This window comes from Arthrobacter nitrophenolicus, from assembly GCF_000332815.1.
Classification (GTDB): Bacteria; Actinomycetota; Actinomycetes; order Actinomycetales; family Micrococcaceae; genus Arthrobacter; species Arthrobacter nitrophenolicus.
Genome location: NZ_AOFD01000019.1, coordinates 1 through 57,671, shown reverse-complemented (window position 1 = coordinate 57,671; position 57,671 = coordinate 1). Strand labels below are relative to the sequence as shown.

The window sequence follows — 57,671 nt, the reverse complement described above, 5'->3', positions numbered from 1 at the left end:
TGGTCGTCGACGGCCAGCCCGCTGTGTCCCTGCGGCTCACCGACGGCTCCCATTACGCCACCGTCACCGAGCAGCACGCCACCGGCGCCCAGGGCCAGGCCGTCTCCGGCCAGCACGGCAGCCCGCTGCAACTGGGCGGGACCTCGCCATGGACGGCCACCTACCGGACACCTGCCCGCACTTTCACCTACGAGTCCAACCTCCCCGCAGACCAGGCGGATGACGCCGTGCCGATCCTGCAGCAGCTGGGCAACCAGTCCACTGCCGGGGTGGCGGCCGCCGCCGGCCAGGAACCGGACGGGTCCGGACACGGGGAGTCCCTCGGCGCACGGATGCAGCGCGGGATCAACAACATCGTTGCCCTTCTTACCCGGTGATACAGGTATGGTCCGTACCCGCGGGACGGAAATCGTCACCGGCAGCCCGGAGAGGGTAATCTTCCTAAAGTGTTTGGAATCAACGGCCCGGAGTTCTTTCTTCTGCTGCTCATCGGCATCCTGGTGATCGGCCCCCAAAGGCTGCCCGAATACACCCAGAAACTGGCGAACCTGGTCAAGGAAGTCCGCCGCATGGCGTCCGGCGCCCGCGAGCAGATCAAGGAAGAAGTGGGCATCGACATCGATGATGTCGACTGGAAGAAGTACGATCCCCGCCAGTACGATCCCCGGCGCATCATCAAGGAAGCGCTTCTCGACGACGATTCCAAACCCGTCAGTGCGGGAGCACCCGCCGCAGTGGCCGCCGTCTCCGGAGCGGCAGCCGTTGCCGCCGTGGATGCGGCTCCGGCACGGCCGCAGCGCGTGGTGCAGTCCCTCCCGCCAGGCGAAGCCGCGCCGTACGATACCGAAGCCACCTAGGAATCCCGCGCTTCACCATCCGCGGCCTCGGACCGGCCCGATTATCAGCGCGGCTGGAGCCCCAGTTTCATGCCCGCCAGGCCCCGCGGCACCGCAGCCAGCCGGCCGGCGATCCCTGACAAGGCAGCAGCCGCAGGCGTTCCCGGCTGGCCAATCACGATCGGAACTCCCGTGTCGCCCCCTTCACGGAGCTGGATGTCCAGGGGAATCTGTCCCAGCAGCGGCACCTCCGCGCCCACGGTGGCCGTCAGCCTTTCGGCGAGGACCGCGCCGCCGCCGCTTCCGAACAATTCCATCCGGCCGCCGTCGGGCATCTCCAGGTAGGACATGTTCTCGATGACGCCTGCCACCTTCTGCCCCGTCTGGGTGGCGATGGCGCCGGCGCGTTCGGCGACGTCCGCTGCCGCGGCCTGGGGAGTGGTCACCACCAGGATCTCGGCCTTGGGCAGCAGCTGGGCCACCGAAATGGCGATGTCCCCGGTGCCGGGCGGAAGGTCGAGGAACAAGGCATCCAGGTCGCCGAAGTAGACGTCCGTAAGGAACTGCTCCAGGGCGCGGTGCAGCATGGGCCCGCGCCAGGCCACGGGCTGGTTGCCCGTGACGAACATGCCGATGGAGATCACCTTCACGCCGTAGGCGACGGGCGGCAGGATCATGTCGTCCACGCGGGTGGGTGACTGGGTGATTCCCATCAGGGCAGGAACGGAAAAGCCATAGACATCCGCGTCCACGATGCCCACCCGCAGGCCCTGGGCGGCCATGGCGCACGCAAGGTTCACGGTGACGGAAGACTTCCCCACGCCGCCCTTTCCGCTGGCCACGGCGAAGACCTTGGTGAGGGATTCGGGCTGGTTGAACGGGATGCCACGCTGGCCGCCGGCGCCGCGGAGCTTTTCCTTGAGGGCGTCCCGCTGCGCCTGGTCCATGACTTTCAGGTCCACGTCGACGGCGGTGACGCCCGGTACAGCCCCCAGCGCCTTTTCGGAGTCGGCGGTGATGGTGTCCCTCAGCGGGCAGCCGGCAATGGTGAGCAGAACGGTCAGGCTGACCCTGCCGTCGTCGGAGACCGTTACCGAGTCCACCATTCCCAGTTCCGTGATGGGACGCCTCAGCTCGGGGTCGATGACGGTGGAAAGCGCAGCCGTGACTGCATCGGCCAACCCGGAGTTGGCGGTACGTTCATTCATTAACGGTCCTGGTTGGAGTGGCCGGGCTTAATCCGGGGGATCTGCTGCGTTCGAGGATTGCGCTGCCGGTCGCGCTGCTCGCGCAGCTTGTCCTTGACCTTGTCCTTGGGGGACTCGTGGCTGCCCGGGCCCGTCTGGTCATGGCTGCGCAGTTCCTCCTGCGCCTCCAGGATGTCTTCGAGCAGTGACCGCAGCTCGGCCCGGACGTAGTCGCGGGTGGCCACCTCACGCAGTGCGATCCGCAGCGACGCCAGTTCCCGGGTGAGGTACTCAGTGTCGGACAGGTTGCGTTCGGCACGCTGACGGTCCTGCTGCAGCGACACCCGGTCCCGGTCGTCCTGCCGGTTCTGGGCCAGCAGCAGCAGGGGCGCAGCGTACGAGGCCTGCAGCGACAGCATCAGGGTCAGCAGGGTGAACCCGAGGTCCTTGGAATCGAACTGCCACTCCAGCGGAGCCCACGTGTTCCAGGCGAGCCAGACGACGACGAACACCGTCATGTAGACCAGGAACTGCGGCGTTCCCATGAAGCGGGCGAAACCTTCGGTGGCATGGCCGAAAGCGTCCGGATCCGGGGAGAACTTGGGCAGGATCCGCTGGCGTCCGCTCAGCGGCGTGTCCAGGCTGCCGCCCTTCGCCGTACCCCGGCCGGGGACCCTCTGGTTCGGGTTCTTTGGAGCGCTGCTGTCAGCCAATGCGTCCACCGAGCTTTCTTATCGGGGCTTCGCCATCATGGGCGCGCCAATCATCCGGCAACAGATGATCAAGGACGTCATCAACAGTCACCGCCCCCACAAGGCGGCCGGTGTGGTTGACCACCGGGAGGGAGTTCAGGTTGTACGTTGCGAGGGTCCGGGCCACCTCGCTGATGTGTGCCTGGTCGGACAAAGGCTCCAGGTTCTTGTCCACCAGGTTTCCCAGGGGCTCGTACGGGGGAAAGCGGAGCAGCTGCTGGATGTGCACCACGCCCAGGAAACGTCCCGTGGGGGTTTCCAGCGGCGGCCGGGCAATGAAGATGGAGGAGGCCAGGGCCGGGGACAGTTCCTCCCGGCGGACATGCGCCAGCGCCTCTGCCACGGTGGCCTCCGGCGGCAGGATGACCGGCACCGGCGTCATCAGGCCGCCCGCGGTGTCCTCGTCATATTCCAGCAGGCGCCGGACGTCCTCGGCGCCCTCCGGCTCCATCAGCTGCAGGAGCTCCTCCGCCTGCGCGGAGGGAAGCTCGCCGAGGAGGTCTGCGGCGTCATCCGGATCCATCTCTTCCAGCACGTCGGCGGCGCGCTGGACGTCCAGGGCGGAGAGGATCTCCACCTGGTCGTCCTCCGGGAGTTCCTGCAGGACGTCGGCCAGTCGCTCGTCCTGGAGCTCGCTGGCCACCTCGAAGCGGCGTTTGTCGCTCATTTCCTGGAGGGCCTCGGCGAAGTCTGCGGGCTTGAGGTCCTCGTGGTTTGCCACGAACTGGGTGGCGGCCTGCGGCTCCGTGCGCGGGCCCTGCGAGGCGTCTGCCCAGTCAATGATCAGGGTCTCGTTGCGGCGCAGCCGGCTGAGGGGGGACAGCGAATGTCCGCGCCGGACGAACAGCTTGCTGACGAACCAGTCGCCGGAACGGCCCTGGTCCATGGCGATGTCTTCGATGGTGGCGTCGCCGCTGCCGTCACGGAGGGTAACGCGGCGGTCGAACATCTCGGCCACCACCAGCGTTTCCGCACCGCGCTGCTCAAAGCGCCGCAGGTTCACCAGGCCGGTACAGATAATCTGGCCTTGGTCGATAGAGGTGATGCGCGTCATCGGAACGAACACACGCTTCTTTCCCGGCACCTCCACCACGATGCCCACCACATGCGGGGCGCCCTGGGTTCCGCGGGACAGCACAACAACATCGCGCAGCCGGCCCAGCCGGTCACCCAGCGGGTCGAAGACGTCGAGTCCCAGCAGGCGCGCAACGAAGACGCGGGTAGGTGTTGTGCTCACTCCTACAGGCTACCGAGTCTGCTCTCTTTTAGCTGAATTCCCAGGCAGCATGCATGCTGATGGGCAAGAATGGGGGTATGGCAAACATTTTTGGTGCTCCCAAGGCAGGTGGCCCCAACGGCATGGACGAAGCCAGGGCCGTTCCCACCGGCGACACCGTCGGCTCCTACAACTCTTACCTGGATGCCCAGAAGGCGGTGGACTACCTCGCGGACCAGCAGTTCCCGGTTCAGATGGTATCCATCGTGGGCAACGAACTGAAGATGGTGGAGCGGGTGACGGGGCGCCTGAGCTACCCCCGGGTGGCTCTTTCGGGAGCGTTGAGCGGCATGTGGTTCGGCCTGTTCGTCGGTGTGCTGCTGTCCTTCTTCGCACCGTCGCCGGGGTACTTCTCCATCCTTACCTCCGTGCTCATGGGCGCTGCGTTCTTCATGCTGTTTGGCATCGTCACCTACGCCATGCAGCGCGGCAAGCGGGACTTCACCTCCACCAGCCAGGTGGTTGCCACCAGCTACGACGTCATCGTGTCGCCGGAAGCCGCCCATGAGGCCCGCCGGCTGCTGCAGCAGCTCCCGATGACCCGTTCCGATGCGGCCGCCGGCAGCGGACCCTACACGCAGCGTGACTACTACAACCAGCCGTACCAGCCGGACCAGCACCACCAGCAGCCGGGGCAGGGACCTGCACGCCCGTCCGGCTGGCAGGACCCGTACGGCCAGTCCACGGGGTCTTCCGCACAGGACGGCGGCCACCCAGGCGGCCAGCAGCAGGGCGGCCAGGATTACGACGGCGGCCCGCGCCAGGAGCAGGCACCCGCGCCGGCGCGTTCGGTCCGTTACCCGGACCTGCCGGATGGCCGGCCGCAGTACGGCGTCCGGCTGCCCCAGGCTCCCGCCGCCGGGCCTGCCCAGCCCGGCGCTGCTCCCGTTTCGGGACACCCCGAGGAAACGGCCCAGGGCGAGAACCTGCCGGGTACCGAGGGCGGCCATGGCCCTGAAGGACCGCAGCGGCCGGCGGATCCGCGCCAGTAGGCGCGTCCCGTTCGCAACAAAGCGGGGCCACCCGGGGACTGATCCAGTCCCCGGGTGGCCCCGCTTTTGTATATCGGTACTACTGTGCGCTGTCAGCTTCGCGGTAGATCCCGGCCATCCAGTCCTCCACGTCCGCCGGCTTGCGGGGCAGGGCGGCGCTGAGGTTGACCGGTCCGTCGGCCGTCATCAGGATGTCGTCCTCGATCCGGATACCGATGCCGCGGTATTCCTCCGGGATCGCCAGGTCCTCGGCCTTGAAGTACAGGCCGGGTTCGATAGTGAACAGCATGCCTTCGGTGAGGATGCCGTCCAGGTAGAGTTCCCGCTTGGCCTGGGCACAGTCATGGACGTCCAGACCGAGGTGGTGGCTGGTGCCGTGGGGCATCCACCGCCGGTGCTGCTGGCCGTCGGTGCTGATGGCCTCTTCCACGCTGACAGGCAGAAGGCCCCACTCGGCGAGCCGTTCGGCCAGCACGGTAGTGGCGGCAGTGTGGATGTCGCGGAACTTGGCGCCGGGCCGGGCCGCGGCGAACCCTGCATCCGCGGCGTCCAGCACTGCCTGGTAGACCTTCCGCTGCACGTCGCTGAAGACCCCGCTGGCCGGCAGGGTGCGCGTGATGTCAGCGGTGTACAGGGAGTCCACCTCCACGCCGGCGTCCAGCAGCAGCAGTTCGCCCGCGTGGATCTTCCCGGTATTGCGGGTCCAGTGCAGCACGGTGGCATTGTTGCCGGAGGCCGCGATGGTGTCGTAGCCCAGTTCGTTGCCCACCTCTCGTGCCCGTGCGAAGAAGGCCCCCTCCACTACCCGTTCACCCCGGGCATGGGTCAGGGCGCGGGGCAGTGACTTCACCACTTCCTCGAAGCCTTCAATGGTGGCAGCCACGGCAGTCTTCATCTGTTCAATCTCCACTCGTCCTTGAGCAGGCGCAGCTCGGAGAGGGCCTCACTGAGCTTTTCGTCCAGGGCGTCGAACACGCCCAGGTCAAGGTTTTCCGGGTCCCTGGCGGTGTTGTACCGGGCGGTGTCCACAAGTGCGTCGATGTTTTCATCCACTTTGCGCACCAGCCGGATGGAGATGCCGCCGATTTCCGGGGCACCAACATCCTTGGTGACGGCTGTTTCCAGCTGGTCGATGTGGGCCGTCGCCAGGCCCAGACGTGCCTCAAACTCGGCCAGCGTGGGCCGGGCGCCGATCCAGAATTCCCCGGACCGCGCGTCGGCGTAGAACTGCTCCGTATCCCGGCCGGCCAGCGGACGGAAGTAGAGCGTGGCACGGTGGTGCCCGCCGTCGTCGCCCTTACCCTCCCCGACGGGATCAAGTATCAGGACCGCGTCCGGCTCGTGGTCCAGGCCCAGGCCGGTCAGGTGGGCGAAACCGGAGAACGGCCGGAACCGGTAGTCGCAGTCGTTGGAGCGGACCTTCAATGGCCCCGCGGGGATCACCAGGCGTTCGCCCTTGAACTTGGCGGAGATGGCTTTGCGCCGGGTTGCGGCGTAGGCAGCAACGGCGTCACGGTCCGGCAGCTCCTCGCTGGACGGTGCCCAGTTGCTGGCCATGAAGGCCTTGAAGGCGTCGGAACTGGGCCGCTGCGAGCGGTTGTTGACACGCTCTTCCAGCGGCTGGGAAGCAGAGTTCAGGGTGTTTTCGGCATCGTTCACGGCACCATCGTCTCACCAGCTCCGCGGCGATGCGAACGGGCTTCCGCCGGGGGCGGGGCCGGTCAACTAGTCTGGACAGGTGAGGATTGACCTGCATGCCCACTCCAATGTCTCCGACGGCACGGAGAAACCCGCCGACGTGATGGCCTCCGCCGCCCGCGCCGGGCTGGACGTGGTGGCACTGACCGACCATGACTCCACGGACGGCTGGGCGGAAGCATCCGCTGCAGCCGTTGAGCACGGAGTGGCCCTGGTGCCCGGGATGGAGGTGTCCTGCCGGACCTCGGAAGGCATCAGCGTGCACCTCCTGAGCTACCTGCACGACCCCGCGCACGAGGGCCTGCTGGAGGAGATCACCAAGGCCAAGGACGCCCGCCTCACGCGTGCAGAGCGGATGGTCACGCTCCTCGCCGAGGACTATCCGCTCACCTGGGACGACGTCATCCACCATGTGGCGCCCGGCGCGACCCTCGGCCGTCCCCACATCGCCGACGCGCTGGTGGCCGCCGGTGTGGTGGAGGACCGCTCCGAAGCCTTCGCCACCATCCTCACCTCACGCTCGCGCTACTTTATCCAGCACTACGCACCCGACCCCGCCACCGCCGTCGAGCTCGTCCGCGCCGCCGGCGGCGTGCCTGTCTTTGCCCATCCGGTGGCGACCGCGCGGGGCAGGACGGTGGGGGAGCGCACCTACCGGGAAATGATCGACGCCGGCCTGGCTGGCCTGGAGATCGACCACCGGGACAACCCGGAGGAAGGGCGGGCCTTCCTCCGGCGGCTCGCCGCGAAGCACGACCTGCTGGTAACGGGTTCCTCCGACTACCACGGCACCGGCAAACCCAACCTGCTGGGCGAGAACCTCACGTCCCGGGAAGCCCTGGCCAGGATCGAGGAACTGGGCACGGGGACCGCCGTTGTGCGGGGAAGCTCCGCGCACCTTGACTAATGGTCCCGCCTGAGTAGTCTTTCGCTTGCCGGGGTGGCTTTCGGTGCCAAAAAAGGTCTCGTCACCATGCAATATTTCGTACGGTAGACGGAGAAGAATCATGTTCAGGAAATCACTTGCCGCGGCTGGTCTGGCCGTCGTTTTCATGTTTGTCCCCACCGCAGCCAATGCGCTGGACTGTGCCAACGTCAGCCGGTCGGCCTACACGGGCAGCGACTACGTGTTCATACCCGGCCCCGACATCCACGTCCATGTGCAGGGCAACTGGGCTTACGTGCTGGAAGCTGGTGCCTGGGTGTTCCTGCCCCCGGGAACCGTCCCGGAAGGCGCAGGCGACGACGGCAATTTCCAGAACGGCGAGGGCTATGCCCTGTTGGTCAACGCCATCTGCGAATCCAGCGGAGCCGTCCTGGACAACCGCCAGGGGGACCACGGAATCCAGCTGCTGGAAACCTGCTAGCGGAACCGCAGGCGCAATAAGCCGCAGCAGGTGTCCTTAACGGCCCCCTACAAGGACACCTGCGCGGCAGGGTGGGGTGGGAACGACGCGAGGGTGGCGTGTGCGCCCAGCCGCCTTGCCATGATGTCCACCGCGGGCTGGTTCTGGTCCACGCAGACGAATTTGCGGCCCAGCTTGGCCGCCACCGCGCCGAGGGTGCCGGAGCCGGCGAAGAAGTCCAGGCACCAGTCGCCGGGCCTGCTTGACGCGGCGACGACGCGCCGGACCAGTCCCTCCGGCTTCTGCGTGGGGTAGCCGGTTTTTTCCTTGCCGGTGGGGGAGACGATGGTGTGCCACCAGACGTCCGTGGGCAGCTTGCCGAGTTCCCGCTTGGCAGGAGTGACCAGGCCGGGGGCCATGTAGGGTTCCCTGTCCACTTCGGCGCTGTCGAAGTGGTATTTGGCGGGGTTCTTGACGTAGACGAGGATATTGTCGTGCTTGGTGGGCCAGCGGTTCTTGGCGCGGGCGCCGTAGTCGTAGGCCCAGATGATCTCGTTCAGGAAGCATTCCCGGCCGAAGATGGCATCGAGCATCACCTTGGCGTAGTGGACCTCTCGGTAGTCCAGGTGCAGGTACAGCGTCCCGTCCTCCGCCAGCAGGCGCCACGCCTCGACGAGCCGCGGTTCCAGGAAGGACCAGTAGTCGCTGAACGCGTCATCGTAGCGGTGCAGGGCACCTTTGATGGTGTCGTAGGAGCGGCCCTTGAAGCCGACGCGGTCGCCGCTGCCCTCGGCATTGGCCACCATCCTGGTTTCCTGGCGCCGCTGTGGCCTGCCTGTATTGAAGGGCGGATCCACATAAATCAGTGTGAAGGCGCCGTCCGGCAGCGTGGGGAGGTACTCCGCGTTGTCCGCGTGCACCACCAGGCTGCCGCCGTCCGGCGCCCAAACAGTGTCAGTCATCGGGGCAGTTAGCCCTCGGCGCCCGGCTGTGTGCCCTTGTCAGCGCCGGCAACCACTTCGCCGTTGCGGCGCCGGGTGCGGGTACGGGTGCGGCGCGCACGCGTGGGCTGCTCGCCGTCGTTCTGTCCGGCCTCGCCGGCAGGCGCAGATGCGGCCGCCGGGCCTGACGTACGACGGCGGCGCTCACCGGAGCGGCCTGCGGACTCGCCGCCGCGGCCATCTTCGCGGCTGCCGGAATCCCGGCGTCCACGGCCGGCCCGTTCACGGCCGTCCCCGCGGCCGCCGCGGCTGCTGTTCTTCTTCCCGGTTTCGCCCAGGTCTTCGAGGACCTCGGCGTCCACACCGGCAAGGGTGCGCTTGTCCCGCGGGAGGCGGCCCTTGGTGCCCTCAGGAATGTCCAGGTCCGTGAAGAGGTGCGGCGAGGAGGAGTAGGTTTCCACCGGCTCGGGAACGTTGAGGCCCAGGGCCTTGTTGATCAGGGCCCAGCGGGGAACGTCGTCCCAGTCCACGAAGGTGACGGCCGTCCCCTTGTTGCCGGCGCGGCCGGTGCGGCCCACCCGGTGCAGGTAGATCTTTTCGTCTTCGACGCACTGGTAGTTGATGACGTGCGTGACATCCTCCACGTCGATGCCGCGGGCAGCGACGTCGGTGGCCACCAGGACGTCCACCTTGTTGTTGCGGAAGGCGCGCAGGGCCTGCTCGCGGGCACCCTGGCCCAGGTCGCCGTGGATGGCGGCGGCGGCGAACCCGCGGTCCACCAGTTCCTCTGCCACCTTCGCGGCGGTGCGCTTGGTTTTGGTGAAGATGATGGTGCGGCCGCGGCCCCTGGCCTGCAGGATGCGCGCCACCACCTCGGTCTTGTCCATGCTGTGCGCACGGTAGATGAGCTGCCGGATGTCGCGCTTGGTCAGGCCCTCGTCGTCCGGGTCTGCGGCGCGGATATGGGTGGGCTGGGTCATGTAGCGCCGGGCCATGGCGATGACCGGGCCGGGCATTGTGGCGGAGAACAGCAGCGTCTGCCGGACAGCGGGGGTGGCCGCGATCAGGGTCTCGACGTCGGGCAGGAACCCGAGGTCCAGCATTTCGTCGGCCTCGTCCAGGACCACGATCTTGACGTTCTTGAGGCTCAGGTGCTTCTGCTTGTACAGGTCGATGAGGCGCCCAGGGGTGCCCACCACAACTTCGACGCCCTGCTTCAGCGCTTCCACCTGCGGCTCGTAGGCGCGGCCGCCGTAGATGGTGGCGATGCGGGCGTTGCGTTTGCGGGATGCAGTCTGCAGGTCATTGGCCACCTGCACTGCCAGTTCGCGGGTGGGGACGATCACCAGGGCCTGCGGTGCGCCCGGTACGGCGAGCTTCGCGTAGCCGGGGTCGTCCTGGCCGATGACGCGCTGCAGGGCGGGAATGCCGAAGCCGAGGGTCTTGCCGGTGCCGGTCTTGGCCTGTCCGATGATGTCGTGGCCGGACAATGCCACCGGCAGGGTCATGGCCTGGATGGGGAAGGGGTGCGTGATGCCGGCGTCGGCCAGCGATTCCACGATGTCCTCGCGGACGTTGTAGTCGGCGAAGGACTTTTCCGCGATTTCGTGCGGCTTCTCGTCCGAGATGATGGTCTCTTCCGGCTCAATGGTCTCGGTGCCGGTCTCGTCCGTCAGAAGCTGGTGGGTATGCAATTCACTCACAGGGAGTTTCCTTATTCATTTGGGCATTGGCGCTGCCTGCTCAACGGGCCGGCCGGCAGGCCGGTCCGGAGCACGCTCGGGCGCACAAGCAATTCCAGTGGAAGCCGATCGCGGGCTATCTAAATGCTGGCACTGGTGACCAGCGGGCAAATCTCAAGATCGCGTAGGGGCGGGCTTGTTGGTTTCAAATCAAGGAAATCAACGACCGGGCATCCATTTCTACTTCTCCAGTCTAGCCGTACAAGGCCGCAATACCGGCTTTTGCACCCCCGGGGGCGGGTATGAGGGGCCGCAGCGGACCTCAGCCGACCAGTTCGAAGTGGACCTCACGGGTTGCGATGTTGGACGAAAGCAGGCGGACGCGGACCTTGGTGCCGGACTCCAGGTCGCCTGCGCAGCGGGCCGTGACGGCAGGTTCAGCCACCTGGATGATGCCGGAACCGCCATTGCCGTTGCCGTTCTTGCCGTTTCCGTTCCTGCCGTTGTTGCCATTGCCGTTGTCTTTTTGCGGCTTCGACCCGGAGATCACGATGGCATCAAACTCCTGGCCAATGTGGTTGACCAGGAGCGCGGCCTCCACGGTGTCCAGCGCCATCCGCTCCATCCGGGACGCCAGCTGGTCCGATCCCGCCATGATCTCGGGAAGCGACGGAAGGGCCTCACGCGCCCAGCCGGGAACGTTGCCGCCATTGCTGAGGGCCTCGCAGATCACCAGCACGAAGCGGTCCACCAGCCGCCGCAGGGGAGCAGTGGTGTGCGCGTAGGCCGCACCGATGGCGGCCTGGATGGCGGCCTCCGGGACGCTGCCGTCAAAAGCTGTATAGGAGGCGCCGCGGAACAGCATCCCCGCCGAGTGCATGATGGCGAGCTGCCGCGGTTCGGTCGGGTCCAGGCTGCGCAGGTACTCGCCATAGCTGACCTCGCCGTCCCACGGCTTTCCCAGCGCCTCGGTCTGGAGTTTGAAGTGGTTCAGGGAGCGTTCGTCCGGCGCGGGCATGGTCCGGAGGATGCCCACCTGGCCGTCCAGCATGATCTGCGCAGCGGCCATGCCCGTCATCAGCGAGATCTGCGCGTTCCAGTCCTCCACGGGCAGCTGCGGCGCGGCAGCGATGCGGTAGCCACCGTCGGGGAGCTGGACGATCTCCTGCTCCGGCATGTTCAGGCTGGCGCCGTCACGGGCACGTTCCAGCTCCACGCGCTTGAGCCCAACCTCTTTCAGCAGCTGCAGGACTGGGGATGCGCCGCCTGCGTCCAGTTGGGCCTGCGCGCCTCTGTAGCTCAGCTTGGCGCGGCTGCGCATCCGTGCCCGCCTGACGGAAGCCGAGGTGACATCGGCGTTGCCGTCCAGGCGGAAGTCCCAGACGAAGGCCGGGCACTCCTGGCCGGGCAGCAGGCTCCCTGCCCCTTCGCTGATGACCTCCGGATGCAGCGGAATCCGGCCGTCGGGGGCATAGAAGGTCTGCCCGCGGCGGCGCGTTTCCTGGTCCAGCGGTCCGCCCGGCTTCACGAACGCCGGAACATCGGCGATGGCGTACAGCACGTGGTAGCCGCCGCCGTCGGCCTCTATGAACAACGCCTGGTCCAAATCCGTAGACGATGCCGGATCGATGGTGACGAAATCGACGCCGGTCAGGTCATGGGACGGAAGCTCCAGCGCAGCCACGGCCGCCTCAGCGTCACGGACCGCATGCTCGGGGTACGGCCCGGGAAGCTCGAGCTCGCTCCGCAGCGCGCCCAGGGCCTCTTCCAGCGCATTGTTGTGCTCGTGGACGTTGGGAGCCAGCCGATGGTGTGACACGAAAATCAGCCTAGCCCGAAGACCGCCGATTATGCAGGCCATCGGCGGGATGGACGGCAGGGCCGTGTTGCCCCGCCGGCAGTCCAGGACCCGCCAGTTCAGGAGCCGGCAGCATCCAGAGCGGCCAGGAGTGAGGCCGCCGCTGCGGCGGGGTCCGCCGCTTCGGTGATGGCCCGCACCACCACAATCCTCCGGGCTCCCGCTGCCACCACCTCGCTGACGTTGGAGTGGTCGATGCCGCCGATGGCGAACCACGGCACCTCGTTAGCGGCTTTGGCGGTGGCTGCCGCAGCGTATTTCACCAGGTCGGGTCCCACGGCGGCCCGACCCGGTTTGGTGGGGGTGGCCCAGACCGGCCCCACGCAGAAGTAGTCCAGCCCGGCAGGTCCGGCCGTGGCAACGAGGGCCGCATCCACCTGGTCCGGAGTGTGGCTGGAGAGTCCAATGGCGGCGTTGCCGTTCAGCAAGGTGCGGGCCGCGGGCAGGGGGAGGTCCTTTTGGCCGATGTGGAACACCTGAGCGCCCGACAACACGGCGATGTCGGCGCGGTCGTTCACTGCCCACAGCCTGCCATGGCGCTGCGCGGCTTCCTTCAGGACGGCCAGCAGTTCCAGTTCCTCGGCAGCCTCGATGGCCTTGTCGCGGAGCTGGATGATATCCACTCCGCCGGCGAACGCGGCATCCACGAACTCCGCGAAGTCGCCGCGGTCACGGCGGGCGTCAGTACAGAGGTAGAGGCGGGCAGTCTTGAGCCCGGCGGTTCCCCCGGCGGTGGTGAAGGCATCGGTTGCGGAGGCGCCGGCAGCGGCAGGGGAGTGGGACACATTCATGGCTGCAAGCCTAGTTCCTCTACACTTGCCTCGTACTGCGGGAGCCTGCGGCAGCTGTCATGAAGCGCCGGGCTGAGAGGGCGTCAGAGCCGACCGCTTGACCTGATCCGGGTAATGCCGGCGTAGGGAAGGAGACACATGGGCACCCCCAACACGGCACCCCCGCAACCCACCAACGGCACCGCCAGGGCCGACGTCGCGGTCATTGGCGGCGGAGTTGTGGGCCACGTGATCGCCTGGGAGGCACTGCGCTCGGGCCGCAGCGTCGCGCTGATCGATGACGCACCCGGCAGCGGCGCCAGCTGGGCCGCCGCAGGGATGCTGGCGCCGGTGAGCGAGCTGCACTACCAGGAAGAGGACCTCCTCGACCTGATGCTCGCATCCTCGGCCCGGTGGCGCGGTTTTATCGCCGACCTGGCCGCTGCGTCCGGCGAAAGGACCGGATACCTGACGACGCCGACCCTCGCCGTGGGTGCCGACGCCGCCGACCGCCGAACCTTGATGGATTTGCGCGCGGTCCAGCAGGCCAACGGCCTGGCTGTTGAGCCTTTGACCGTCCGCGAGGCGCGGCGGCGGGAACCGTTGCTGAGCCCCGCCATCGCCTGCGCACTTGACACCCCCGCCGACCACCAGGTGGATCCCAGGCGCCTGGTGTCCTGCCTTCGCAACGCCCTGGCGGGGGAAACTGCCCGCAGCGGCCGCGCAGCTGCGGGTGCAGTGGATGGGTATGCCGTGCCGGACAGGGCCGTTGGACTGCTGTGGGCTGATGGCACTGTTGCGGGAGTCCGGCTTGCCGGCGGCGGTACAGTCCTGGCCGGAGAAACCGTGGTGGCCAACGGACTGGATGCCGCTGCGCTGGCGGACCTGCCTGAGGGCCTGCACCTGCCGCTGCGGCCGGTGCACGGGGACATCCTCCGGCTCGCCGTACCGCAGCACCTCCAGCCGCTGGTCACGGCCACCGTACGCGGACTGGTCCGCGGTGTACCCGTGTACATCGTCCCCCGGGAGGACGGGACGGTGGTGATCGGAGCCACCCAGCGTGAGGATGCCCCCGCCAGGGGCGTTGCAGCCCCACAAGCTGCCCGGTCCGCTGCCGGAACGGTATCCGCCGGCGGTGTCTACCAGCTCCTCCGGGACGCGCAGGTCCTGGTCCCCGCCGTCGCCGAGCTGGAATTGCTGGAGTGTACGGCGCGGGCCCGGCCGGCGACCCCGGACAACGCCCCGCTCCTGGGCAGGGTGCCCGCCGCTCCAGGCTCCACCCCGGGCGGGCACATCGCGGGCCTGGTCATCGCCACCGGATTCTTCCGGCACGGCGTCCTCCTGTCACCCGCAGCCGGTGCCATCTGCCGGGACCTGATGGACGGCACAACGGACCCCCGCTGGGAGCCGTTCAACCCTGGCCGCTTCTCCGGCCGCGAATCCTCCGCTGCAAGCGTCAACATCAAGGAGACAGCATGAACATCACCCTGAACGGAAACCACCATACGGTGGCTGAGGGGGCGTCCATCACCACGCTCGTCAGCCAGGTCACCGGCCGCACCGTGGGGGCTGACGGCCAGGCCAACGACGGGAACAGGCTGGGCGTCGCCGTGGCGCACAACGCACAGGTGGTTCCCCGGAGCCAATGGTTCTCAACGGCGCTCGCCGACGGTGACGACGTCGAGCTTGTCACGGCAGTGCAGGGAGGCTGACACCATGACGGAATCCACCACCCTGACCTCCACGGCTGCACCCGGCCTGGATGATGTCCTGGTCATCGACGGCGTGCCCCTGGCGTCCCGGCTCATCATGGGAACCGGCGGCGCCCCGAGCCTGGACGGGCTTGGCGCGGCTCTCCTGGCCTCCGGCACGTCCCTGACCACCGTGGCGATGCGGCGCTACTCCACCGCGGAAACGGGCTCGCTGTTCCAGCTCCTGGTGGACCACGGCATCCGGTCCTGCCGAACACCGCCGGATGCTTCACCGCCCGGGACGCCGTCCTCACCGCCGAACTCGCCCGCGAAGCGCTGGAAACGGACTGGGTGAAGCTCGAAGTCATTGCCGACGAACACACGCTCCTTCCCGACGCCGTCGAGCTGGTGGAGGCCACCGAACAGCTGGTCAACCGCGGCTTCAAGGTGTTTGCGTACACCAACGATGACCCCGTCCTGGCGCTGCGGCTGGAGAACCTCGGCGCCACCGCCGTGATGCCACTGGGAGCTCCCATCGGCACGGGGCTGGGAATCCTGAACCCGCACAACATTGAGCTCATCGTCTCCCGCGCCTCGGTCCCGGTGGTCCTGGATGCCGGGATCGGTACGGCCTCCGACGCTGCCCTTGCCATGGAGCTCGGCTGCGACGCCGTGCTGCTGGCCACGGCGGTGACCCGCGCACAGAACCCGGCCCTGATGGGGGAGGCATTCAAACACGCCGTCATCGCCGGTAGGCTGGCGAAAGCGGCGGGGCGCATTCCCCGCCGCGAACACGCGCTGGCATCGTCGGCAATGGAAGGCCGGGCCGAGTTCCTCTAGCCCGGCACACGCCGGTTGATGCCCCTGGACCAAGGAGCAGCAGTGGCCGGCAAAGATGCCCTTCCCCGGGAACAGATCGACCAGGCCCTGGCAGGGCTGCCCGGCTGGCGGTACCACGACGGCGGCCTGGTCACCGTCTTCAAGACGCCGACGGCGGCTGCCGCACTCGAGCTGATTGCCGCCGTCGGACGCCTTGCTGAGGAACAGAACCACCACCCGGACCTGGACTGGCGCTACAACCGCGTCTTCATCCGCTACTCGTCGCACGACGCAGGCGGGCAGGTGACAGAACGGGACCTCGCCGCCGCGGCAGGAGCGAGCGAGGCTGCGGCCGCCGTCGGGGCGAATGCGGAACCCTCGCGCTACCCGTCCGGAAACTAGTCATCCGTTAAGCGAAGGTGGCCGCCGCCCCGGAGGGCGGCGGCCACGCGCGTTTGCGGGTTGTTCCTCTGCTAGCGGCGAAGGATGGCAGTGAGGCGCTGCGTGTCCTGGCGGGCCCGGCTGCGGCCCAGGTAAAGGACGGCGGCCACGGCGGCCGCAGCTCCCAGCACGATGGGCAGTACCCACGGAAGCCACGTCAGGCCCGGGCGGTACCCAAAGCCTGCCGCCATCAGGATGATCCAGGTCAGGGCCCCGGCAACGACGGCAACGCCGGCGGGCAGGGCGGCGCCGTACTTGGCATGCCGCCTGTCATTCGCCCAGACGATGAAGCCTGCGGCAACCGCTGCGAGCACAACGATGGTCAGGGAAAGCATGGATCTCCTAGGAACGTTCGCGGTGCCGGGGCTAGAACTGGCCGAACCCTACGCGGCGGACCTCTTCGGCGCCGATTTCCACATAGCCGAGGGCATTTCCGGGAACAATGATCAGGCGTCCCTTGTCGTCGGTCAGCCGCAGCTCGCTGCCGGCATTGATGGCTTCGCCCACAACCTTGGCCACCGTCTCGGCGTCCTGGGTCGATTCCAGCACAATTTCACGGCCAACGTTCTGAACGCCGATCTTAATTTCCACAGGGGCCTCCCAGCCAGTCAAAGTACTCGTGTTTCTCCACGAGGTGTTGTCTTATTTGTAGTCTAGGACTCTTTGGGGAAGCGAGAGATTCCGCGCCAAGCTAAACGGTAGATGAGGTCGCTGGCCACATCGAGGTCCAGGTTGCCGTCCGTTTCGAGCCAGTACCGCGCGCTGACCTGGGCCATTCCGGCCAGTCCCCGGCCCAGGAGCTCGGCTTCGAGATGGGGGAGCTTGGTGTCCTCGGCAATGACGCGTGCGATGGCGTCCGCGAAGGTCCGGTTGAATGTTTCCAGCCTGGAGCTGACATCCGGATCGTTGATGAGGTCCGATTCGAAGACCAGCCGGTGGGCCTGGTCGTCATTGGCGATGAAGCGGAAGTAGGCCCGCATCACGGCCTGCACGCGTTCCTTGTTGTCCGTGGTGGAGTTCAGCGCACCCAGCATCAGGTCGGTGAGGGACGCCAGGTGGCTTTCCAGCAGCGCCAGGTACAGTTCCCGCTTGGACGGGAAGTGCTGGTACAGGACGGGTTTGCTGACGTGGGCCGTCTCGGCGATCTCGTCCATGGCGGCACCGTGATAGCCGTTGGCCACGAAGACTTCCTGCGCTGCGGAAAGGAGTTGGGCGCGGCGCTCGTCGCGCGGCAGCCGGGCGGAGCGCTGGCCTGCCGGACGCGGGGCCGCCTGCTGTTCGGCGGCGGGCGGGCGGTCAGCCCGTGCTTCAGGGACCACGGTTGTCCTTCTTTCCATTGCGGTTAGCTCCACTTTACTGCGGGGTAATATGACCCGGCGGTATCCCGGGGCATACATTGAAGTATGGCTTCGACTTTCACCGCAAATGTTTCATCTGTTTCCCTGGATCCCCTGGTGGAACCGGCGGGTGAGCTGACCCCTGCCGAGGTGGAGCGCTACTCCCGGCACCTCATCATTCCCGAGATCGGGACCATCGGGCAGCGGCGGCTCAAGAACGCGAAGGTCCTGGTGATCGGCGCGGGGGGCCTGGGATCGCCGGCGCTGCTGTACCTGGCGGCTGCCGGTGTGGGAACCATCGGGATCATCGACGACGACGCCGTTGACCTCAGCAACCTGCAGCGCCAGGTCATCCATGGGGTGGCGGACGTCGGCAGGCCCAAGATCGAGTCCGCCAGGGACGCCATCGCCGCGCTCAACCCGCTGGTGGACGTCCGCCTCCATGATGTCCGCCTGGACGCCTCCAACGCCCTGGACCTGTTTGCCGGCTACGACCTGATCCTGGACGGGGCGGACAACTTTGCCACCCGCTACCTGGTCAACGATGCCGCGGCCATCCTGGGCAAACCGTATGTGTGGGGCTCCATCTTCCGGTTCGACGGCCAGGTCAGCGTGTTCTGGGAAAAACACGGACCCACCTACCGCGATCTCTACCCCGAAGCGCCGCCCGCCGGCTCTGTTCCCTCCTGCGGCGAGGGCGGGGTCTTCGGCATGCTGTGCGCGGCCGTGGGGTCGATGATGGTGACTGAGGCAGTGAAGCTGATCACCGGCGTCGGACGTTCCCTCCTGGGCCGGGTGGCGCTGTTCGACGCCCTGGGCGGCAGCTGGCGGGAGATCCGGGTATCCAAGGATCCCGCGGCGGCACCCATTACGGAGCTGACGGACTACGAGGCCTTCTGCGGCATCACCCCGGCAGCGCCGTCGGACACCGAACACACCGTCACCGCAACGCAGCTGGCCACCATGCTGGCGTCACGGAAGGCCGGGCTGAAGGATTTCGAGCTCGTGGATGTCCGGGAGCCGGGTGAATTCGAGATCGTCCGGATCGACGGCGCGGTGTTGATCCCGCAGGGCCGGATCCTGGCCGGCGACGCATGGGCGGAGATTCCGCAGGACCGGGACATCGTGTTCCTCTGCAAGGCAGGGACACGGTCAGCCAACGTCCTGGCAGCGGCGCAGAAGGCGGGCTACCAGCGGGTCAGCCATCTCGACGGCGGCATCCTCTCGTGGGTGCGCGAGGTGGAACCCCACAAGCCGGTCTACTGACCCGATGCTCTATCAGATATGGCTCCCAAAACTGTGTTTTGGGAGCCATATCTGATAGAGCAAGTTGGGTTCAGGCGCTTTCGAGGCCCCGGTGGTCCACCGGGCATTCAGCCTGGGCGGACGGGCGGGCGGCGGGCTGCTCTACGGTGATGCCGTAGAGGGCCTCCAGGGCCGCCACGTACTCGTCCTGCTGGCCGTTGGCCGCCAGTTCCCTGGCGCGGACCGTAGGGACGTGCAGCAGCTGCTTGACCATGCGGCGGAGTGCGAATTCCACTTCCTCGGCAGCGGCGGTGCAGCCGTGCCGGGCCCGGACTTTTTCCATTTCGGCGTCCAGGACGTTCATGGTGTGGCGGCGCAGGGCAACAATGGCGGAATCCACGGACCTGGCCTCGCGTTCCTGTTCAAAAGCGGTGGCGGCACCGTTGACGATGCTGCTTGCCTGCGCCAGCGATTCGGCCTGTTCCTGCGGCGCGGCGAGGCGGACGGATTCAAGGGTGAGGAGTTCGACGCCGTCCAGCTCGCCGACGGCGGGGTCGAAGTCGTGGGTGAGCGCCAGGTCGATGGCGATCAGCGGCTGCGGGGAGTTGGCGCGGACCTGGGCGAGCTCGTCCGCCTCCACCCGGGTGTCCGAACCGCTGCAGCCGATCATGACGTCCGCGGCGGCCACGGCGGGGTTGAGGGAATCGTCGTCGAGGGCGGTGCCGCCCCGCGTGGCGACGAACCCTTCGGCCCGGCCGGAGGAGGAGAAGACGGAGATGTCCGTGCAGCCGCGTTCGCGGAGTAGTGCCATGGTTGCGCCGGCGTAGGCTCCGGTCCCAAAGACCACAACCTTCTTGCTGGACCAGTCCGGGTTTTCGGAAAGATCCGTTGCAAGGTCCAGGGCGACGGACACGATGGACAGGCCGCGCGAACCGAGCGCAGTCTGGGCGCCTACGTCCTTTGCCGTTTTGGAGGCGGCCTGGAACAGCCGGACCAACCCCGCGCTGGCGGTGCCTTCATGCTGGGCGGTGATCAGTGCGCGGCGTACCTGGCCTGCGATTTCCCGTTCCCCGACGACGGCGGAGTCCAGTCCGGCGCTGACGGCGAAGAGGTGCTGGGTTACTTCGGGGCCGGTTCGCGTGCTGAAGGAGCGGGACACGAGCGGCTCACTCAGGCCGCTGGCTTCGCTGATCTGGGCGACAAGGGCTGCGCGGGCTGCCTCTACATCATCCGGATGGGGCGCCTCCCCGTAGATCTCATAGCGGTTGCAGGTGGCAAGGACAACCGCGCCCGTCACCGCCGGTGAACCGGTGAGGGCGTTCGTGGCAATCCCGGAGGAACCGTTGCTCAACTGAGCAACGGTCTCAAGATCGATGTCGGCGTGTGTAGCCACCAATGAAAAAAGAACCACAGCAGACCAATCATAGCTTTTTCGTTCCTCGGTAGAACAACTCCCTCCCCGGTCAGGGAGGTACCCGTGCCTGTGATTCCTGCCACGACGGGAAATCCTGCCCCGGGGATGACAGGCTGTCGTTATCTTTTGGCGCTGATCTTCGGCACAATCAAAGGCATGACTTCTAGCCCTGCCGTCTCCGCTGCCGGCGCCCTTGCCGCTGACCATCCGCTGCTGGACGGCCGCACCGCGGACTCTCCGCTGATCACTGCCTACCGCGGCGGCAAACCCTCCCGCCGTCCTGTCTGGTTCATGCGGCAGGCGGGGCGTTCCCTGCCCGAGTACCTCAAGGTCCGTGAGGGCATTGCCATGCTGGACTCCTGCCTGCGGCCGGAACTGGCGTCCGAGATCACCCTCCAGCCGGTCCGCCGGCACGACGTTGACGCAGGCATTTTCTTCTCCGATATCGTCATTCCGCTGAAGCTTGCTGGCGTGGGCGTGGACATCGTTCCCGGAGTGGGCCCCGTCCTCGACAAGCCCGTCCGGACGGCAGCCGATGTCGCGGCGCTGCCGCAGCTGACCTGGGAGGCGCTGGAACCGATCCGGGAAGCGGTCCGGCTGACGGTGGCCGAGCTCGGCAAGACCCCGCTGATCGGTTTCGCCGGCGCCCCGTTCACGCTGCTGCCTACATGGTGGAGGGCAAGCCTTCCCGCGACCACCTCGGGCCGCGCACCATGATGCACGCCGACCCGGAAACCTGGTCTGCCCTGGCCAACTGGGCTGCCGACGCGTCCGGGATGTTCCTCCAGGCACAGCTCGAGGCAGGTGCCTCCGCCGGCCAGCTGTTCGATTCCTGGGCCGGATCCCTGGGCCTGGCCGATTACACCCGGTACGTCGCGCCTGCCTCGACCCGCGCGCTGGACCACGTCCGGCACCTCGGTGCCCCGTTGGTCCACTTCGGCACCGGCACCTCGGAGCTCCTGGTGGCCATGAAGGATGTAGGCGTCGATGTGGTGGGTGTCGACTACCGGCTGCCCCTTGACGAAGCCAACCGCCGCCTGGGCGGCACAGTACCCCTGCAGGGCAACATTGACCCCGCCCTGCTTCCGGCCCCCTGGGAAATCCTTGAAGCCCACGTCCGTGAGGTCATCGCGGCAGGCTCGTCGGCCCCCGGACACGTCCTCAACCTGGGCCACGGCGTGCCGCCCGAGACGGACCCCGATGTCCTGACCCGGGTGGTGGAACTCATCCACTCCATCTCCCCGGAGTAGTCCGTGGAGAGCGCGCCGGCTTCGGCACAGACCGCGCTGGTGGTGGGCGGCGGGATTTCCGGGCTGCTCTCCGCGCGCGGGCTGGCAGCCGCCGGCTACAGGGTCACCGTCCTTGAAGCCGGCGATGCCTGGGGCGGCTGTGTTGGGAGCCACGTGGTGGCCGGCCTGGTGCTCGACAGCGGCGCAGAGTCCTTCGCCACCCGGTCCGACGCGGTTTCGAAGCTGGCCTCCGAGCTGGGGCTGGCGGCAAAGATTGTGTCGCCCCGGCCGGGAGGCGCCTGGGTCCAGTTGCCGGAGGGTCCGCGGGAACTGCCCCGGACCGGCGTGCTGGGCATTCCCGCCAATCCCTGGGACCCGGAAGTACGCCGTTCCCTCGGGCTGCTCGGCTCGCTCCGGGCGTCCCTGGACCGGATCCTGCCGGCCTCGGTGGGTACCGGGCAGGAAGTCACCAGCGTGTCAGCCCTGGTCAAAGCCCGGATGGGCGCCCGCGTCCTGGACCGGCTGGTGGCCCCCGTAGTGGGAGGCGTCCACTCGGCCGATCCCGGGCTGCTGGACGTCGACATGGTGGCCCCCGGCCTCCGCACCCGGCTCCGGCAACACGGGTCCCTCGCCGGAGCCGTCGCCGCCCAGCGGAAGGGATCCGGTGCACCTCCCGCGCAGGGCACGGCAACCGTCAATGGCAGACCCGCCAAGGCAGGATCCGCCGTCGCTGGCCTGGAAGGCGGCATGCACACCCTGGTGGGCGCGCTCCTGGAGGACCTCCGTCAACGGGATGTCACGCTCCTGGCCGCGACAACCGCCGTCGCCGTCCGCCGCACACCGGAAGGCTGGCGCGTTGCGGCCGGCGGTGCTGACTTCGACGCCGCCCTGCTCGTGGTCGCGGTGGACGGTCCGGCCGCCGTCGACCTCCTGGCCGGGCCGGTGCCCGCCGTCGCCGGCAGGAAGCCGGCAGCCGGGCCCGACGTCAAGCTGGTCACACTGGTCCTGGACAATCCCGCCTTGGACCGCCGCCCCCGCGGCACGGGCATCCTGGTGGCGCCGCAGACCGCGGGAATTGAAGCGAAGGCGCTGACGCACGCCACCGGCAAATGGGACTGGCTGGCCGCAGCCGCCGGCCCGGGCCGGCACGTCCTGCGGCTGTCCTACGGCCGGGTGGACGGCGTTGGGGGACTGCCAGCCGGCCCCGGGACGGACGATGAACTCCTGGCTGCCTCACTACGGGACGCCTCAGCCCTGCTGGGCGTGGACATCAGCCGGGAAAACATCGTGGATTGGGACGTGGTCCGCTGGCGCGGGGCCCTGCCGTTCGCCGCCGTCGGCCATCGTGCGAGGGTGGCTGCCATCCGCGAGGCCTGCAACAGTGCGGGCGGCCTTGCCGTGGTGGGTGGCTGGGTTGCCGGCAACGGCCTCGCCGCCGTGGTGTCCGACACGCAACAACAGATCCGGAATCTGGCAGGCTGAACGTCTTCGCTGGTCAGGACGGGGTTGGGTGCCGGCAGCGTTTCCGGCGGGTGGTCCAGCGCCGTTTCACCGGCTTTCAATTCCCTCTGCTCCATGGCTAGGGTCGATGACTATGGTTCAACACAGGTCCGAGCTTTCAATGTCCCGGACTGGTATCCATGGGGGAATCCGACGCGGCGGTTATGCAGCGGCAATCGGAGCGGTACTGGTTCTAGCCACAGGCGCCACGGCGTCCCAAGCAGACGAAGGGCTGGCTGATCCCGGCAGCCCCACAATCCCGCTGGCGCAGGCAACAGCCTCCCTGCCGCACGAGCCATCCCGGGACAACGCCGGGCATGGCCTGCAGGCGGCGCCCGGGCAGGACCGTGAAGAGCCGGGCAGCAAGGGAACGGGCGCATCCATTCGGGAAACGGCTGGCCCGGTTGCGTCCGCTTCAGCCCCTGCCCTGCTGCTGTCTTTGCCGCCGGCCCTCTTTCCGGCGGTAACGGCCACCCTTTCCCCGACGGCGACGGCGGTCCCCACCCCGACGCCGTCAGCTTCCCCTTTTCCGACAGGCAGTACCCCCACTTCGGCGGCATCCACCGGCACCGCACCGGCTCCGGCGCAGACGCCGACGACATATAGTGCCGCATCGCAGACCGGCGCGGCGCCGTCGCCCGCCGCTGCCGCAACCACGGCAGTCCCCACTGCTCCGGCGGTTACGGCTCCGGCAACCGCAGAGGCCCCCGCCGCTGCGGATGCCAGCCAGACGCCCGCAGATTCCGGCGCCGCCGCGTCCGGTGAATCCAGCGAAGTTCCGGCCGCGGAACGGCCCCTTTCCACTACGCCGGCCGCAAGCCCGGCGGCAGCTGCACCAGCCGAAAGCCAGGCCGGCGGCGCGCCGCTGTACAGCGCATCCCAGGCCCACCCGGCGTGGACGCCGTACAGCACCGGCACCGGCCCGCGGAGCAGCGCCACGCTCAACTCGCAGCCGGAGCCGCGCAGTGCCATGGTGTGGCTCGGGTCCGGACTGGTGGGCGTCGCAGGTGCGGCCGGCCTGGTGCTCTTCCGGCTGCGCAACCTCTAGCGCCGGAGCACCCGGACCACCGGGAAACGCCGGGCGGTGTGATCTTGGCCACTTCTACGCGTTGTAGAAGTTGTTGGTTTCGACTTGACGGGTACTAAAGGGCAAACTTGTAACCATGAGCCACACTTCTGCCGAATCTGTCACTAAAACCGAAGAATCAGCCGAGCAGTTTTTCACCCTCTGGACTGTCTTCAAACGGTCGGAGGCAGTGGTCCGCAGCGCCGATGCTGCCGCCGATTTCGAGGCCCTGCTGCAGCGCCTCGCTGAGGGGCACGTGACCCACCGCGGCAGCTACGACGTCTCCGCCATGCGCGCCGATGCCGACGTCATGGTGTGGCTCCACGGACCCAAGCCGGAGGCCCTCCAGCAGGCCATCCGCGACATCCGCCGCAGCTCGCTCTTCGCCGGAACCGAGATCGTCTGGTCCGCCATGGGCGTGCACCGCGAGGCGGAGTTCGCCAAGAACCACACGCCTGCGTTCTCGCGCGGCGTCACGCCGGCAGAGTGGCTGTGCGTCTACCCGTTCGTCCGCTCCTACGAGTGGTATATCCTGCCCGAGGAGGAGCGCGGCGCGATGCTCCGCGAGCATGGCCTGCTCGGCCGCGAATTCCCGCAGGTCATCTCCAACACCGTGTCCTCCTTCGCGCTCGGCGACTGGGAATGGATCCTCGGCCTGGAGGCTCCCGAACTCGTTGACCTGGTGGACCTCATGCGCCACCTGCGCGCCACTGAGGCACGCAACCATGTCCGCGAGGAAGTCCCGTTCTACACCGGCCGCCGGATTTCCGCCGGCGAGGTAGCCGAGGTGCTGGCATGAGCCCCCGCGATCCCCAAGGCAGCACCGCCGTCAATCCGGTGACGGAGGCGGGCCGGATGGCCCCCAAGAACTACGACGCCGTCCTCCTCGCCTCCTTCGGCGGTCCCGAGGGCCAGGATGATGTGATTCCCTTCCTCCGCAACGTCACCCGCGGCCGTGGAATCCCGGACGAGCGCCTGGAGGAGGTCTCCCACCACTACCGCGCAAACGGCGGCATCAGCCCCATCAACCAGCAGAACCGCGAACTCAAGGCGGCACTGGAAGCTGAACTGGCTGCCCGCGGCATCAGCCTCCCCGTGCTGTGGGGCAACCGCAACTGGGCTCCCTACATCCCGGAGACACTGCAGGACGCATACGACGCCGGCCACCGCCGCCTGCTGATGATCACCACGAGTGCCTACTCCTGCTACTCCAGCTGCCGCCAGTACCGCGAGGACATCGGCATGGCACTGACAGAGACCGGATTGGACGGACGCCTGGAAGTGGACAAGGTCCGCCAGTACTTCGACCACCCCGGCTTCGTGGAGCCGTTCGTTGAAGGCACCGCCGCCGGCCTCGCCGAGGTCCGTGCGAAGCTGGCCGAAGCCGGCACCCCGGACGCTCCCGTCCAGATCCTCTTTGCTACCCACTCCATCCCCACCCGGGACGCCGAAGCTGCCGGCAAGTCCGACGGCGAGCCCCGCGAATTCGAGGAGGGGTCGGCCTACGTGGCGCAGCACCTCGCCACCGCCGCGGCCGTCATGCAGCGGGTGGAGGAGGAATCCGGCCTCACGGCGCCGTGGTCGCTGGTCTACCAGTCACGCTCCGGCGCCCCGCACGTGCCGTGGCTTGAACCCGACATCAATGACGCCATCGAGGAACTCGCCGGCAAGGGGACCAAGGGCATCGTCATCGTGCCGCTGGGTTTCGTCAGCGACCACATGGAGGTTGTCTGGGACCTCGACACCGAAGCGCTGGAGACGTGCGCCAACCTGGGCCTGGCCGCCACCCGCGTTCCCACGCCCGGCACCCACCGCAAGTTCGTCAACGGCATGGTGGACCTCATCTGCGAACGCACTGAGGCCAACAACATCAGCGAGCGTCCGGCAGTGACGGATCTCGGCCCCTGGTACGACGTCTGCCGGCCGGGCTGTTGCGCGAACTTCCGCGGCGAAAAACCCACCATCGCCGGCGCCGACACCACTGTGGGGACGGGCCATGACCCCTATCCCGCGTCGCCGGGGCAGCCGGAAGCACCGCAAGGAGCAGCACAGCAGTGACTGTCCGGATCGGAACCCGCGCCAGCAAACTGGCTTTGACGCAAACGCAGCAGACCGCCGACCAGCTGGCCGCCGTCGGGGGCTTCCCCGTCGAACTCGTCCACATCAGGACCGACGGCGACGTCCTCACCGGCTCGCTGTCCCAGATGGGCGGCACCGGTGTCTTCGTGGCAGCGCTGCGGGACGCGCTGCTGCGGAACGAATGCGATGTGGCCGTCCATTCCCTGAAGGACCTTCCCACCGGGGCAGCCGTGGGGCTGAGCCTGGCGGCCACCCCGCGCCGCGTTGACGTCCGCGACGTCCTTTGCGCCCGGGACGGCTGAAACTTGCCGATCTCCCGGCCGGCGCCACGGTGGGCACCGGTTCGCCGCGCCGTGCAGCACAGCTCCGCGCGGCCCGGCCCGACCTGGAGATCCTTGACATCCGCGGCAACGTGGACACCCGCCTGGGCCGGGTTCCCGGGCTTCCGGGCAACACCACGGACCAGGTAGTGCCCGGCAAGTCCTGCGACCTCGACGCCGTGGTGCTTGCTGCCGCAGGCCTGGAGCGCATCAACAGGCTGGATGCCGTCAGCGAATTCCTGGAAACCGACGTCATGCTCCCGGCCGCCGGGCAGGGATCCCTGGCCATCGAGTGCCGCACCGCCGACGCCCCGCGGAAGCCCGGCTCAACCGAAGGATCCCAGGCGGTGCTGGCCCAGGCCCTCGCGGCGCTGGACGACCCGGACACCCGGCTCGCAGTCACGGCGGAGCGGGCCATGCTGGCCCGGCTGGAAGCCGGCTGCGCGGCCCCGGTGGGCGCATACGCCTACCGGAAGGGCAGCATGCTGCACCTCGAAGGCGTTGTCTGCGCGGTGGACGGCACCGCATCCGTCCGTGACAAGCGGGCAACTGACGGGCTGACCGAAGTGGGCGCCACCCTTCTGGGCATCGAACTGGCCGAGGTCCTCCTGGCCGCCGGTGCTGCCGACATCGCAGACCTCCAGGCATCCTGACCTTGCCCATGGGAATGCCAACGGGCGCATCGGGGCAGGGCAAGCCGCTGGCAGGGGCCCGGGTCCTGATCACGCGCAGCCCGGAGCGGTCACTGGAACTGGTGGCTGCGCTGGAAAAGGCCGGCGCCACCGCCATGCTCCTGCCGCTCATCGACTTCGAACGGGCACCGGACCAGCATTCCCTGGATGTGGCCTGTGACGCACTGGGAGCCGGGGCGTTCGACTGGCTGGTCCTCACCAGCGCAACCACCGGCCATGTGCTCCTCGGCAAGGCGCGGGACCGCGGGCTTTCCCTGCGCCAGTGGATCCCGGCCGGCATCCGGATCGCCGCCGTGGGACCGGCCACCCGCAGGCTGCTCGAGTCCAACGGCCTCGGCGTGGATCTGACGCCCCGCGGCGAGCAGTCCGCCGCCGGGCTGCTCGAGGTATGGCCCGGCGGCGGACGGGTCCTGCTGCCGCAGGCTGACATTGCGGCGCCCGCGCTTGCAGAGGGGCTCGGGGCCGCAGGCAGCAAAGTCACCGTGGTGGCCGCCTACCGGACGGTCGACTACCCGGCGGCAGCCGAACGCAGGCTCGCCGTTCCGGTGGAGGACGGGGGCCCGGGCCAGGTGCCGCCGTCGTACTCCCTGCTCTCGCCGGCCGCGGCCCGGGCAGGCATCGCTGACGGAAGCATCGACGCCGTCCTGGCAGCCTCACCCAGCGCCGTGCGCCGGATCGCCGACCTGGCGCCGCTGCACGGCTGCCGGCTTGTGGCCATCGGGCGTTCGACGGCGGAACAGGCCGCAGCGCTCGGCCTGCAGGTGGCTGCGGTGGCAGCTGAGCCGACGCCCGAGGGCCTCGCGGATGCCGTCGGGGCTGCCCTGGGGACCGCAGGTCCCGCCGGGGCGCCGAACCCGAACCTACCCGGAACAACGTGAAGGACAGGACCATGACTTTCCCCAGCCAACGCCCCCGCCGCCTTCGGACCACGCCCGCCATGCGCCGGCTGACCGCCGAAACCCGCCTGGCGCCGGCCGGGCTCATCCTTCCCGCCTTCATCCGGGAAGGGCTCACCGAACCGAACCCCATCACGTCCATGCCGGGCGTGGTGCAGCACACCACGGACACCCTGAAGCGTGCCGCAGCAGAGGCTGCCGAACTGGGGTTGGGCGGCATCATGCTGTTCGGCATCCCGGAAATCCGTGACGCCGAAGGCTCGGCCTCTCTCGACCCCGACGGTGTCCTGAACAAGGCCATCCGCGACGTTCGCGCCGAGGTGGGGGACAGTCTGGTGATCATGAGCGACGTGTGCCTGGACGAGTTCACCGACCACGGCCACTGCGGGGTGCTCGACGACGACGGGTACGTCGACAACGACCGCACCGTGGGAATCTACGCCCGGATGGCCGTGGCACAGGCCGATGCCGGCGCCCACATGCTGGGCCCCTCGGGCATGATGGACGGACAGATCGCCGCCATCAGGACCGCCCTGGATGAAGCCGGCCACACCGGCACGTCAGTCATCGCCTACTCGGCCAAATACGCGTCCGCTTTCTACGGCCCGTTCCGCGAGGCGGTGGATTCCCAGCTGAAGGGCGACCGGCGGACCTACCAGATGGATGCAGGAAACCGCACCGAGGCGCTGCGCGAAGTGGAACTGGACCTGGCCGAGGGCGCCGACATCGTCATGGTCAAACCGGCCATGAGCTACCTGGACATCGTGGCGGACGTCGCCGCCATGAGCCCGGTGCCGGTGGCGGCTTACCAGATCTCCGGCGAGTACGCGATGATCGAGGCCGCTGCAGCCAACGGATGGATCGACCGGAGGGCCGCCATCACCGAGTCCGTGCTGGGCATCCGCCGGGCCGGTGCGGGCATGGTGCTAACCTACTGGGCCGCGGAGCTGGCCGGCTGGCTGAAGGAATCCTGATGACCGAGCTGCCGTTGGGACCCACCGAACCCGTGGGGGAGGACCGCATCCTGCTTGGTCTCAACACCTTCGGTGATGTGGGCGTGAAACCGGACGGCACCCCGCAGGCGCATGCCGAAGTCCTGCGGCAGCTGCTGGAACAGGCCCAACTTGCCGACGCCGTCGGACTTCACGCGTTCGGCGTGGGGGAGCACCACCGGAAGGACTATGCGGTGTCCGCCCCTGAAGTCTTCCTGGCTGCAGCGGCGGCCCGCACCACCAGGATCCGCTTGGGCTCGGCCGTCACCGTCCTCAGCTCGGACGATCCGATCAGGGTCTTCCAGCGCTTCTCCACGGTGGACGCCATCTCCAACGGCCGCGCCGAGGTCATGCTGGGCCGCGGCTCGTTCGTGGAATCGTTCCCCCTCTTCGGATTCGACCTGGCCGACTACGAAGTCCTCTTCGAGGAGAAGCTGGAGCTGTTCAGCAAGGTGCGGCTGCAGCAGCCGGTCCACTGGGAAGGGCGGACCCGGCCGGCCCTGGCCGGACTGAGCGTCTACCCACCCATGGAGCACCACCTGTTGCCCACCTGGATCGGCGTCGGCGGCACTCCCGAATCGGTGCTCCGCTGCGCCCACTACGGCTACCCGATCATCTTCGCCATCATCGGCGGCCAGCCGCGTGCTTTCCGTCCGCTGGCTGACCTGTACCGCGAGGCCATGGCCAAGTACGGGCATCCAATGCAGCAGATGGCGACGCATTCGCCGGGGCACGTCGCTCCCACGGACGAGGAGGCCCGCGAGGAGTTCTATCCGCACTGGCTCACGCTCCGGAACAGACTGGGCGCCGAACGCGGCTGGGGCCCTGCCGGCAGGCCCGAGTTCGATGCGATGTGCGCGCCTGAGGGCGCCCTGTACGTCGGATCGCCGGAGACGGTGGCCCGGAAGATTGCCCTGCTCAAGCAGAACCTGGGGGTGGACCGCTTCGACCTGAAGTACAGCAGCGGGCCCCTGCCGCATTCGGCAATGATGCGCTCGATTGAACTGATGGGAACGGCAGTGGCGCCCAAGGTGGCGGAACTGCTCGGCAGCTGACATGCCGGCCAACTGAGAGAATAGGAACCATGACTTCCAGCAATCCTCGCAACGAGGCATTATTCGACCGCGCCCGCCAGTTGATGCCGGGCGGCGTCAACTCGCCCGTCCGCGCCTTCGGCTCCGTGGGCGGAACGCCCCGCTTCATGGTGGCCGCCAAGGGCGCCTACCTGACGGACGCGGACGGCAAGGAATACGTGGACCTGGTCTGCTCCTGGGGCCCTGCCCTGCTGGGCCATGCACACCCGGCCGTGCTGGATGCGGTCCACGCCGCCGTCGACCGGGGGCTGTCCTTCGGCGCCTCCACCCCTGACGAGGCCAACCTGGCCGAAATCGTCAAGGAACGCGTGCCCGCTGTCGAACGCCTCCGGATGGTGTCTACCGGCACCGAAGCCACCATGACCGCCGTCCGGCTGGCCCGCGGCTTCACGGGGCGCAACCTGATCATCAAGTTCGCGGGCTGCTACCACGGCCACCTGGACGGGCTGCTGGCATCCGCAGGGTCCGGCGTTGCCACCCTCGCCCTGCCCGGTTCCGCCGGCGTCACGGAGGCGACCGCCGCTGAAACCCTGGTCCTGCCCTACAACGACCTCACCGCGGTCAAGGAAGCATTCGCCGCGCACGGCCCCAACATTGCAGCCGTCATTACCGAGGCCGCGCCCGCCAACATGGGCGTGGTGACCCCGGAAGAGGGCTTCAACCTCGGCCTTTCCAGGATCACCCGGGAACACGGTGCCCTGCTCATCGTGGACGAGGTGCTGACGGGCTTCCGCACCGGCTACTCGGGCTACTGGGGCCTGACCGGCGGAGCGCCCGACGCCGCCGACCCCTGGACCCCGGACCTGCTTACCTTCGGCAAGGTCATTGGCGGCGGCATGCCGACGGCGGCACTTGGCGGACGTGCCGATGTCATGGACCACCTGGCTCCCACCGGGCCCGTGTACCAGGCCGGAACGCTGTCCGGAAACCCCGTGGCCATGGCCGCCGGAGTTGCCACGCTGACCAACGCCACCCGCGATGTCTACTCCTACATCGACGCCCGCTCCCTGGAGCTGTCCTCGGCCCTGTCCAGCGCCCTGGATGCCGCCGGGGTGGACCACTCCATCCAGTTCGCCGGCAACCTGTTCTCGGTGGCCTTCGGAACCTCCGCGCACGGCGTCCACAACTACGCCGACGCCCAGGCCCAGGAGGCCTTCCGGTACGCGCCGTTCTTCCACTCCATGCTGGAGTCCGGCGTCTACCTGCCGCCGTCGGTGTTCGAGGCCTGGTTCCTCTCCGCCGCGCACGACGACGCCGCCATGAACCGGATCTTCGATGCCCTGCCCGCCGCGGCGCAGGCGGCTGCTGCGGCCCGCCCGTAGTTCCGGCGCCGGCTTAACGACAAATCCCCGCGTCCCGGACCAACCCACCCACCATGTGTGGGAGAAGGCCCGGGACGCGGGGATTTTTTGTCTTTCGGCTAGAGGACGTCCGAGAGGAAGCCCTTGAGCCGGTCAGTGCGCGGTGCCGTGAAGATCTGCTCCGGCGGACCGGACTCCACCACCACGCCCGCGTCCATGAACGTGACGGTGTCCGAGACGTTGCGGGAGAAACCCATCTCGTGGGTCACCACCACCATGGTCATGCCGCCCTTCGCAAGGTCCGTCATGAGGGCCAGGACACCCTTGACCAGTTCGGGGTCAAGGGCGGACGTGGCCTCGTCGAAGAACATGACCTCGGGCTTCATGGCCAGCGCCCGGGCAATCGCCACGCGCTGCTGCTGGCCGCCGGACAGGTTGGCCGGACGGGAATCTGCCTTGTGCTTCAGGCCCACCAGGTCCAGCTGCTCCAGGGCTTCGGCGCGGGCCTGGTCCTTGGGCAGCTTCCGGAGCTTGCGGAGGGCCAGCGACACGTTGTCCACCACGGTCTTGTGCGGGAACAGGTTGAACTGCTGGAACACCATGCCGATCCGCTGCCGGAGCTCGTCCGGGTTGTCCTTCAGGACCGAACGTCCATCCAGCAGGATGTCGCCCTGGTCAGGCTCGATCAGGCGGTTCATGACACGCAGGAGCGTGGACTTGCCGGACCCGGACGGGCCGATCACCGAGGCCGTGGTGCCCTTCTCCACGTGCAGGTCGATGCCGCGGAGGACGTGGTTATGCCCGAAGGACAGGTGCAGGTTCTTGCCGGTCAGGGTTCCGGAAGCGAATTCCGTCATGCCTGTGCCCCCTTGCCGATAGGTGCTGCCAGTTCGTCCGGCTCCTTCTTCTCCGGCTTGCCAGTGCGCAGCCGGTGGTCGATGAAGTTCACGAAGTGGGTGAGCGGAACGGTCAGGATCAGGTACAGGACACCCGCCGCGACCAGCGGTGACAGGTTGCCGGTGTTGGCCATGGCGTCATTTCCGATCCGGAAGATCTCCCGGTCCGAGGCGGCCAGGCCCAGCATGAACACCAGCGAGGAGTCCTTCAGCAGCGAGATGAACTGGTTCACCAGGGCCGGAAGGACCCGGCGGATGCCCTGGGGCACCACCACCAGCCGCATGGAACTGCCGTAGCTGAACCCGAGGGCCCGCGAGGCCTCCAGCTGTCCCTTCTCAACGCTCTGGATGCCCGACCGGAAGATCTCGCCGATGTAGCGGCGGCGATCAGCGTCAGGGCCAGGATGCCCAGGGGATAGGGGTTCCGCGAACCGGTGATTTCCCTGGCGATCGGGCTCAGGCCGATGCCGATCACCAGGATCACCAGGATGGCCGGCAGGCCGCGGAAGATGTCGGTGTAAATGCGCGCCGCCCACCGTGCCCCCGCGTTGCGGGAGATACCCATCATGGCGAGCAGCAGCCCCAGCAGGGATCCGAAGATGCCTGAGGCGACGGCCAGCATCAGGGTGTTGGGCAGGCCCACCATGAACAGGGCGGGAATGACTTTGGCCATTTCCTCCCAGTTGAAAAAGGTGTCGGCAAGCTGGTCCAGGAGATCCATAAACGTCCCGGCTCAATCAGCTCTGGGGAACCGTGGCGGCCTTGCTGCCCGGCTTCCAGTCAGTCGGCATTTCGCGGTCCGGGTACCACTCCTTGGTCAGCTTGGACCAGGTCCCGTCCTCGATCACGGCGTCCAGGCCCGAGTTCAGCGCGTCGATCAGCGGCTGGTTGTCCTTGGCCACGGCGTAGGCGGTGAAGTTCTCGGTGTTGATTTTGGACTCGACGATGGCGGTGCCGTCGCCTTCCTTGACCTGGCCTTCAGCCTGCTGGGACGGAGCCACCCAGGCGTCCACCTGGCCGTTGCGCACGTTCGCGTAGACGGTGGCGTAATCCGGGAAGCGGATCGGTTCCATCTTCAGCGTGTTGGTGACGTAGTCGTCCTGGACGGTGCCCTGGACCACGCCGATGCGCAGGTCGGAGGTGAGGTCGTCGAAGCTCTTGACGTCGCCGTCGGTCTTGGCGACAACGGCCATGTAGCCGAAGTCGTAACCGTTGGTGAAGCCGACGTTCTCGCGGCGGGCTTCGGTGGTGGAGATCGAGGAGGATCCGACGTCGAACTGCTTGGTCTGCACCTGGGACAGGAGCGCCGAGAAGTCCGTGGCAACAAATTCAACCTCGAGGCCGAGCTTGGCGGCGATGGCACGCAGGAGCTCGTTGTCGTAGCCGGTGAACTTGCCGGAGGGGTCAATGAAGATGTTCGGCGGCGCGTCCGAGAGCGTGCCCACTTCGAGCTTGCCTTCGGTGTTGAGGCCGAGCTTGGTCTTGTCGATCTGGTCGATCGGGGTGACATCGGCAGTGGTGTACTTGTCCAGCGTCTGCTGGTCGCTGCCGGCGAGGGCATCGGTGGGGATGCCCGCGGGCTCCGAGGCCCCTGAACCGCAGGCGGCCAGGGAAACCGCCAGGGCCAGAGCAACGGGAGCGGTAGTCAGCCACTTCATCGCTTTGATTTTCATCAGGTTGTCACTTTCATTGAGTCATAAGTCAACCGGGCCGCAAGGCTGCGCTGATGGCGCCTGGCACCTGCCCCGTGCTGGTCGAGCATGGCCAGGGCAGGGGTGACCGCAAAACTTTATTGTCTCACTTCATCGAAAATGCGCTGTTAAGGAAATCCAAGGACGGGCAGGCGATGCCATTGCCGCATTTAATTCGGCCAGTTAGCCGTTCTGTGCGCGCGACAGGGAGGGCGCCGGGTAATCCAACGAATTCACGATGCCCCGGCAAGGCCGAAATGCGCGGTGAACGAACTGTGACTTGCCTCGCATTGCGGCGGGGGAGGGCCTGCGGAAGCCTAAAATCCCCCGGCCGTGGCATCCTGCGGAGGCAGGACCGGCCAATCGCCCTCGATCACGGCGGTGGGCTTGGTCTTGCGGAGGTAGCCCTGGAAGTCCGCGGCCTGGCTGACGGCCCAATCTACCTGGAGCTGGTGGAGCTGGCTCGCCGGCATCATGAGCTTGGGAAATTTGCCGGCCATCGCATCCAGTACCTTCAGCGTGGCCAGGGCGTCAGCGGCAGACGTGTGGGCGTTGTCCAGGACCACGCCGTACTCCTCGCACAGGGCCGTAAGGGTCCGCTTGCCCTTCCGGTAGCGGTCCACCTGCTTGTTCATGATGTAGGGATCAAGCACCGGGAACCTCGTCAGCTGCGGGACCCCGTACCGGGCCGACTCCGCCGCCAGCACTGTGAAGTCGTAGCTGGCATTGAAGGCAATGACGGGGACGCCGTCGTCGAACAACTCCTGCAGGACCCCCGCAAGTTCCCTGGTGACTTCATGGGCGGGGCGCCCGTCACGCCGGGCCTGTTCCGTGGTGATTCCGTGCACATCGCTGGCTTCAATGGGAATTTCCACCCCCGGATCCGCAAGCCACTCATGCTCCTTGATGACCTCGCCCTGGTGGTCCACGACCGTCACCGACGCTGTGACAATCCGGGCCGCGCGGGAGTTCCGTCCGGTGGTTTCGAGGTCGAAGGCTGCTCGGGGAAGGGTATTCCAGGTGCTCATGCTTCAACGCTAAGGGGGACCCCGGACAATTCCGGGGAGCGCCACTGCGGATACATTGGATCAATGCGGATGGAGTATGTGGAGGCGGTGCTGGCCGTTGTTGAGCTGGTACCGGCCGGGTCCGCTGTGTCTTACGGTGACGTTTCCGAACTGCTCGGCTCCGGGGGCCCGCGGCAGGTGGGGGCCGTACTCAGCCATTATGGCAGCGGCGTCCCCTGGTGGCGTGTGCTGAAGGCGAGCGGACATGCTCCCGAGGGGCACGAAGCGGGGGCCCTCCGCCGCTACCTTGATGAGGCAACCCCGCTCCGCGGCGACTACGGGTCCTTCCTCCGCACCGGAGAGGGCCGCTGGCGCGTCGATCTGTCCGCGGCACGCTGGCAGCCGACCGACGGGGAACTGGACAGGGTGGACACCATCGCCGCGGCGCTGGAGCGTCGGCTCCATGGATTGTCGGTGGCTGATGATGGAATGTCGGTGTGACAGTAACTCTTCCCTTCACGGAACCACGCGACGAATACCGGCCTGACCCCCAAGCGGGTCAGGAGCCCACTTTCGGGCAAGGCGCCGCCACCGCAGGAAGCAGCTCGAACGCCAGTGCAGGAAGGTCCCCGGCTGCCGCTTTGCGGCTGCTCGCGCCGCGCCAGGTACATGCGGCTGCGCCGTCCCTGACCGCCGACCAGCAGTCCGCCGTCAGTGTTCCCCAGGGAACCGGGCCGGTTCTGGTTCCAGGCGCCCCAGGGACCGGCAAAACCACCGTTCTCATTGAGGCTGCCGTGGAACGTGTCCAGCGCGATGGTATCGATCCCGAGCGCATGCTGATCCTTGCCCCGAGCCGCCTCGCCGCTGATTTCCTGCGGGACCGCTTCACAGCCCGGCTGGACCGAAGCCTCAGCACCACCCCAGCGCGCACCTGGGCTTCCTATGCCTTCGACCTCATCAGGCGCGCCAAGGCCGAGGGCGTCATCCCGCTGGCCAGGCCGCCGCGGCTCCTGTCAGGCCCCGAACAGGACCTCATCATCAAGGAGCTCCTCGATGGGCACCGCCTTCCCGGCCTGGAACTGCCGTGGCCTGAGGATCTCAACGGCGCGCTCGAAACGCGCGGGTTCCGCCAGGAGGTGCGGCAGCTCTTCGACCGGATCATCGAGTCCGGCCGTACTGCGGAGGACCTTGAAATGCTTGGCCGCGAGTGCGGCAGGCCCGACTGGATCGCCGCGGCTGCCCTCTACAACGAGTACCGGGACGTCCTGGACCTGAGGATGCCGGAGGCCTTCGACCCCGCCGGAATCATCACGGCGGCACGCCACATCTTCCAGGACGCGCCGGAATTCCTCGCAGCCGAACAGGACCGGCTGCAGCTCGTGGTGGTGGACGACATCCAGGAAGCCAACCCGGCAGTGTTCGAACTCCTGGCGGACATCGCGGCAGGCAAGGACTGCTACGTTGCGTACTCGCCGGATACCGTGGTCCAGGGCTTCCGGGGCGCACGGCCTGATCTCGTGGCCGAGCTGCCGCGGCTGCTGTCGCCGGGCGCGCCACCCGTGGAGCGTCCGCTGTCTTCTTCCCACCGCCTGGTCCCGGCCCTGGCGGACGCCTGGCTGGGTGTCGCCGGCCGGATCTCGCAACGCGCCGGTGGCCAGCTGGCCAGGCAGCTGGAGCGTCCGCAGGCAGACCGGCCGGAGGGGAATATGCAGGAAGGGAGTGTCGAGGCGCACCTGGTCCCGTCACCAGTGCATGAGCTCCGGTATGTCGCCCAGAGGATCCTGGACCAGCACATCAACCATGGCCGGGACCTCGCGGACATTGCCGTCATTGTGCGCAACGGCGGACAGGTCAGCGAGTTGCAGCGTTACCTCTCGGGGCAGGGGATCCCTGTCCGTGTGCCGGTTGCCGAGTCGGCCGTCCGGGACGAGGTAGCGGTGCGTCCCCTGCTGGACGCCTTCGCCATCGCGCTGGACCCAACGCTCCTGACCCCGGAAGCCGCGGTGTCCCTCCTGACCTCCCGGATCGGCGGTGCCACTTCCATCGAACTCCGGCGGCTCCGGCAGTCCCTTCGTCGTGAGGAACTGCTGGGCGGCGGCGGACGGACCAGCGATGCCCTCCTGGTCGAGGCCCTGCTGGAGCCCGGAGCCCTGTCCGCCCTGGGTATCGAAGGCAGGGCGGCCAGGCGCGCGGCGCGGATGATCCAGGCCGGCCGTGAAGCTGCCTTCCAGCCGGGCGCCAACGCCGAATCGGTGCTCTGGGCACTGTGGAGCTCCACGGGGCTGGCAGCATCCTGGACGGAAACAGCACTGGCAGGCGGCCCCCACGGCGCCCGGGCCGACCGGGACCTGGATGCCATGATGGCGCTGTTCCATACGGCTGAACGGTACGTGGACCAGATGCCCGGAGCGGGGCCTGAACAGTTCCTGGAGTACCTGCTCAACCAGGAGCTCCCCATGGACACCCTTGCCGCCCGCGCCCAGGTGGATGATGCCGTGGAGCTGATGACGCCCGCCAGCGCAGCAGGAAGGGAATGGCCGGTGGTGATTGTCGCCGGCCTGCAGGAGGGCGTGTGGCCCAACACCCGGCTCCGGGGGGAACTCCTGGGCAGCACCCTTTACGCGGACGCCGTTGAACACGGTTCCGCCTACGCCATGCAGCGGGATCCCCTAAGCCGGTTGCGCGACATCCGCTATGACGAACTGCGCAGCTTCTCCACAGCCGTCTCACGCGCCCGGGAACTGCTCATATGCACGGCGGTCGCCTCGGAGGACGACCAGCTTCGTCGTTCCTCGACTACGTCGCACCGCTGGAGCACGGCCAGGAGCACAGGGGCTTCACCCCGGTCGAGCGCCCCATAACCCTGCGGGCCCTCGTTGCCGAACTGCGGCAGCATGCCCAGCTGGACGGGAACCAGTCCGCCGAGGCCCGGGAAGCGGTAAGGGTACTGGCCCGGCTGGCGGCGGCCGAGCCGCCAGTCCCCGGTGCGCATCCTTCCACCTGGTGGGGGCTCGCGCCACTCACGACCGACGCAGCCGTGGTTCCGCCCGGCGGTACCGTTTCCGTGTCGCCGTCGAAGGTCGAAACCGTGCAGAAGTCCCCGCTTGACTGGTTTGTGCAGGCGGCCGGGGGCGAGGCGGCCACAGACTTTGCCCGCAGCCTGGGAACACTGGTCCACGCCATCGCGCAGGAACTGCCGGATGCCTCGGGCGCGGAGTACCTCGCGGAGCTGGTACGGCGCTGGCCCGCCCTGGGCATGAAGGACAACTGGGAGGGCCGCCTCGACTTCCAAAGGGCGGAGTCCATGGTGCGCAAGCTCGCCCAGTACATCCTGGTGATGAGGAGCGAGGGCCGCAGCCTCGCGGGAGTGGAACAGGATTTTGAGGTGCCCCTTGGCGAGGTGGCGGTGGATGAGCTGGCGCCGCGGCAGGCCATCCTGCGCGGCCAGGTGGACCGGCTGGAGATTGACGGCCAGGGAAGGCTGGTCATTGTGGACCTGAAGACGGGAAAGCGGCAGCCCGGCAAGGCGGAGCTGTCCCGTCACCCCCAGCTCGGTGCATACCAGGCAGCGGTCCTCGCGGGAGGATTCGCCGAGGCAACAGGCAGGGAGGGCGGCACCCTGCCCGGCGGGGCTGTGCTTGCCCAGCTCGGAACAAGCACCAGGAATCCTGCCGTCCAGCAACAGGATCCACTCGACCCGCAGGAGAACTGGGCACTCGACATGGTGAAGGATGCAGCGCAAGTGATGGGCGGCAAGGAATTCGAAGCCCGGCATGATCCGGCAAAGGGAAGCCACGGCGGCCACGGCTGCAAGCTGCCCGAGGTATGCCCCCTGTGCGTGCGTGGAAGGCAAGTGACGGAATGACCAACAACCTCGACCTGCTGCCCGGCCGGCAGGGTGCTGATCCGGATGCCGGGCAGTCAGCGGCGGTCGCCGCGCCTGCCCGGCCGACGGAGGCGCGGTTCAGCCCCGAGGAGCTATCGGTGCTCCTGGGTGAAAAGAACATGCCGACCGCCGAACAATCCGCCATCATCTCCTCACCGCTCACCCCGCGGCTGGTCATCGCCGGTGCCGGCTCCGGCAAGACAGCCACCATGGCGGACCGGGTGGTGTGGCTCGTGGCCAACGGCTGGGTGCGGCCCGAGGAAGTCCTCGGCGTGACGTTCACCAGGAAGGCGGCCGGGGAACTCGCATCGCGGATCCGCGCCAAGCTGGTGGCCCTTCAGCGGCTGGTTGCCGGCGACACTGCGCACCAGGTCTTTCCGGAAGGCCTGCTCAGCAGCGACGCCCTGGAACCCAAGGTGTCCACCTACCACTCCTTCGCAAGCGGGATCGTTTCCGACTACGGGCTGCGGCTGGGCGTGGAACGGGACGTGGTCCTGCTGGGCGGGGCCCAGGCGTGGCAGCTGGCCAGCGAAGTGGTGGAAGCGTACGACGGCGAATATGCACACTTCCGTGCCGCCAAGTCCACCCTGGTGAAGGCCGTTATCCAGCTCGCCGGAGAATGCGCCGAACACCTCCAGGAACCGGAAGACGTCGAGGCCTGGCTCATGGCGCGGCTCTCGGACTTCGAGTCGCTCCCCTACCTGGCAGACAAGAAGAAGAACCCTCCGCAGGCCGCGGCAGAGCTGGCCGCGATGCTTCGCACCCGGGCCAGGGTCGCTGACATGGTGGGCAGGTATGCCGAAGCAAAGCGGGCACGTGGCGCCCTCGATTTCGGTGACCTGGTGGCGCTCGCAGCGAAGGTGGCACGGGATGTTCCGATGGCCGCGCACATGGAACGCCAACGGTACAAAGTTGTCCTGCTGGACGAGTTTCAGGACACCTCGCACGCCCAGCTCGTCCTGTTCTCGCGGCTCTTCGGCGGCGGGCACGCCGTCACGGCCGTCGGGGACCCAAACCAGTCCATCTATGGTTTCCGCGGTGCCTCGGCCGGCCAGCTGTTCCACTTCGTCCGCGAGTTTCCTGTCCGCCAGGAATCCGTGAACGGGCAGGCGGGCTGGGCGCCTGCGCCCACGTCCTACCTGACCACCGCCTGGCGGAACGGACGCTCCATCCTGGCGGCAGCGAACGTGATGTCGGAGGCGCTGGTCAAAGCCGAAGCGCAGCGTGGACCTGCAGGCGGCAAGGGAGCGCAGACCGCGCATGTGCCGCCGTTGCAGCCCAGCCCCCATGCTGCCCAGGGGTCGGTGGTGCTTGGCCGGTTCGGCAGCGACGTGGAGGAAGCGGCGGCCCTTGCCGGGGATGTCCTGAGATACCGGGCGACCGACTTCGAACTGAAGCCCGATGGCACACCCGTGCCGCCGGCCATTGCCGTACTGTGCCGGCGGCGTGCGCAAATGGAGGTGGTCCGCCGCCAGCTTGAGGCCAGGAGCATCCCCTACGAGATCGTGGGCCTCGGCGGACTCCTGGACACACCCGAGGTGGTGGACCTCGTGGCCACCCTCCGGGTACTGGCGGACCCTGGCCGGTCAGACTCGCTCATGCGGCTGCTGGCCGGAGCGAGGTGGCGGATTGGACCGGCGGACCTGATGGCCCTGCGGGACTGGTCCAGCCATCTGGCCCGCCGGCGGGGGCAGGCCGCGGAGCGGTCCGACGACGATTCATCCGACGAGGATGCCGCGGTCCTCGAGGGGGACCTGACGGATGGCGCCAGCCTCGTGGAAGCGCTGGACTGGCTGCCACGCGAAGGATGGACATCCTCCAGCGGCCGGTGCCTGAGCGCCGTGGCCCGCGGCCGCCTGCTGCAGCTCTCGGCCGAACTGCGGCAGCTCCGCGGCTACCTGGGTGACGATCTCACCACACTCCTTGGGGAAGTGGAACGGGCCATGCTCCTGGACATCGAAGTCGCGGCACGCCCAGGGGTCAGCATCCACCAGGCGCGCCGCAACCTGGACGCCTTCCAGGACGCCGCCGCGGGCTTTCTTCGCACCTCCCAGCGGGTGGACATACTTGCCTTCCTCGCCTGGCTCGAGGCTGCAGCCGCCGAGGAGAACGGGCTCGAAGCCCCGCCCGGCGATGTCAACCGTGAGGCAGTCCAGCTCCTCACCGTCCACGCGTCCAAGGGCCTGGAATGGGACGTTGTTTTCGTGCCCGGGCTGAACGCCGGGGCGTTTCCCAGCGACAAGGACTCCCGCTGGAGCAGCGGGAGCGCGGCGCTTCCGTGGCCCCTCCGGGGCGACCGTGCGGACCTGCCCCAATGGGACCTCGACCAGCCGGACCAGAAGGGCTGGCTGGACGCGGAAAAGGATTTTAAGGCTGCCGTGCAGGCGCATGGGGAATCAGAGGAGCGCCGCCTGGCCTACGTTGCCTACACCCGGGCCAAGCACGTCCTGTGGGCTTCCAGTGCCGCCTGGGTGGGATCGCGCGCCGCCAGGGCGGAGATGTCCCCGTTCCTGGCCGAACTGGACATCCTCGTGAACCCGGATGGCAGCCGGACCGGGCCTCGGTCCATCCACTGTCCCTGGCCGAAGACGCCCTGCCCGAAAGCAGCCCACTGTCCACTGAAACCGAAGTGGCAGGGTGGCCTTACGACCCCCTTGAAGGCCCCGTGGATCCCCGGACAGGGGAGCGGCTCCGGCTGGCCGGGGGCCGCAGGGAGGCCATGGACAGGGCTGCTGCCCTCGTTCTGGCCGAACTCGAGGCCGCAGGGAATCACCAGCCGTTATCCGGACCAGCGGATGCTGGAGGCAGCCCCGCAGGCAGCACCGGCCTGGCTGGACCGGCGGCGGGGTGGGCGCGGGAAGCCGCGCTGCTGCTGGAGCGCCGGGCCAAACGGTCCTACGGCCAGGATGTGCACCTGCCCGGCCATATCTCCGCATCCATGCTGGTGGACCTTGGAAACGACCCGTCGGACGTGCTCGCCAGGCTCCGCCGGCCGGTTCCGCGTGAGCCCGGAATGTCGGCACGCAAAGGAACTGCCTTCCACGCCTGGGTGGAGGAATACTTTGGTACCGCCGGCATGCTCGATCTGGGCGAGGCTCCCGGTTCCGACGACCACATCGACGCCGCGTACGACCTCGATTCCATGGTGGCAACGTTCCGCGCCTCACCCTGGGCCGAGCGATCGCCTGCCTTCGTGGAGGTCCCCGTGGAAACCCGCGTGGGCGAGGTGGTTGTTCGCGGCCGGATCGACGCCGTCTTCCGGGACGCCGACGGCTGCTGGGACCTGGTGGACTGGAAGACCGGACGCCGTCCCTCCGGTGCCCAGTTGCGGGCCCGCTCGGTGCAGCTGGCCGTTTACCGGCTGGCGTGGGCACGCCTGAAGAACGTTCCGCTCGAGGAAGTGCGGGCAGCGTTCTTCTATGTGGCCGACAACGAGGTGGTCCGGCCCCATGACCTCGGAACGGCCGAGGAACTGGAAGCCATCGTCAGCGCAGCCCTGGATTCCAGGTGACCGCGCTGGGCTGGCGGATCAGGGCGGGCGGATCCTGGCTGGCGTCCCCTGCTAGGACTGCCGGGCGTTGATGATCGGAAGCGCGGCGGTGGACGTATCGTCGGCTGCTTCCGGGGAGTGCTGTTTCCCGCCCGCCGCCTGCTCCGGCTCGGCGGGGATGGGTGTCACGTGGACCGCCGGCTGGACGGGGACGGGAACAACCTCAACCGCCGGCTTGACCGGGACGGGAACAACTTCCACCGCCGGCTGTGCCGGGACGGGAAGGACGGTTACGGGCGCCGCACCTGGTCCGGGGCCACCGTCGGACACTCCTGCGCCGGGGGCGGTCCCGGCGGTGGGCTGCGGCTCAACACTGATGGGTTGGCCGCCGTGCTCGGCGATATCGTTCGCGAGGGTTTCCAGCATGCCTTCCGCCTCCGCCACCATGGCCGGATCGCCAGCAGCAATTCCCTTGACCAGGTACTGGGCCAGGGCGAATTCGGCCGAAAGGGCGGCCCTGCGCAGCAGGTGGTTGTCCGGAGTGTCGCGCCGGCTTGCCGTATAGCCGGCGAGGACAGCATCCACGAAGTCCTGCTCGTTGGAGGCCACCAGCCAGGCGAAGTCGTCAGCGGGGTCGCCGATCCTGAGGTCGGTCCATCCGGTCACGGCCGTGACGCGCTGGCCTTCCACCAGGATGTTGTCCTCGTGCAGGTCGCCGTGGACCACGCAGGGATTGAAGCGCCACAGGGAGACATCCTCCATGGCGTGCTCCCACCGCAGCAGGAGCGCCGGCGGAATCTTTCCGGTGGTGGCCGCCTGGTCCAGTTCATTCAGCCTGCGCTGGCGGAATTCGTTGGGCGTGTAGCTGGGCAGGTCGGCGTTGCTGACCAGTGCCCGGGGCAGGTCGTGGATAGCTGCCAGCGCCGCGCCGATTTCGCGGGCCAGGGCTTGCGGGCCTGCGGTCAGCTCCTCAACGCTCCGGGTGCTTCCGGCCAGGTGTGAGTAGACAAACGTGCTCAGGGTGCCAAGCCGTACGCTGCCCGCCACCGTGGGCATCAGGAACGGAAGTTCCGCCCGGATTCCGGGTGCGAAGGCCCGCAGCACCAGAAACTCGGTTTCCAGCCGGGCGCTGGCCTCCGCGTGCCGGGGGGACCGGACACGCCAGCGTTTGCCCTCCGAATCCAGGAGCAGGGCCGAATCGAAGTCTGCGGGATCATCCGGGGCAGAGCTAACGGCCGTTGGGGTCAGTCCAGGGACTGCCGCGGTTGCAACGGCTGCCAGTTCAATCGGTTTTCTTCTCACCGTTCCACGGTAGATTGCCTGCCGTCCAAGTCACCGGTCTGCGGGCGGCGAGTCTTCAGATCGGTGCAAATGGGGGATACCAGCGCAGGGCGGAAGGCCACGGCGGAAATGCGGATTGTCGGTCCATGTCAGTACGGTGGATGCATGAGCCACGCGGAGTCTGTCACACCGGTCCATCAGGGAGCGCCGGCGCTGCTGCCGGCCAACCACCTCCGGGACACCCTGCTTCCTGTCCGGCCGGCGCTGGTGGACAGGGGATCGGCCGTTCGGGCCCGGCCCGGGATGGTGGACGAACTCCTGGCCGCACCAGGCACGCTGGCAGTCGTCCTGTCCGGGCGGCAGGGACTGGTGCAGGACGGGAACCTTTTCATGGCCGGCGCCAAGGGCCTGCTGGACGGTCTGTCAGCTGTCTCGGCCACTCCCGGGCTGATGATCTACCTCGGCGCTGCCCTGCCGGGCTCCGACCTTCCCGCCGGCACGGAGCTGCTGCTTTTCGTCCTGCCAGAGCCGGTGGAGCCGGGCACCGCGGGCATTCCGGGCGGTGCCGCCTGGGCAGGATTCCGTGATGTAGCAGCAGGGCTGACGGAAACCGGCACTGCCTTGTTTGTTGAGGCAAGCGCCATCGCCAACTGGCATGCCGGCCACACGCACTGTCCGCGGTGCGGGACGCCCACCCTGGTGGAGGCCGGCGGCTGGATGCGCCGCTGCCCGGCAGATTCGTCCGAACACTATCCGCGGACTGACCCCGCCATCATCGTCACCGTGGTGGGGCCCGACGGGCGGCTGCTTCTGGGCGGCGGAGGCCCGGTGGACGCGAAGAACTTCTCCACCCTCGCCGGGTTCGTTGAACCCGGCGAATCACTGGAACAGGCAGTCGTGCGGGAAGTGTTTGAGGAAGTGGGAGTACGCGTCACTGCCTGCCAGTATCTCGGCTCGCAGTCCTGGCCCTTCCCGGCCTCCCTTATGCTTGGATTTACCGCCGTCACCGAAGATGCCGAGGCAACGCCCGACGGCGTGGAAGTCACCAGGGCGCGCTGGTTCAGCCGGGAGGAACTGCAGGAAGCCGTGCTCAGGGGTGACATCACCATTTCCAGCAGGCTCTCCATCGCACGGGCGCTCATCGAGCATTGGTACGGCGGGCGGATCGAGGACCGCGCCGGCGCCTAGATCCCTTATCCACCAGACTCCAAGCATGCGGTAGTCGAGACACAAAAGCAGCAGAAGTGACTACAGAAATTTTTGACGGGGCGGCATCGCTTGAGGACCGGATCCTTGGCGGGCTGGACGCTGAACAGCGCGAGGTTGCGAGCACCTCAACGGGCCCCTGTGCGTGCTCGCCGGCGCCGGGACGGGAAAGACCCGGGCCATCACCCACCGCATCGCCTACGGCGTCCACTCGGGCGTGTATACCCCGCAGCGGCTGCTGGCCGTCACATTCACTGCCCGGGCCGCTGCCGAAATGCGCAGCAGGCTCCGGGACCTTGGAGCGGGCAACGTCCAGGCCCGCACCTTCCACGCCGCCGCCCTGCGCCAGCTCCAGTTCTTCTGGCCGCAGGCCGTTGGCGGCTCGCTTCCCAACCTCCTGGACCACAAGGCCCAGATGCTCGCGGAGGCGGCCCGGCGGTTACGGCTGAGCACGGACAGGGCCTCCATCCGCGACCTGGCGTCGGAAATCGAATGGGCCAAGGTGTCCATGCTGACTCCTGCCAACTACCTGGAGAACGCCCAGGGGAGGGGTACACCGGGCGGCTTTGACCTCACGGCTGTGGCCCGGGTCTTCCAGGCCTACGAGGATGTCAAGACCGACCGCAACGTCATTGATTTCGAGGACGTCCTGCTGATCACGGTCGGGATCCTGCAGGAAGACGAGCGGGTTGCCGCCACCGTCCGGGAGCAGTACCGGCATTTCGTGGTTGACGAGTACCAGGACGTGTCACCGCTGCAGCAGCGGCTCCTGGATCTGTGGCTGGGCGGGCGCGACGAACTGTGCGTCGTGGGTGACGCCAGCCAGACCATCTACTCCTTCACGGGCGCATCGCCCCGGCATCTCCTGGACTTCAAGGCGCGCTATCCCCAGGCCAGTGTGGTCAAACTGATCAGGGACTACCGCTCCACCCCGCAGGTGGTGAAGCTGGCCAACGACCTCCTCGCGGCGCGGCGCAGCGGGGGACCGGCAGCGGATGCCGCATGGGCTACGCCCCTGCAGCTCGTGGCGCAGCGGCCGGCAGGCCCGGTGCCCACGTTCACGGAATGCGCTGACGACGAAGCCGAGGCCGCCACCGTGGCGCAGAAGATCAAGGCCCTCATCGACGCCGGCACTCCCGCCAGCGAGGTGGCCATCCTGTTCCGGACCAACGGCCAGTCCGAGGCCTACGAGCAGGCGCTGGCCGCCGCCGGCATCGGCTACCAGCTCCGCGGCGGCGAGCGGTTCTTCGCGCGCAAGGAAGTCCGTGACGCCATCCTCCAGCTCCGGGCTGCCACCAGGGCAGCCAGCGAAGCCGATGCGCCGGAGCCGCTGGGGCAGCTGGTCCGGGACATCGTCGCCTCCCTCGGCTACACAGACTCCGCGCCACACAGCGGCGGCGCGCTCCGGGAGCGCTGGGAATCGCTGGCGGCGCTGGTGGCGCTGGCCGACGAACTCGTCCAGAACCGGGGACCGCAGTTTGGCCTGGTGGACTTCGTCAATGAACTCCAGGAACGCTCGCTGGCCCAGCACGCGCCCACAGTCCAGGGGGTGACGCTGGCATCCCTCCACGCCGCCAAGGGCCTGGAATGGGATGCCGTGTTCCTCGTGGGGCTCAGCGAGGGCCTGATGCCCATCTCCTTCGCCGACTCGCCGGAATCCGTGGACGAGGAGCGCCGGCTCCTCTACGTCGGGATCACCCGCGCCCGCGAACATCTTGCTCTGTCCTGGAGTACGGCCAGGACGCCCGGCGGCCGCGCCAACCGCAAGCCGTCCAGGTTCCTTGACGGGCTCCGGCCCGCATCGGTGGCGAGCTCGAGCACCCGCGGAAAGGGTCCGGCTCCCCGCCGGAAGGCAGCCGCTCCCGCTGTCTGCAGGGTGTGCGGAAGCATGCTTGCCACCGGCGCCGAGCGCAAGGTGGGACGCTGCAACGCCTGCCCGCCGGGCTACGAGGAACAGACCTTCGACGCCCTCCGGAACTGGCGCCGGTCAGTGGCAGTGTCCGCGGACATCCCCGCCTTCGTGGTCTTCACCGACGCCACCCTGACAGCCATCGCCGAGGCCCGCCCGGCGTCGCTGGAGGAACTGGCCGGACTTGCGGGGTGGGCCCTTCGAAGCTGGAGAAATACGGGGAAGACGTGCTCCGGGTCCTGGCCGAAAGCACCGCCCTGTGAGCCCCGGAGCCGCGGCAGGGAGCCGGCGGGCAGTTGCGCCCCTGACCACCACCGCGGAGGGCGCGCCGGTGGAGGTACGCCGTTCCGCCCGCCGTACCCGCACCGTGGTGGCTTTCTGGGAGAACGGGACAGCCGTCGTCGCCATTCCGGCCCGGTTCACGGCAGCCCAGGAGTCCGAGTGGGTCCGGCGCATGCTGGCCAAGCTGCAGCGGCAGGGGGAGCGGCGCGCGGCTTCCGGCCGGAGGCGACCCGCCTCGGACGCCGCACTTGCCGCCCACGCCACCCACCTCTCGGGACGCTACCTGGGCGGGCGCGCCGTCCCAACGTCCGTAAGGTGGGTGAGCAACCAGAACTCGCGGTGGGGTTCAGCAACACCCGCGGACGGAACCATCCGGCTCTCGGACAAACTCCGTCCCATGCCGCAGTGGGTCATCGACTATGTCCTGCTGCACGAGCTTGCCCATCTGCTGGTGGCCGGGCACAATGCAGCGTTCTGGAAGCTGCTTGAGGCATACCCGGAAACCCAGCGCGCCAAGGCATTCCTGGAAGGCGTTTCGTTTGCCACCGCCCGCGGCCTGGCCGCCGCCGGGGGAGCTGGTGGCAGCGGAGGGCTGGAGCCGGAGGGCTGGCCGGAGCAGGACGGCTGGCCGGGGGACGCCGACTAGCAGCGGCCCACCCGGCCACGAAGGAACTCAGCCTTTCGGCTGGGTGTCGCCTCCGTCGTCGTCCTTGGTTTCTTTATCGCCGGCCGGTTCTTCCCCGCCCGCTGCTTCTCCCTTGCCGGCGTCCGGCGCCGGGGTGTCGAAACCGCCGTTGAGCAGTTTCTGCAGGGCATCGTCCACTTCGCTGTCGCTGGCCTCGGCCAGTTTGCGCCGGCCGCTGAAGCCCTTGGGATCGTCCAGGTCCTCGGCCGTGGGCAGCAGGTCCGGGTGGTGCCAGATGGCGTCGCGCCCTTCGATGCCGCGCTCTTCCTTCAGGGTGGCCCACAGGGTGGCGGCGTCACGCAGCCGGCGCGGGCGCAGTTCCAGCCCCACCAGCGAGGCGAAGGCGTGCTCGGCCGGACCACCGGTGGCGCGGCGTCGGCGCACGGTCTCCCGCAATGCCGAAGCGGAGGGCAGCATCTTCTCGGTCGCGGCGGCAGTCAGTTCGTCCACCCACCCCTCCACGAGGGCGAGCGCTGTTTCCAACTTCTCCAGGGCCTGCTCCTGGGCAGGGGTGCGCTGCGGCATGAAGACGCCCTGGGACAGGGCCTCCTGGATGCCTTCCGGGTTGCTGGGATCGAGGTCCCGTGCCAGTTCCTCGATGCGGGACGTGTCGATGTGGATGCCCCGGGCGTACGCCTCGATGGCGCCGAGCAGGTGCCCGCGCAGCCAGGGAACCTGGACAAAGAGGCGGGCATGGGCGGCCTCGCGCACTGCGAGGAAGAGCCGGATGTCGTTCTCGGGGAGGGACAGGCCCTCACCGAAGGCGGCAACATTCGCAGGCAGGAGCGCCATCTCAAGGTCGACCAGGGGCACGCCGATATCGGTGGAGCTGACCACGTCCGCGGAGAGGGCGCCGATTGCCTGGCCCAGCTGCATGCCGAAGATGGCTCCGCCCATGTTCTGGAGCATGGACGAGGCCCCGCCCATCATGGCCTTCATTTCCTCGGGCATCTGTTCTGTCATGGCGGTGGAGAGCGCGTTGGCGATGCTGTTGGCCACCGGCTCCGTCAGCCGCTTCCAGGTGCCAAGCGTCGCCTCGACCCACTCCGCCCGCGACCAGGCGTGGCCGATCAGGCCGGTGGCGGGCAGGTCCGTGACGGGATCCAGCCACAGCTCCGCCAGGCGCAGGGCTTCGTCAACATCGCGGGACTGCTGGGACGTCACCGACGGGTCGGAGCTGCTTGCGGCCACCCGGCGGGCGTTGTCGTGTGCGAGCGTCCAGTTCACGGGCCCCTCGGACGGGGCACTCATCATGGCCTGGACCTGGGAGAACATCTGGGCCAGCAGGTTGGGGTCATTGGGCAGCCCGGCAGCCTTGGCCAGCTCGGCGGGGTCGAAGTTCTCCATCCCCTTGCCGCCCATGAGGTTCTGCAGCATTTCGGTCAACGGGTCCTTGGGGGTGTCGTCGCCGTTGGACGGATTAAGTGGATTGGAGGTCATGATCCCGCCGATCGTCGGTGTGACTGTTAATCAACCTTCACGGTACCCCGGCTGTCCCCGGCTGTCTGCCGCGCTCCGGTACCGTTCGCTGTAGGCAAAGAGCTGTACCCGGCCGCCACCGCGTAGTGTTGGGAGGGTGACGACAACCCGTGGCAGCCACCCCTCCGAGGACCACGCCCCAGACCTCCAGCAGGACGCCTTCCAGTGGGAGAAGGACGGCGGCGCAGCGGACGACGGCGGCCCTGAACCTTTCGGGGCGGGCGCGGCACCCCGGCACCCAAGGGTGTCCGCCATGATGCTGGCGGGGATGGCCGCGCTGGGCCTTGGCATCGGCGTCGCCACGCTTCCGGTGCCCTACGTTATCGAGACGCCGGGGCCCACGTACAACACCCTGGGACAGAGCCAAGGCACGCCGGTCATCAAGGTGACCGGCCGTGAATCGTATCCCGCGGCAGGCAACCTCGACCTCACCACCGTCTACGTCGACGGCGGCCCCAACGGTCCTGTCAGCATCATCCGTGCATTTTCGGCATGGCTCGATCCCACCCACGCGGTCCAGCCTGTCGAGCTGATCTACCCCACCGGCACCACCAGGCAGGAAGCCGAGGAACAAAGCGCCGTGGCCATGACCACGTCGCAGGAGAACGCGGTGGCCTCCGCGCTCAATGAGCTGGACATCCCGTACGGCCAGCAGCTCCAGGCGGCGGGGCTTTCCGAGGACTCCGCCTCTGCCGGAAAGATCCAGGCCGGGGACATCCTCAAGACCATCAACGGCAAGGACATCACCGCGCTGTCCGTCGTCCAGGAGGAACTGGCGGCCGGAAACGGCGCCCCTGCCGCCGTCGTCGTGGAACGGGACGGGCAGCAGGTCACTGAAACGATCACGCCGAAGCGCAACAGTGAGGGCAGGTTCATCCTCGGCGTCATGCTCAAGTACCTGTTCACCTTCCCGTTCGACGTCGAGATTTCCCTCGAGAAGGTGGGCGGCCCCTCGGCAGCTGATGTTCTCACTGGGCATCATCGACACGGTCACTCCCGGGGACCTGACCGGCGGGAAGCATGTGGCCGGGACCGGCACCATCACCCCGGACGGCGCGGTGGGGCCAATCGGCGGCATCGAGCAGAAGCTGCACGGGGCCCGGGCCGGGGGAGCCACGCTGTTCCTTGCACCAGCCGCCAACTGCGGGGAGGTCGTCGGGAACATCCCCGACGGGCTGCAGGTGGTGCGGGTGGAGACCCTCGCGGAGGCGAGGGCCGCCGTCGAACGTGCTGCCAGCGGCCAGGACACATCCGGCCTGCCCACCTGCACAAACAACTAGACTGGGCGCAACTAGACTCAAGAGGAACTAAGCTTTACCGCCACTCGTGGCAAATATATGGCGGACAAAACCAGCCGTTGGCCGGCGGAGTCCACCGCCCGCTCGCACGCTCCAAATATCTGACGACCAGCTATGAGGTACCCAGTTTGTCCCGTCCCGCCAGCACCATGTCCACAGGCAGACCCCCTTCCCGGCGCGGCGCACTGACGCCCACCCTGATTGTTGTTGCCCTCGTGGTTGTGGGCTTCATTTTCTTCGCGAACGTCTGGACCGACGTCCTCTGGTACCAGCAGCTGGGGTTCATTGAAGTCTTCGTCACGGAGAACCTCGTCCGGATCGCCATCTTCGCGGCCGGCTTCGCCATCATGTTCGCGGCGGTATTCTTCGCCATCCGCATCGCCTACCACGCCAGGCCGGTATACGCTCCGGACTCCGACATCCGGGACAACCTCAACCGCTACCAGGCGCAGCTGGAACCCGTCCGCCGGGTGGTGATGGTGGGCCTGCCCGTTCTCTTCGGCCTCTTCGCCGGCAGCGCCGCCGCGAGCCAGTGGCAGAAGGTCCTGCTGTTCTTCAACCAGGAGGGCTTCGGCCAGACCGATCCGCAGTTCAACCTGGACATCAGCTTCTACCTGATGGTGCTGCCCTTCCTCGGCTTCGTCACCGGCTTCCTGATCAGCGTGGTGGTCATCGCCGGCATCGCGGGCATCCTCACGCACTACCTGTACGGCAGCATCCGCCTGATGGAACGCGGAGTTTTCACCAGCCGGGCGGCCCAGATCCACATCGCCGTCACCGGTGCCGCATTCCTGGTGCTGCTGGGCGTGAACTTCTGGCTGGACCGCTACTCGGCCGTGCAGAGCAACAACGGGCGGTGGGCGGGTGCCCTCTACACCGACGTCAACGCCGTCATTCCCACCAAGGCCATCCTGGCCGTCGCCGCGGTGCTGGTGGCCATCCTCTTCGTCGTCGCTGCGGTCATCGGACGCTGGCGACTGCCCGTCATCGGTACGGCGATGCTGATCATCACCTCCATCCTGGCCGGGGGCGTCTACCCCTGGGTCATCCAGCAGTTCCAGGTGCGGCCTTCGGAGGAAACGCTGGAAAAGGAATTCATCCAGCGCAACATCGACAACACCCGCAGGGCATACGGCCTTGATGCCATCCAGGTCAGCCGCTATGACGCCACCAACACGGCCACTACCGGCGCCCTCGCGCCGGATGCCCAGACCACCGCCAATATCCGGCTCCTGGACCCGAACCTGATTTCGGACGCCTTCGCGCAGCTTGAGCAGTACCGGCCCTACTACCGGTTCCCGGAATCGCTGAACGTTGACCGCTACGAGGTGGACGGTCAGATCCAGGACACCGTGATCGCCGTCCGTGAGCTCAACCCCACCAACGTCTCCACCAACCAGCAGGGCTGGCTGAACCAGCACGTTGTCTACACCCACGGCTACGGCGTGGTGGCGGCCAAGGGCAACAAATTCACGGTGGACGGAAAGCCGGAGTTCCTGCAGTCGGGCATCCCGTCAACCGGCGTCCTGGGCGACGACTCCTCCTACGAGCCGCGCATCTACTTCGGTGAGTACTCGCCCGACTACTCCATCGTGGGTGCCCCGGACGGTGCGCAGCCGCGTGAGCAGGACCGTCCGTCCGGCGAAGGCGAGACCCAGTACACGTTCGAGGGCAACGGCGGGCCCAACGTGGGCAGCTTCTTCAACAAGGTGCTGTACGCAATCAAGTTCCAGTCCTCCGACCTGCTGCTCTCCGACGGCGTCAACCCGGAATCGCAGATCCTTTACGACCGCAACCCGCGTGAACGGGTCGAAAAGGTGGCCCCCTACCTGACGGTTGACGGCAACGCCTACCCCGCAGTGGTGGACGGCCGCGTCAAGTGGATCGTGGACGGCTACACCACCAGCCAGTACTACCCGTACTCGCAGCAGGAACAGCTCTCGGACGCCACCGCGGACTCCCAGACCACCTCCGGCCGCGCCGTGGCCCTGCCGAACAGCACGGTCAACTACATCCGCAACTCGGTGAAAGCCACGGTGGATGCGTACGACGGCTCCGTCACCCTGTACGCCTGGGATGACAAGGACCCGCTGCTGAAGGCCTGGCAGAAGGTGTTCCCCACCTCCCTGAAGCCGTACTCGGAAATGTCCGGCGACGTCATGAGCCACGTCCGGTACCCGGAAGACCTGTTCAAGGTCCAGCGCCAGCTCCTCGGTGAATACCACGTGACCAACCCGTCCACGTTCTACCAGACCAAGGACGTCTGGAGCGTGCCGAACGATCCCACCGTGGACTCCAGCGCCGAGGTGAAGCAGCCTCCGTTCTACATGTCCCTGCAGATGCCGGACCAGGAGAAGCCCGCCTTCCAGCTGACCTCCTCCTTCATTCCGCAGATCGTCAATGGAAACGCCCGCAACGTCCTCTACGGCTTCCTGGCGGCGGACTCGGATGCGGGGAACCAGGCAGGCGTCAAGGCGGAAAGCTACGGCAAGCTCAGGCTGCTGCAGATCCCGCCGGAGATCCAGGTGCCCGGCCCCGGCCAGGCGCAGAACAAGTTCAACTCCGACCCCACCGTGTCGCAGGCCCTGAACCTGCTGCGCCAGGGTGCTTCGGACGTGCTGAACGGCAACCTGCTGACCCTGCCCGTGGGCGGCGGCATCCTGTACGTGCAGCCGGTCTACCTCAAGTCCACCGGTGAGACGTCCTACCCGACGCTGCAGCGCGTGCTGGTGGCGTTCGGTGACAAGGTCGGCTTCGCTCCCACTCTGGATGAGGCGCTGAAGCAACTCTTCGGTGGTGATTCCGGCGCGGCCGCAGGCGACTCGGACAATAACGGCCAGACGCCGGCCGATCCGGGAGCACCGGCTGCTCCCGGGGGAGCGGACGCCAAGGCGGAGCTGAAGGCGGCGCTGGATGAGGCGAACGCCGCGATCCAGGCCGGCCAGGCTGCGCTGGCAGCGGGTGACTTCGCGGCCTACGGCGAGGCGCAGAAGCGGATTGCGGCAGCGCTCCAGAAGGCTGTGGATGCCGAGGCCAAGATCCCGGTCGCGGCCCCCGAGGCCACGCCCTGCCCCGGCCTCCACGGCAACGCCTGAAGCGTCGCCGTCGCCTTCGCCCAGCAACTAGTCCGACGACGCCGGCCCGGCCTTCCTGCCCCTTTGCGGGCGGAGGTGCCGGGCCGGCGTAACGGAGATCACGCCGTCTCGATTTGGCCGCCTGTTCACCTCCCGGTAAAGTAGTTCTTGCGACGCGGGGTGGAGCAGTTCGGTAGCTCGCTGGGCTCATAACCCAGAGGTCACAGGTTCAAATCCTGTCCCCGCAACTGACGGAAGGTCCGGACACTGGAAACAGTGTCCGGGCCTTCTTGCTTTAACCCGGCTGCCAGGTGTGCAAACCAGGGTTGGTAAATGGCGGTGCGAAAATAGGGTAGTGTTGATTCAGCGACGCGGGGTGGAGCAGTTCGGTAGCTCGCTGGGCTCATAACCCAGAGGTCACAGGTTCAAATCCTGTCCCCGCAACTATAGAGAGACCCCGACCGGCAGACAGCCGGCCGGGGTCTTCTTTTTCCTTCATCACGGGTAGTTCCTAGTATTCTCTTTCGCAGAGCCTCACAGCAGTGAGCAGTTGGCCAGTCATTCTCGAGAGGAATGTTGCTCGATGTCCACACCCACGAAGAAGCCCGGCACCGCCGCGGGCAAGCGGACCCGCCTCTACTGGGGCGTACCGGCTGTCCTCGCCGCGCTTGTCCTGGTGGTCCTGGCCGCCAAGGGGCTGATGGGGCTTCCTGCCGTCGCCTCCTTCGTGGCGGACTATCCCGGCCACTCGGAACTTCCGGAGAATGCCCCGGTCGGCTTTCCCGCCTGGCTGGCGTGGCAGCATTTCCTCAACGCCTTCTTCCTGCTGCTGATCATCCGCACCGGCTGGCAGGTGCGCACCACCACCCGTCCCAGCGGGTACTGGACCCGGAACAACAAGGGCCTGATCAAGACCCGGAACGCCCCCACCAAGATCAGCCTGGAGCTGTGGTTCCACCTGACGCTGGACGCCCTGTGGATCCTCAACGGCGTGGTGTTCGCGGTGCTGCTGTTCGCCACCGGACAGTGGATGCGGATCGTCCCCACCAGCTGGGACGTGTTCCCGAACGCCCTCTCGGCGGCACTGCAGTACGCGTCACTGGACTGGCCCACGGAAAACGGCTGGATCAACTACAACGCCCTCCAGCTCCTTACCTACTTCATCACGGTGTTCATCGCGGCGCCGCTGGCCTTCATCACGGGCCTGCGGATGTCCTCCGCCTGGCCCAAAAAGGCGGCAGGGCTCAACAAGGCCTACCCCATCGAATGGGCCCGTGCGGTGCACTTCCCGGTGATGATCTACTTCGTTGCCTTCATCGTGGTCCACGTCTTCCTGGTGCTGGCCACTGGTGCGCTGCGGAACCTGAACCACATGTACGGCGTCAGGGACGACGACGGCTGGTTCGGTTTCTGGGTGTTCGTCGCCTCGGTGGCGGTCATGGTTGCCGCCTGGTTCCTGGCCCGCCCACTTTTCCTGCGGCCCATTGCTTCGCTGATGGGCAAGGTCAGCAACCGCTGACCTGCGTTATTCGTCCTTGAGCTTCTGGTAGGCGTCCAGGGCCCGTTCCCGGGACTCCGCAAGATCGACCAGCGGGGCTGGATAGCCGTCCGCTCCCGCCGTCCAAGGCTCGTGGATCTGCTTGCCTTCGAGGCCCTGGAGCTCGGGAATGAAGGCGCGCAGGTAGCTGCCATCCGCGTCGAACTTCTTGCTCTGCGTGACCGGATTGAAGATCCGGTAATAGGGGGAGGCGTCCGCACCCGATCCGGCCACCCACTGCCAGTTGGCGGGGTTGTTGGCGGCATCGGCGTCCACCAGGGTGTCCCAGAACCATTCCTCCCCGATGCGCCAGTCGGTGAGGAGGTTCTTCACCAGGAAAGATGCGGCTGCCATCCGTACGCGGTTGTGCATCCAGCCTGTCTGCCAGAGCTGCCGCATCCCGGCGTCCACCAGCGGATAGCCGGTTTTCCCCTGCTGCCACGCGGCTAGTTCGCTGCGGCTCACCCGGCCCCACTGGAAGTTGTCGAATGCCGGCCGGAAGTTGCGGGTGGCCAGATCCGGGTTGTGGTACAGCAGGTGCCAGTTGAACTCCCGCCAGCCGAGCTCTGAACGGAAGATCCCGACGTCGGCCGGAATTTTTCCGGGATGGCGGCGGCGGATCTCGCGCCAGACGCGGAACGGGCTGACCTCGCCGAAGCGCAGGTGCGGCGAGAGCCGGCTGGTTCCCTCCGTGCCGGGGATATTCCTGCCGGTGCCGTAGTCCTCGACCGGTCCGTCCAGGAAGTCCGCCAGGCGGTCCGCTGCCCCCTTCTCGCCGGGCTCCCAGGTTTCGGCGAGCCCCGTGCTCCAGTCGGGGGAGGTGGGGAGCAGCTTCCAGCTGGCCAGTGTGTCGCTCGTGGGAACGCCGGGTCCGGAGGCGGCAGGTTCCGGCAGTGCGGCGGGAGCGTCGAGGGGGTCCCTGATGTCGGCGGAGGCCATGCAGGCCCGCCAGAACGGCGAGTAGACCTTGTACGGCCCGCCGGCCCCGGTGCGGATGGTCCAGGGCTCGAATAAGAGGTTGGCCTGGAAACTGGAGGCGTGGATGCCGTTTTCGCCTGCCCAGTCCTTGAGGCCTGCGTCGATGGTGCGCTCCGGCTGGCTGTACCGGCGGTTCCAGAAGATGTGGCCGGCCTTCGTCTGCCCGGCAAGTTTCCGGACGATGGCATCTGACTTTCCGCGGCGCAGCACCAGGCGCGATCCTTTGGACTCAAGATCCGCGGCGAGGGCGGCGAGGGAATGGTGCAGCCACCAGCGGGCAGCGCCGCCCAGGGGACGGATGCCCTCGCTCTCCTCGTCCAGGATGTACAGCACTGTCATCGGCAGGCCCAGGCCGGCGGCCTCGGCCAGGGCCGGGTTGTCATCCAGCCGCAGATCATCGCGCAGCCAGACCAGGGATGTCTCGTCGGAAGAAGCCATGCCACCACGCTACACACCGGGGCACGGAATAAGGGCCAGGACTGTATGGTCCTGGCCCTTATTCCGCACTACCGGACGGCGTGCTTTCCGGTGTCTGTCAGAGCTTGTCGAAGTCCGCCTCTTCCACGGTGGAGGAGGCCGCGGCTGAATTGTTTCCGGAACCGAGCGCGGGCTTGGCGCCACCCGACTTCAAGGCTGCCAGACGGGCCTCGATTTCAACCTGTTCCCCGAGGTCCTCAAGCTGGTTGAACTGGGCGTCCAGGCTGGAAGCAGCGAGTTCCTGCTGGCCACGGACCTTGGCTTCCTCGCGGCGGATCTTTTCTTCGAACCGGCCCACCTCGCTGGTGGGGTCCATGATGTCGATGCTCTTGATCGCGTCATGGACCTGCGACTGGGCAGCGGCGGTCTTGGACCGGGCCACCAGTTCGTTGCGCTTGCTGGTGAGCTGGTTGAGTTTGCCCTTCATCTGTTCCAGGCCGGTCTTGAGCTTGTCCACCACTTCGCGCTGCGACATGATGGCCGGCTCCGCACCCTTGGCTTCGTTCTCGGCCGCGATCTGGCGCTGCAGGGCCACCTTGGCGAGGTTGTCGAACTTCTCGGCGTCAACAGCGTCGCCGCTGGCCCTGAACTCATCGGCCTTGCGTGAGGCAGCCAGGGCCTTGTTGCCCCAGTCACGGGCGTTCTTGATGTCCTCGTTGTAGTCGTCTTCGAGCATCCGGAGGTTGCCGATGGTCTGGGCGACGGCGGACTCGGCCTCGGCGATGTTGTTGGTGTAGTCCCGGACCATCTGGTCCAGCATCTTCTGCGGATCCTCAGCGTTGTCCAGCAAGGAGTTGATGTTCGCCTTTGCCAACTGCGCGATACGGCCGAAAATGGACTGCTTAACCATGGTGTTACCTTTCGTCCTGCTCTGTGATGGCCACTGAAATCCGTAAACAGTGGTGTACTGCTTCCGGGCGCCTGCCGGGGTGTCCGGCAGCGCCAAGGTCCGTGCCGGTACTAGAAGTCGCCTCCGCCGCCGGAGTCGCCGCCCCAGCCGCCCATGTCGCCGCCGCCGAAGTCTCCGCCGCCCCAGCCGCC

The 57,671-nt window shown here is 67.6% G+C and carries 39 protein-coding genes, 2 tRNA genes, 10 pseudogenes and 1 riboswitch (1 of these 52 running past the window's edge); of the genes and pseudogenes, 31 read left to right on the top strand and 20 right to left on the bottom strand.

The annotated features are described in order from the left end of the window. A protein-coding gene (locus G205_RS08985; RefSeq protein WP_009357717.1) for a hypothetical protein crosses the window boundary here: on the top strand, positions 1–377 show its 3' portion. 409 nt of this gene lie to the left of the window's left edge; the window shows 377 of its 786 coding nt (coding positions 410–786); its start codon lies off the left edge, out of view; its stop codon occupies positions 375–377. Positions 378–446: 69 nt separating this feature from the next. Further along, entirely contained in the window at positions 447–857 is a 411-nt protein-coding gene (locus G205_RS08980; protein WP_009357716.1) for a twin-arginine translocase TatA/TatE family subunit, read from the top strand. A 44-nt stretch (positions 858–901) separates the two neighbouring features. On the opposite strand, the gene G205_RS08975 is transcribed toward G205_RS08980, so the two are convergent. The 3 genes from G205_RS08975 to G205_RS08965 are packed head-to-tail and all read right to left on the bottom strand — an operon-like array spanning position 902 to position 4,012. Further along, the gene (locus G205_RS08975) at positions 902–2,044 is read right to left on the bottom strand and encodes an Mrp/NBP35 family ATP-binding protein (protein ID WP_009357715.1); all 1,143 of its coding nucleotides are present in this window, start codon (positions 2,042–2,044) and stop codon (positions 902–904) included. Beyond that, on the bottom strand, positions 2,044–2,745 hold the full coding sequence (locus tag G205_RS08970; protein WP_009357714.1) for a DUF1003 domain-containing protein: 702 nt from the start codon (positions 2,743–2,745) through the stop codon (positions 2,044–2,046). Before G205_RS08970 ends, G205_RS08975 begins: the two co-directional genes overlap by 1 nt. Continuing rightward, positions 2,729–4,012, bottom strand: a complete 1,284-nt coding sequence (locus G205_RS08965; RefSeq protein WP_009357713.1) for a magnesium transporter MgtE N-terminal domain-containing protein — start codon at positions 4,010–4,012, stop codon at positions 2,729–2,731. Before G205_RS08965 ends, G205_RS08970 begins: the two co-directional genes overlap by 17 nt. Before the next feature lie 77 nt (positions 4,013–4,089). Between G205_RS08965 and G205_RS08960 the strand changes: the two genes are divergently transcribed. Further along, complete coding sequence (locus G205_RS08960; RefSeq protein WP_009357712.1) at positions 4,090–5,043, top strand: YflT domain-containing protein; 954 nt, start codon at positions 4,090–4,092, stop codon at positions 5,041–5,043. A 79-nt stretch (positions 5,044–5,122) separates the two neighbouring features. Here the strand turns inward: G205_RS08960 and G205_RS08955 are convergent. Further along, a pseudogene (locus tag G205_RS08955) lies at positions 5,123–6,702 on the bottom strand (aminopeptidase P family protein). A gap of 79 nt (positions 6,703–6,781) precedes the next feature. On the opposite strand from G205_RS08955, the gene G205_RS08950 reads away from it, so the two are divergent. Further along, complete coding sequence (locus G205_RS08950) at positions 6,782–7,648, top strand: PHP domain-containing protein (RefSeq protein WP_009357711.1); 867 nt, start codon at positions 6,782–6,784, stop codon at positions 7,646–7,648. Positions 7,649–7,748: 100 nt separating this feature from the next. Then, complete coding sequence (locus G205_RS08945) at positions 7,749–8,108, top strand: hypothetical protein (protein ID WP_009357710.1); 360 nt, start codon at positions 7,749–7,751, stop codon at positions 8,106–8,108. A gap of 47 nt (positions 8,109–8,155) precedes the next feature. Here the strand turns inward: G205_RS08945 and G205_RS08940 are convergent, their stop codons facing one another. The 4 genes from G205_RS08940 to thiE all read right to left on the bottom strand — a co-directional run bounded on the left by G205_RS08940 (position 8,156) and on the right by thiE (position 13,359). Then, positions 8,156–9,049, bottom strand: coding sequence for a DNA-methyltransferase (locus G205_RS08940; protein WP_009357709.1), 894 nt, complete (start codon positions 9,047–9,049; stop codon positions 8,156–8,158). An 8-nt stretch (positions 9,050–9,057) separates the two neighbouring features. Beyond that, on the bottom strand, positions 9,058–10,731 hold the full coding sequence (locus G205_RS08935; protein ID WP_009357708.1) for a DEAD/DEAH box helicase: 1,674 nt from the start codon (positions 10,729–10,731) through the stop codon (positions 9,058–9,060). Positions 10,732–11,032: 301 nt separating this feature from the next. Then, complete coding sequence (locus G205_RS08930; protein ID WP_009357707.1) at positions 11,033–12,529, bottom strand: RNB domain-containing ribonuclease; 1,497 nt, start codon at positions 12,527–12,529, stop codon at positions 11,033–11,035. A 98-nt stretch (positions 12,530–12,627) separates the two neighbouring features. Beyond that, positions 12,628–13,359: a thiamine phosphate synthase gene (gene thiE / locus G205_RS08925; protein ID WP_009357706.1), complete on the bottom strand. Its 732-nt coding sequence runs from the start codon at positions 13,357–13,359 to the stop codon at positions 12,628–12,630. Positions 13,360–13,386: 27 nt separating this feature from the next. Continuing rightward, a riboswitch (TPP riboswitch) is annotated at positions 13,387–13,505 on the top strand. Between thiE and thiO the strand changes: the two genes are divergently transcribed. The 4 genes and pseudogenes from thiO to G205_RS08905 all read left to right on the top strand — a co-directional run bounded on the left by thiO (position 13,498) and on the right by G205_RS08905 (position 16,250). Beyond that, a complete protein-coding gene (gene thiO, locus G205_RS08920; protein WP_009357705.1) occupies positions 13,498–14,817 on the top strand; it encodes a glycine oxidase ThiO in 1,320 nt (439 codons plus the stop codon). It overlaps the preceding riboswitch by 8 nt. Next, the gene (gene thiS / locus G205_RS08915) at positions 14,814–15,050 is read left to right on the top strand and encodes a sulfur carrier protein ThiS (RefSeq protein ID WP_009357704.1); all 237 of its coding nucleotides are present in this window, start codon (positions 14,814–14,816) and stop codon (positions 15,048–15,050) included. Before thiO ends, thiS begins: the two co-directional genes overlap by 4 nt. A gap of 4 nt (positions 15,051–15,054) precedes the next feature. Continuing rightward, positions 15,055–15,869, top strand: a pseudogene (locus G205_RS08910) (thiazole synthase). A 42-nt stretch (positions 15,870–15,911) separates the two neighbouring features. Beyond that, the gene (locus tag G205_RS08905; RefSeq protein WP_009357703.1) at positions 15,912–16,250 is read left to right on the top strand and encodes a 4a-hydroxytetrahydrobiopterin dehydratase; all 339 of its coding nucleotides are present in this window, start codon (positions 15,912–15,914) and stop codon (positions 16,248–16,250) included. Positions 16,251–16,321: 71 nt separating this feature from the next. On the opposite strand, the gene G205_RS08900 is transcribed toward G205_RS08905, so the two are convergent. From G205_RS08900 to G205_RS08890, 3 genes are all read right to left on the bottom strand, one after another. Further along, positions 16,322–16,624, bottom strand: coding sequence for a hypothetical protein (locus tag G205_RS08900; RefSeq protein WP_009357702.1), 303 nt, complete (start codon positions 16,622–16,624; stop codon positions 16,322–16,324). Between the two features lie 31 nt (positions 16,625–16,655). Further along, complete coding sequence (locus tag G205_RS08895; protein ID WP_009357701.1) at positions 16,656–16,880, bottom strand: DUF3107 domain-containing protein; 225 nt, start codon at positions 16,878–16,880, stop codon at positions 16,656–16,658. A gap of 62 nt (positions 16,881–16,942) precedes the next feature. Continuing rightward, positions 16,943–17,608 carry a TetR/AcrR family transcriptional regulator gene (locus G205_RS08890; protein ID WP_009357700.1) on the bottom strand — a complete coding sequence of 222 codons (666 nt, stop codon included), beginning with the start codon at positions 17,606–17,608 and terminating at the stop codon, positions 16,943–16,945. Positions 17,609–17,692: 84 nt separating this feature from the next. Between G205_RS08890 and moeB the strand changes: the two genes are divergently transcribed. Then, positions 17,693–18,892 (top strand): molybdopterin-synthase adenylyltransferase MoeB, encoded by a 1,200-nt coding sequence (gene moeB / locus G205_RS08885; RefSeq protein WP_009357699.1) that lies wholly within the window; start codon positions 17,693–17,695, stop codon positions 18,890–18,892. A gap of 70 nt (positions 18,893–18,962) precedes the next feature. Here moeB and G205_RS08880 read toward each other — a convergent pair whose 3' ends face one another. Beyond that, on the bottom strand, positions 18,963–20,282 hold the full coding sequence (locus G205_RS08880; protein ID WP_035752569.1) for a glutamyl-tRNA reductase: 1,320 nt from the start codon (positions 20,280–20,282) through the stop codon (positions 18,963–18,965). Between the two features lie 159 nt (positions 20,283–20,441). Here G205_RS08880 and hemE point away from each other — a divergent pair. From hemE to hemL, 10 genes and pseudogenes are all read left to right on the top strand, one after another. Next, positions 20,442–21,535, top strand: a pseudogene (gene hemE, locus G205_RS08875) (uroporphyrinogen decarboxylase). A 3-nt stretch (positions 21,536–21,538) separates the two neighbouring features. Further along, entirely contained in the window at positions 21,539–22,996 is a 1,458-nt protein-coding gene (hemG, locus tag G205_RS08870) for a protoporphyrinogen oxidase (RefSeq protein WP_009357697.1), read from the top strand. Between the two features lie 139 nt (positions 22,997–23,135). Then, positions 23,136–24,062 (top strand): hypothetical protein, encoded by a 927-nt coding sequence (locus G205_RS08865; RefSeq protein WP_009357696.1) that lies wholly within the window; start codon positions 23,136–23,138, stop codon positions 24,060–24,062. Between the two features lie 115 nt (positions 24,063–24,177). Next, positions 24,178–24,879 carry a hydrogen peroxide-dependent heme synthase gene (hemQ, locus tag G205_RS08860; protein WP_009357695.1) on the top strand — a complete coding sequence of 234 codons (702 nt, stop codon included), beginning with the start codon at positions 24,178–24,180 and terminating at the stop codon, positions 24,877–24,879. After that, positions 24,876–26,138, top strand: a complete 1,263-nt coding sequence (locus G205_RS08855; protein ID WP_009357694.1) for a ferrochelatase — start codon at positions 24,876–24,878, stop codon at positions 26,136–26,138. Before hemQ ends, G205_RS08855 begins: the two co-directional genes overlap by 4 nt. Next, positions 26,135–27,132: pseudogene (gene hemC, locus G205_RS08850) on the top strand (hydroxymethylbilane synthase). Before G205_RS08855 ends, hemC begins: the two are co-directional and overlap by 4 nt. 14 nt (positions 27,133–27,146) lie before the next feature. Continuing rightward, entirely contained in the window at positions 27,147–28,049 is a 903-nt protein-coding gene (locus tag G205_RS08845; protein ID WP_009357693.1) for a uroporphyrinogen-III synthase, read from the top strand. 11 nt (positions 28,050–28,060) lie between these two features. Beyond that, positions 28,061–29,041: a porphobilinogen synthase gene (hemB, locus tag G205_RS08840; RefSeq protein ID WP_009357692.1), complete on the top strand. Its 981-nt coding sequence runs from the start codon at positions 28,061–28,063 to the stop codon at positions 29,039–29,041. Beyond that, on the top strand, positions 29,041–30,114 hold the full coding sequence (locus tag G205_RS08835; protein ID WP_009357691.1) for an LLM class flavin-dependent oxidoreductase: 1,074 nt from the start codon (positions 29,041–29,043) through the stop codon (positions 30,112–30,114). Before hemB ends, G205_RS08835 begins: the two co-directional genes overlap by 1 nt. A 29-nt stretch (positions 30,115–30,143) precedes the next feature. After that, on the top strand, positions 30,144–31,475 hold the full coding sequence (gene hemL / locus G205_RS08830; RefSeq protein WP_009357690.1) for a glutamate-1-semialdehyde 2,1-aminomutase: 1,332 nt from the start codon (positions 30,144–30,146) through the stop codon (positions 31,473–31,475). 98 nt (positions 31,476–31,573) lie between these two features. Here the strand turns inward: hemL and G205_RS08825 are convergent, their stop codons facing one another. The 4 genes and pseudogenes from G205_RS08825 to G205_RS08810 form a co-directional block, all read right to left on the bottom strand. Then, positions 31,574–32,311, bottom strand: a complete 738-nt coding sequence (locus tag G205_RS08825; RefSeq protein WP_009357689.1) for an amino acid ABC transporter ATP-binding protein — start codon at positions 32,309–32,311, stop codon at positions 31,574–31,576. Continuing rightward, positions 32,308–33,071: pseudogene (locus tag G205_RS08820) on the bottom strand (amino acid ABC transporter permease). Before G205_RS08820 ends, G205_RS08825 begins: the two are co-directional and overlap by 4 nt. Before the next feature lie 16 nt (positions 33,072–33,087). Further along, the gene (locus G205_RS08815; protein WP_009357688.1) at positions 33,088–34,023 is read right to left on the bottom strand and encodes a substrate-binding periplasmic protein; all 936 of its coding nucleotides are present in this window, start codon (positions 34,021–34,023) and stop codon (positions 33,088–33,090) included. 335 nt (positions 34,024–34,358) lie between these two features. Further along, positions 34,359–35,069 carry a 3'-5' exonuclease gene (locus G205_RS08810; RefSeq protein WP_009357687.1) on the bottom strand — a complete coding sequence of 237 codons (711 nt, stop codon included), beginning with the start codon at positions 35,067–35,069 and terminating at the stop codon, positions 34,359–34,361. A gap of 63 nt (positions 35,070–35,132) precedes the next feature. Here G205_RS08810 and G205_RS08805 point away from each other — a divergent pair, with 63 nt between their 5' ends. The 3 genes and pseudogenes from G205_RS08805 (at position 35,133) to G205_RS08795 (ending at position 42,445) form a co-directional block, all read left to right on the top strand. After that, the gene (locus G205_RS08805; protein ID WP_035752566.1) at positions 35,133–35,549 is read left to right on the top strand and encodes an MGMT family protein; all 417 of its coding nucleotides are present in this window, start codon (positions 35,133–35,135) and stop codon (positions 35,547–35,549) included. A 140-nt stretch (positions 35,550–35,689) separates the two neighbouring features. Further along, positions 35,690–38,913: pseudogene (locus tag G205_RS08800) on the top strand (ATP-dependent helicase). Continuing rightward, a pseudogene (locus tag G205_RS08795) lies at positions 38,910–42,445 on the top strand (ATP-dependent helicase). Before G205_RS08800 ends, G205_RS08795 begins: the two co-directional pseudogenes overlap by 4 nt. A gap of 51 nt (positions 42,446–42,496) precedes the next feature. On the opposite strand, the gene G205_RS08790 reads toward G205_RS08795, so the two are convergent. Beyond that, a complete protein-coding gene (locus tag G205_RS08790; protein ID WP_009357685.1) occupies positions 42,497–43,726 on the bottom strand; it encodes a macrolide 2'-phosphotransferase in 1,230 nt (409 codons plus the stop codon). Between the two features lie 144 nt (positions 43,727–43,870). Here G205_RS08790 and nudC point away from each other — a divergent pair, with 144 nt between their 5' ends. The 3 genes and pseudogenes from nudC to G205_RS08775 all read left to right on the top strand — a co-directional run bounded on the left by nudC (position 43,871) and on the right by G205_RS08775 (position 47,748). Then, positions 43,871–44,893 (top strand): NAD(+) diphosphatase, encoded by a 1,023-nt coding sequence (gene nudC, locus G205_RS08785; protein WP_009357684.1) that lies wholly within the window; start codon positions 43,871–43,873, stop codon positions 44,891–44,893. Positions 44,894–44,949: 56 nt separating this feature from the next. Beyond that, positions 44,950–47,083: pseudogene (locus G205_RS08780) on the top strand (ATP-dependent helicase). Between the two features lie 41 nt (positions 47,084–47,124). Continuing rightward, on the top strand, positions 47,125–47,748 hold the full coding sequence (locus G205_RS08775) for a M48 family metallopeptidase (protein ID WP_035752582.1): 624 nt from the start codon (positions 47,125–47,127) through the stop codon (positions 47,746–47,748). Positions 47,749–47,775: 27 nt separating this feature from the next. Here the strand turns inward: G205_RS08775 and G205_RS08770 are convergent, their stop codons facing one another. Continuing rightward, the gene (locus G205_RS08770) at positions 47,776–49,227 is read right to left on the bottom strand and encodes a zinc-dependent metalloprotease (RefSeq protein ID WP_009357681.1); all 1,452 of its coding nucleotides are present in this window, start codon (positions 49,225–49,227) and stop codon (positions 47,776–47,778) included. A 292-nt stretch (positions 49,228–49,519) separates the two neighbouring features. Between G205_RS08770 and G205_RS08765 the strand changes: the two are divergent. From G205_RS08765 to G205_RS08745, 5 genes and pseudogenes are all read left to right on the top strand, one after another. Then, a pseudogene (locus G205_RS08765) lies at positions 49,520–50,546 on the top strand (YlbL family protein). A gap of 167 nt (positions 50,547–50,713) precedes the next feature. Then, positions 50,714–53,690: pseudogene (locus G205_RS08760) on the top strand (UPF0182 family membrane protein). 122 nt (positions 53,691–53,812) lie between these two features. After that, a tRNA-Met gene (locus G205_RS08755) sits at positions 53,813–53,886 on the top strand. A 122-nt stretch (positions 53,887–54,008) separates the two neighbouring features. Next, positions 54,009–54,082: transfer RNA gene (locus tag G205_RS08750), tRNA-Met, on the top strand. Between the two features lie 139 nt (positions 54,083–54,221). Then, entirely contained in the window at positions 54,222–55,157 is a 936-nt protein-coding gene (locus tag G205_RS08745; protein WP_009357677.1) for a cytochrome b/b6 domain-containing protein, read from the top strand. A gap of 6 nt (positions 55,158–55,163) precedes the next feature. Here the strand turns inward: G205_RS08745 and G205_RS08740 are convergent, their stop codons facing one another. Both G205_RS08740 and G205_RS08735 read right to left on the bottom strand, forming a co-directional pair. Beyond that, a complete protein-coding gene (locus G205_RS08740; RefSeq protein WP_009357676.1) occupies positions 55,164–56,591 on the bottom strand; it encodes a cryptochrome/photolyase family protein in 1,428 nt (475 codons plus the stop codon). A gap of 97 nt (positions 56,592–56,688) precedes the next feature. Next, positions 56,689–57,480 (bottom strand): PspA/IM30 family protein, encoded by a 792-nt coding sequence (locus G205_RS08735; RefSeq protein ID WP_009357675.1) that lies wholly within the window; start codon positions 57,478–57,480, stop codon positions 56,689–56,691. Between the last annotated feature and the right edge of the window lie 191 nt (positions 57,481–57,671).

Coding starts and splice junctions, on each gene's coding strand:
- G205_RS08975 (WP_009357715.1), bottom strand. CDS start 2,044: ATGAATGAACGTACCGCCAACTCCGGGTTGGCCGATGCAGTCACGGCT.
- G205_RS08960 (WP_009357712.1), top strand. CDS start 4,090: ATGGCAAACATTTTTGGTGCTCCCAAGGCAGGTGGCCCCAACGGCATG.
- G205_RS08945 (WP_009357710.1), top strand. CDS start 7,749: ATGTTCAGGAAATCACTTGCCGCGGCTGGTCTGGCCGTCGTTTTCATG.
- G205_RS08940 (WP_009357709.1), bottom strand. CDS start 9,049: ATGACTGACACTGTTTGGGCGCCGGACGGCGGCAGCCTGGTGGTGCAC.
- thiE (WP_009357706.1), bottom strand. CDS start 13,359: ATGAATGTGTCCCACTCCCCTGCCGCTGCCGGCGCCTCCGCAACCGAT.
- thiO (WP_009357705.1), top strand. CDS start 13,498: ATGGGCACCCCCAACACGGCACCCCCGCAACCCACCAACGGCACCGCC.
- thiS (WP_009357704.1), top strand. CDS start 14,814: ATGAACATCACCCTGAACGGAAACCACCATACGGTGGCTGAGGGGGCG.
- G205_RS08900 (WP_009357702.1), bottom strand. CDS start 16,624: ATGCTTTCCCTGACCATCGTTGTGCTCGCAGCGGTTGCCGCAGGCTTC.
- moeB (WP_009357699.1), top strand. CDS start 17,693: ATGGCTTCGACTTTCACCGCAAATGTTTCATCTGTTTCCCTGGATCCC.
- G205_RS08865 (WP_009357696.1), top strand. CDS start 23,136: ATGTCCCGGACTGGTATCCATGGGGGAATCCGACGCGGCGGTTATGCA.
- hemQ (WP_009357695.1), top strand. CDS start 24,178: ATGAGCCACACTTCTGCCGAATCTGTCACTAAAACCGAAGAATCAGCC.
- G205_RS08855 (WP_009357694.1), top strand. CDS start 24,876: ATGAGCCCCCGCGATCCCCAAGGCAGCACCGCCGTCAATCCGGTGACG.
- G205_RS08845 (WP_009357693.1), top strand. CDS start 27,147: ATGCCAACGGGCGCATCGGGGCAGGGCAAGCCGCTGGCAGGGGCCCGG.
- hemB (WP_009357692.1), top strand. CDS start 28,061: ATGACTTTCCCCAGCCAACGCCCCCGCCGCCTTCGGACCACGCCCGCC.
- G205_RS08835 (WP_009357691.1), top strand. CDS start 29,041: ATGACCGAGCTGCCGTTGGGACCCACCGAACCCGTGGGGGAGGACCGC.
- hemL (WP_009357690.1), top strand. CDS start 30,144: ATGACTTCCAGCAATCCTCGCAACGAGGCATTATTCGACCGCGCCCGC.
- G205_RS08825 (WP_009357689.1), bottom strand. CDS start 32,311: ATGACGGAATTCGCTTCCGGAACCCTGACCGGCAAGAACCTGCACCTG.
- G205_RS08815 (WP_009357688.1), bottom strand. CDS start 34,023: ATGAAAATCAAAGCGATGAAGTGGCTGACTACCGCTCCCGTTGCTCTG.
- G205_RS08810 (WP_009357687.1), bottom strand. CDS start 35,069: ATGAGCACCTGGAATACCCTTCCCCGAGCAGCCTTCGACCTCGAAACC.
- G205_RS08805 (WP_035752566.1), top strand. CDS start 35,133: ATGCGGATGGAGTATGTGGAGGCGGTGCTGGCCGTTGTTGAGCTGGTA.
- nudC (WP_009357684.1), top strand. CDS start 43,871: ATGAGCCACGCGGAGTCTGTCACACCGGTCCATCAGGGAGCGCCGGCG.
- G205_RS08770 (WP_009357681.1), bottom strand. CDS start 49,227: ATGACCTCCAATCCACTTAATCCGTCCAACGGCGACGACACCCCCAAG.
- G205_RS08745 (WP_009357677.1), top strand. CDS start 54,222: ATGTCCACACCCACGAAGAAGCCCGGCACCGCCGCGGGCAAGCGGACC.
- G205_RS08740 (WP_009357676.1), bottom strand. CDS start 56,591: ATGGCTTCTTCCGACGAGACATCCCTGGTCTGGCTGCGCGATGATCTG.
- G205_RS08735 (WP_009357675.1), bottom strand. CDS start 57,480: ATGGTTAAGCAGTCCATTTTCGGCCGTATCGCGCAGTTGGCAAAGGCG.